The sequence below is a fragment of the Bacteroides intestinalis DSM 17393 genome (assembly GCF_000172175.1).
Taxonomy (GTDB): Bacteria; Bacteroidota; Bacteroidia; order Bacteroidales; family Bacteroidaceae; genus Bacteroides; species Bacteroides intestinalis.
The window spans coordinates 57672-115342 of sequence record NZ_ABJL02000002.1 but is presented as its reverse complement, the minus strand read 5'-3'; the positions used below and the strand labels follow the sequence as shown (position 1 = coordinate 115342).

The following is a 57671-nucleotide window of genomic DNA, read 5'->3' as shown; positions in this document are numbered from 1 at the left end:
CGGGTAAGAGTGTGGCTACTACACTGCCACTGGAAACGTTATATAGTTTATAAGTTCCGTTGATTTCATCGCGGATGATAGGATCATTGTATTGAAAATATAATGTTCCTAATGGATCTGATTCTACTGTGGTCTGAATCGTTGCCTTATTTGATACAGTTTTGGTATGAGAAAAACCATACCCCAGTTTAGTTGATAAGCTGACTTTTCCTATGCTGCCGCTTCCTTCAATTGAGAAGTCTGCTTTATTGATAAACTCGCTCACAACACTTTTCTCTTGAGTGATTGTTTGGCCTTTATCCCACTCTTCTACAAACATGAAGATAGATAGAGATTTATTATATAGATCCCATGGTAATGTGAAAACCAGATCGTCTGCATTTTTATCGGATTTTTCCGGATAAATCCATTTTGATCTTAGATTCTTAGCATCCACCGTATAGAAATTTTTGGATTGTCTGAATGCTGTAGAGTTCTTGTGCTTTAAATGTATTTTTTCTAACGAGAATGCATCTCTTGGGTTAATAGTAAATGTAAGCTTAGCTTCCATTGCTTCTTTGCTGTCCTCACCTGATATATATGACTTAAAGTGGAACTCGAAGTTTCCATCTGTCCATATCTTCTGTATAATTTCTTCGTTAGTTAGATACCCTTTGTTTTTCTGTGTGTCTTGCAGTGTTGGGTCTTGTGTGGGATCATTAATGGCACTGTATGCATTGGCAGCAATTCTGAATCTATACAATTTCTCTCTGATATATCTATTTAAAGTTCCGGGCTTATTTTCTTTAGTTATTCCATAATAGATATAATCTCTTTGATAGGCGTTGGGAACATTTTTGAATTCGTTCCATGCATCTTTTACAGACGACATTATTTCGCTGCCATTGACATATGCCTCTAAATCTTCTGTAGGTTGCAGATTTATGTCTTCCTCATAGTGTCGTGTCTGAAGTTTTCTTTTACTACCGTCAAAGGCATCACTTAAAAATTCGTAAGTGGCCTCTCCCGATCTGGTCTTGACACTGGAAACTTTCATGCGTTCGTTGTTTTTCACTACGAGACAAGGGAAATCAGGAATGTCTCCCGTTGTCATTTTTCCGATATTTTCACCGTTTTCGTATAACGTATTGTCTTTATCGTCCCGGCATATTACGGATACTTCTTTATCATCCACATTCCATTTTTCTGCATTAAAATCCCAGAATAGAGATAAATCAGGAACCAATATATTCAGTAAAGGAAGAGATTGTTCAATTTGAACGAGTTCATTTTCGTCTTTACAGTAAGACAATAAAATATCTCTGAGACTTTGATTGTCATATACTATTTTGTTTTTTACCAACGGATAGAATATGTCATAATCATTGTCAAATTGTGCCACAGCTTCGGCTTTAAGAAACTTGCGTACGTCAAGGCTGTTGGATACAGCTTTAGACAATGCTTTGGCAAACTTTTTTTGTGCGGTCACTTGGTCTAAAGGAGCCTGATTAATTGTTTTTGATTGAGCCCTATCAGGTTGCGCTGGGAAATCATTGACTTGGTCTGTGCAAGCGCAAAATGCAGCAATGCAGAATAGACTTACGAAATACTTTTTCATAATCATAAATGTTTTAAATTAGTACTATGGTTAACTTAATAATCTTCTGATGTAATTTCTACTTCTATATCTAAATAGGGAGATGTAATTTCTACCAGATAGGGATAAGAATCAGAATTTGGAACGTAAACTGTTTTTCCTTCATAGATGGAGGAATTCAATTCAGAGACGACTATGTTTCCATCTTTATCAGTCACAGTGATATCTGCTTCCTCTAAGGGAAATTGAAAAGTAATAGCTAAGTTGTTGTCTGTTTCGTCAGCAGTTAGGCTAAAAAATAAGGGGCTGCGGGTGGTAGTTTTATAATTTGTACTAATAATTTTAGCATTTACTTTGTGTCGATGCTTTTTGTGGGGGATTGCATTTATGGGCATAATGAATAATACCGATAATAGAATAAATAATACTTTTGTTTTCATTTCTATATTTAATTAATGGTTTATGATTGCAAAGTTAGGGCAAAAAATTATCATGAATGCATTTTTGCAGTCATACTATAGAAATGTAATGTGTTGATAAGTAGGTGAATATCAAATTTAGTAGTCACACCTTACTTTCTTCTCTACTCATTCTCTCTTTCATTTTGTATTTTTTTTGATTGAGAGGGTGCGTATCGGTATAGCCAAAACAAATTGCAATGGCTAATGGGTTAAGTGAAGTTTTCTGTAGGCAAAGGAGCAATTGATCATCTTCCGTTAACTTGGGATATTCTTTGTGGAGGAAAGATATGTAACTTTGATATACTCCGAATACTGTCTTTTTCAGTTGTTCCTGCTCCGTAGTGGTTAAAGCTTTCATTTGTTTTTTATTCGAACTGGTTTGTTTGGATAGCGTAATCACTTTTTGGTAAATGCTGCTTTGGGCAAACAACCAATGGAGTAACTGTTGTTTCTCTTCTTTTAAGCGAGCTATGGCTTGTTCTCTTTCTTCTATTTGCTGTTCTTTGTTTTCATGTTCTTGCTTTAAAATGTTCTGTTCTTGCTTTAATAAGGTAATCATTAGCTGATTGTTTTCAATGGTAGTTTCTAAAGATGATAACTTATTCTGTGTTTGCTCTAATGATTGTTTGTATTGGAGTTGAATACGTTTCTTCCGGTTTATATAGTTTTGATAAGCAAGTATAATGAGAAAGCAAATTGAAACGAATCCTGCAATAGTGCGGTGTATGGTGCGCTTTCCTTTTAATTGTTCCTCTCTTACCCTCATTTTGGTATTGTATTCATAAATCAGTTGTTGTATTTCTGTTGACTGTTCCATGTAAAATAATGAGTCTATGATAGCGGAATGTTCTTCTAAATAGGTATTTGCTGTTTTGTAATCTCCGTTTTCTTTTTCAAGATTATATAAACTTTTTAGACATGAAGCTTTGCTTTCAATGGGTACATCCTCTAAGGCTTTGGTTAAATAGTAAAGAGCAGAGTCTTTATTTTTACCTGTTTTTAAAAGTAAATCTCCGAGATTGAAGTAGCAGTTTCCATGATTTTCCTTTTGAGGTAGTTCTTTGAGAGCCATTTTTTCATAATATAAGGCGGAATCAAGCTCGTTAAAATTATCAAATTTCAGGCTTAAATTGTGTTTAGACATTGCAATCTGTAGAGAATCTCCCGAAGCTATAGCATAATTTAATGCTTCGCGCTGGAACATTAAGGTAGAATCCTTTTCATCTATTAAGCAATAATATGTACTGATATTGTTCAATGCTATTGATTTTTCCAGATCTGTAGTGCAACATTCATACATCGTTTCGTATATTTCCATAGATTTGTCATAGTATCCGGCATCAAAATAGATATTTCCCAATGAACTGAGAAGTAAATTCTTTGTCTTAAGCTCTTTCGGGAAATCTTGTATGATGGTTAATCCCTTTTGGAAACAAGTTGTTGCTTCTTCTGCTTCTTCCATTTCAACAGCCAGTCTGCCTTTATAGAGCAATGCTATCGCTTTTTCTTTCTCGTCATCGTCATAATAATCTAATGCTACATTCAGCAGTGAGTCGCAAGGTAGCAAAGAGAGCTTGCACTTGTCCGTGGCACGTGCAAGTAATAACGCATAGCGTGCGCATTCTTTGTCGGAAAGTCCTTCTATTTCTTCCGGTGATAAGTCCAATGACTGGAGTGCACTGTCGGGATATTCTTCTATGAGTGTATCGGCATGTGAGAATAATGTTTCTGTTTCGCTTTTGTGTGAACAAGAAAATAGTAGTAAAACAGTAAATAATGCTGTTGTAATCTTTAAGTTTACCATTTGGTCGGTTATTTTGTTGGCAGCAAAGGTATAAATAATTATTTATAAAGCTGATGATAAGAGGGCTGTTTTTATAGTTCATTCAGAAAAGCTATGGTTCGATTCATACTAATTTACCATCGCAGTCTATGAAAGGCCAGCAAACTTTCCTGTGCTTTGTTTGTTCCTTCGGCAAGAATGAGTTACTTTTGTCTTATCGCTGCCGAAATAATATGAAAACGGGAACAATTATAGAAGAGAATGTAAAAAGAATACCTTATGGCGTATCCAACTTTGTAGAAGTGGTGGAACAGAATCAATATTATGTGGATAAAACCATGTATCTGCCTTTACTGGAGCAGCAGCCCAACAGTTTATTCTTCATCCGTCCCCGCCGTTTTGGAAAGAGCATTTTCTTAAGTATGTTGCGGGCTTATTATGACATCGCCCAAAAAGAAAAGTTCCGGAAGCGCTTCGAAGGTTTGTGGATAGGCGGTCAGCCTACGCCGTTGCAGGGGAAATACCAGATACTCTATCTCGACTTCTCGCGCGTGGGAGGTATAGGTGCATTAGACTGGAATTTTGATGATTATTGCAGCGGAGCCTTGAATAATTTTGCTCTTATTTATGAACCTTACTATTATCCGGGGTTCGAAAAAGATATGAAAGAGCAATTCGGTTCTGCCAATAAACTGAACTTCCTGGATTGGCAGGCACACAATACCGGTGCTGCCCTTTACCTTATCATTGATGAATATGATAATTTTACCAACGTAGTCCTTAATGAACAAGGCAATGAGGTGTATCATGCCTTGACCCATGTCAGCGGCTTCTATCGAGAAGTATTCAAGAAGTTTAAAGGTATGTTCGAGCGCATCTTCATGACCGGCGTCAGCCCCGTCATCTTGGACGACCTGACCAGCGGATTCAACATCGGATGGAACATCAGTACCGACTTCCAATTCAACATGATGCTGGGATTCAGCGAAAAGGATGTGCGCGAAATGCTGCAATACTATAAGGATGTCGGGCAGCACAATGGCGACGTTGAAGCCATGATAGCGGAGATGAAGCCATGGTATGATAATTATTGTTTCGCCGAAGCAAGCTTAGACCGCGATCCGAAGATGTTCAACTGTGACATGGTGTTTTATTATCTGAGACATTACATTACTTTAGGAAAATCTCCCAAAGAAATGATAGATCCCAACACCCGTACGGATTACAACAAGATGAAGAAACTTATTCAACTGGATCGATTGGATGGTAATCGTAAAGGAGTGCTGCGCAAAATCACTGAGGAAGGTCAGATAGTCACCGCCCTGACCACTACTTTTCCTGCTACAGAGATTGCCAACCCGGAGATATTTCCCAGTCTGCTCTTCTATTACGGAATGCTCACCATCACCGCCACACGCGGACAGCGTATGGTACTTAGCATCCCTAACAACAATGTGCGTAAGCAGTATTATGAATTCATGCTGGAAGAGTATCAGGAGAGACGGTATATTGATCTCAACAGTATACTGGACTTATTCTACGATATGGCTTACGATGGTCATTGGCGTGAATCACTGGAATTCATTGCTCACGCCTACAAGGAGAACTCTTCCGTTCGCAGTGCCATCGAAGGCGAGCGAAATATCCAAGGCTTTTTCACGGCTTATCTGAGTGTGAACGCCTACTACCTGCTTGCTCCCGAACTGGAACTGAACCATGGTTTCTGTGATCTTTTCCTAATGCCCGACCTGTTGCGTTATGAAGTGGCACACAGTTACATCATAGAACTAAAATACCTCTCCTCCAAAGATTCGGAATCGAAAACCGAAACGCAATGGCAGGAAGCAGTGGGGCAGGTAAGGATGTATGCTGCTGCCCCCAAGGTGAAGCAGTTGATACAGAATACGCAGTTACATTGCATTGTGGTACAGTTTCGAGGCTGCGAACTGGAACGAATGGAGGAGGTTTCTTTTTAAACTCTTTCACATTGTACTTCCACTCCTGCCGCATCCAAATCGGCTTCCATGGGCGGATTGCGTTTAGCGAGTTTCAGTTCAATAGCTTTAACAGTGGGGAAAGTGCGGAACAGGCGCTTTACAATACGTCCGCAAACATGTTCCAGCAATTTAGAAGGTATCTCCATCTCAGCTTTCACATTTTCGTATACATCGGCATAGCTGACGGTATGTGTCACATCGTCAGTCTCGGCGGCACGTGCAATATCGACTTTCAATTTCAGGTTAATGACAAATTCATTACCTACTTCCCGCTCTTGCTGACCTACACCGTGGTAGGCAAAGAAACGGACGTTATCAAGGAATATATAACTGTTCATATCAATGGAATATTAGGTTAATGACAAAAATAAGAATAACTGCCCAGTAAACAAAGAAAACAGGTATATTTGTATCCTGCCTACGCTGAATCCGAAAACGATTGAGGCTATGGCGGGGAAATGTGAGTATTACCGTTCCAACAAGAAAGTGAACTATGCCAGAGGTTTTGTGTGTACTACGGAAGCTCTGGCAGTCAGTGTATCCTGTCATCCTGCGAACAGGTAATCACATCTTACGAACAAACAGCCGTGCCCTCGGCAGGTGAATGTATTTCACCTTACGAGGGCACGGCTGTTTCCTTTCATTGTTATCTTGTTTACCTCAAATGGTAACTCCATTTACATGCCGAGGTAAAAGCATTTACAATAGGAGGTAAAGAGCGTTACAATAAGCGGTAAAGGTCGTTACATCCAGCGGTAAATGCTTTTACATCATGGCGAAAATGAAATGTAAATGCAATGCGCTGATAATTAAAGCACTAATGTGTTACCTGAATATTATCCTTTTCGTCCGGTCTGTTCTATCAGTCCTTTGATCTTCTCGTTCAGGCTATCCGCTTTCATCAGTTGTTCCAGCGTCAGGTGCATACGGTAGCGCCAGTAATGTCTGGGGTTGGCAGGCACGTTGATGCGCTCTTCCTGTACATTGGGGTTGCGCCATTTTCCGTCCATAGCCATCCAGTCCTGCAAGGAGAGGATGCACAGGATAGAGTTGCTGTAAAGATGGTTGCGTACCACTTGTTCGCAAAGTTCCGGAGTGGCAACGGCAGGTGCGGCACCGTAATGCCCCAGCATGGCGTTGTAGTACCGTTGCGTTTGTTGGAAATCTTCTTCCCACCAGCCGCGTAGCGTAGACATATCATGTGTAGAGATGGTGCAAACCGAGCGGTACGGATACCAGTCCGGATGTCCGAATTCCTGTGAAGGATCTTTCGGCATGCGTTGTATCTCCAGACTTAGGATGCGCAGATCGTTCATTACCCAAGCTACACAGTCGGGAATCATGCCGAGGTCTTCACCGCATACCAGCATACGGGTGGATTGCGTCAGTTGCGGCAACTTCTTCATGGCTTGTTCGCGCCAGAACTCGTTGTGGCGGTGATAGTAATACTGATCGTACAAACGATTGAACGCCGCCTTTTCCCAATCATTCAGGGCACGGTAGATGTAATCGTGTTGTACACCGATGCGTGGATGGAATTTGTGCGGGTCTTCACGGTCGGGCACAAACAATACGTCACTGATTAATGCGTATAGTCCGTCGCGTATCCAGATGCTGTCTTCGTCCGTCTTTCCGGCAAAGTATGCCTCTACTTTGCGTTGGGTGTCGAACTCAGGGCGCATACGGTATATTTCCCACGTTTCCGTAGGCTCTATGAAGGTCTGCTTTACGTAATCAGTATGCGGGCCGAACATTTGTCCGAGGAAGTATTCATGGATATAGGGTTTCGTAAAGAAATCTTCGCGGAATGCTATTCCGTAACCTTCTATTTCTTCGCGCGTCATTGGCAGGGCGGGGACAAACTGACCCAGCAGTCCGTGTACGGCATGCATCGGGATTTCCCAGATGCGGAAGAAGCCGAGGATGTGGTCGATACGGTAGGCATCGAAGTATTCTGACATTTTGCGGAAACGTTTCATCCACCAAGAATAACCGTCCTGCTCCATTACGTCCCAGTTGTAGGTGGGAAGGCCCCAATTCTGACCGTTTACGGAGAAATCATCGGGTGGTGCACCCGCTTGGCCGTTCAGGTTGAAATAATAAGGCTCTGTCCATGCTTCTACACTGTTGCGGCTGATACCGATGGGAATATCACCTTTCAACACTACACCGTTGGCGCGTGCATGTTCCGTCGCTGCCAACAGTTGCAGGTGCAAGTGGAACTGGATGAAGAAGTAGATGGCAATGTGTGGATAGTCGGCGGACTTAGGTTGACACAGCTTCTCAATTTCTTCGGCCTTATATTCGGAGAATTTCGGCCATTCGCGGAAGTTGGGCGTCTTGTAGGCATCGCGTAGATAGCTGAACACGGCGTATGGTTGTAACCATTCTTTGTTGCTTTCAAAGAATTGGCGGAAAGCTTTGGATGCCAATACTTTCTCGCCTTCCTGTTTGTATATCAGGCGGAAGTATTCCCATTTTGTCTGGTTTACTGCTTCATAATCTACAGTGGACAGGGCGTTCAGCTCTTTTTGACGCTTTTTGAATTCGGCCATTTTCTCTTTGTCTTTCAGCGTTCCCATCTGTTTCAGATCCGCATACATGGGATGGAAAGCATAAATGGAAATACTGCTGTATGGATAAGAATCCGTCCATGTATGCGTCATGGTAGTATCGTTGATAGGCAATATTTGTACGGCTTTCTGATGGGTAAGTACTGCCCAGTCTATCATCTGCCTGAGATCGCCGAAGTCGCCTACGCCGAAGCTCTTTTCGGAGCGCAGCGAGAAGATGGGCACGGCTACTCCGGCACCTTTCCAGTCGGGCAGGGCGAAGTAAACGTAACGGTCACCAATTACCAGTGTTTCGTTAGCGCCTATCTGCGGATCGGCCATGTAGCGGTTGGGGTTGTTCTCCCATGCCACGGCACGATGCTCTTTCTTATTATAAAGGATGAATTTGTACTCCAGCGGGAAACTGATTTTCGAGGCGTCTACTTCGACTTGCCATTCAGGGAAGTTGGAGTCGCTCATCAGAACGGCTTTATCCGCGTCCCAATCTCCCAGAACTTTCTGGTTGCCGCAAATGCCCAGGCAGTGGTCATTGTCGATGCACGGAGCATACGCTTTGATCACTAATCCTTTCTTGTGGCTTTTGGGGGCGGCACTACGTTCGGGATGTGCAAGCAGGGACTCCGTGAAAGCAGATGTGTAGAAGTATTGCTGTTCGGGCAGATTCTTCCAGCAGTCTTGCAGGCGGTAGACCTTCTTCTTGTCAGCCGATACATAGAGCGTGCGGGGAAGGCTGTTCCACTCCGTACGTGTATCTTTGCCGTCGCGATAAATGTGATAACTGTATTGTACGATGCCGTTTTCAGGCGCTTGAATGTCCGCATCTAAAGTCCAGTGAATGCCATCCACTGTTTGTAAGGGTACGGCTTTACCGGGTTGATTGTTACCCAGTTCAGGAATAGATCCTAAGACTCTGACCTCTTCACCCCAACTTGTGCGGTACTCGATATGAAAAGATAGTATCATATAATATTAGATTTAGTAATAGCTGCATTGACTATGCAAGTATAGACATTATTCCGCATAATCAAGCAGCTACCGCTATCTAAGTTTTTTAAATTCCTATGCAAACGTTTGTGCTTGCATTTCACAGGTCTGTTTTTATCCGCAACGTGAAGCTCCGCAAGTGGTACAAATGAGGCAACCTTCCTGATATACAAGTGTTTCGTTGCCGCAGTTCGGACATTTCTTTCCTTTGGCTTCTGTGCCGTCCGTTATGTATTTCTTCAATGCGCGCTCCACACCGTTCTTCCAGGTATTGATGCTTTCGCTGTCCAGTTGCAAAGAGCCGACCAGCTTGATAACCTGTTCGATAGGCATGCGATAACGCAATACTCCGGAGATCAGTTTGGCGTAGTTCCAGTATTCCTTGTTGAACTTTTCGGACAGACCTTCGATGGTGACTTTATATCCGCGTTTGTTCTGGAACTGGAAGTCGTAACGCTTGCTACCGTCCTTGTCCACCTTCTTAATAATGTGTCCGGAAGTAACGTTCTTCGGCAGAATGATACCTTCGTCATCGTCCTGAAGACCGGTGAAGATTTCGTAAGGATGTCCGTCCAGCAAACCGACGAATGCCACCCACTTTTCTTTATTATTCTGGAAACGTACGATGTCGGCATCCAGAACTGACGGGCGGGTTTCTACTACCGTAGGCGGTTTGCAAGGAGGCATTTCTTCTTTCTTATCGCTCTTGGCAGAAATGAGTACGCCCGAACGTGAGCCGTCACGATAAACCGTACAACCTTTACAACCGGATTTCCATGCCTCTACATACAGGCGGTTTACCAGGTCTTCATCCACATCGTTCGGCAGATTGATGGTCACACTGATGGAGTGGTCTACCCATTTCTGGATACGTCCCTGCATCTTGACTTTCATCAGCCAGTCTACATCGTTTGAGGTTGCTTTATAATAAGGTGATTGCTCAACCAATACATCAATCTCTTCTTGTGTGTAACGTTTAGAAGGATTGTGTCCTTGTGCTTCCATCCATGTAACAAATTTGGGATGGAAGACGATATATTCTTCAAAAGCATCTCCTGTTTCATCCACGAAGTCTACGTGTACATTGGTATCGTTCGGATTTACTTTACGGCGACGCTTGTATACGGGCAAGAATACAGGCTCGATACCTGAGGTAGTTTGAGTCATCAGACTGGTGGTTCCCGTCGGTGCAATGGTAAGGCAGGCAATATTGCGGCGACCGTATTTCTTCATATCCTCATACAACTGGGGATCTGCTTCGCGCAAACGATTGATGAACGGATTATTCTTTTCACGTTCGGTATCGTAAATTTCGAATGCACCACGTTCTTTTGCCATTTCTACTGATGAACGGTAAGCACTCAGGGCGACCGTCTTATGTACTTTTTCTGAGAATTCGGTAGCTTCTTCCGTACCGTAACGCAATCCCAGTGCAGCAAGCATATCACCTTCGGCAGTGATACCTACACCGGTGCGGCGTCCTTGTCCGCTCTTCTTATAAATCTTGTCCCACAATACACGTTCCGTATGTCTCACATCTTCGCTTTCGGGGTCAGCGTCAATCTTTTCTATGATGCGTTCTATCTTCTCCAATTCCAGATCGATGATATCATCCATAATGCGTTGAGCCAACGCTACATGTTTCTGGAACAATTCAAAGTTAAAGTATGCATCCGGTTTGAAAGGATTTACCACATAGGAATAAAGATTGATAGCCAGCAAACGGCAGGAATCATACGGGCACAAAGGGATTTCACCGCATGGATTGGTGGAAACGGTGCGGTATCCCAAGTCTGCATAGCAATCGGGTACGGATTCTTTTAATATGGTATCCCAGAACAATACACCCGGTTCTGCCGATTTCCATGCATTGTGAACGATCTTCTTCCACAAATTGGTTGCATTGATTTCCTTTTGCACTGTTGGTTCAGCGGCATTGACTGGATATTGTTGAATATATGGAGTACCTGTGATAGCAGCGGTCATAAATGCATCGTCCAGTTTCACAGATACATTGGCACCTGTAACTTTACCTTCCGTCATTTTAGCATCGATGAATGCTTCTGAATCGGGATGTTTGATAGATACACTCAGCATCAGTGCGCCACGCCGTCCGTCCTGAGCGACTTCACGCGTAGAATTGGAGTAACGCTCCATGAATGGCACCAAGCCGGTAGAGGTTAAAGCCGAATTTTTCACCGGAGAACCTTTCGGACGGATGTGCGACAAATCGTGTCCTACACCACCACGGCGTTTCATGAGCTGTACTTGTTCTTCGTCTATTTTGAAGATGGCACCATAAGAATCCGCCTCTCCATCTACTCCGATCACGAAGCAGTTAGATAAAGAAGCTACTTGATAATTGTTACCGATTCCGGTCATCGGACTTCCTTGTGGAACGATGTACCTGAAGTGGTCGAGCAGGTCGAACAGTTCCTCTGCACTTAATGGATTAGAGTATTTCGCCTCGATACGGGCTACTTCATTGGCTATTCTCCAATGCATGTCTTTCGGAGATTTTTCGTAAATATTTCCGAAAGAATCTTTTACTGCGTACTTGTTTACCCAAACACGTGCAGCTAACTCGTCGCCTTGAAAATATCGTAAAGATTCTTCATAGGCTTCCTCGTAAGAATAAGTTTGTTTTTCCACGATGCTTTTTTCCTTAGATTTATTTTTTTAATAAGTAAGAGTGTAGAAGTGATACCTATCATTAACAAATGTGATTGCAAAGCTAAGAATGTTTTTTATTATAGCAAAATAAAAATAGAATAAATTATGAACAGGCTGTGAGATTTTTATTTTAGAATGATAGTCTGCTGATTTATAAAATATTAGCATTGTGTGGTGAACAAAAAGTTTTCCAAAAAGAAAATTGTTTTTCAAACTTGACTGGATGGGCTAATTCCTTTTAGAAAACATGGATAAACTTTAAATTTGTTCTTTGGTAACAATCTGCCATTCTTTTCTTATATTTGCAAAAAAATAGAAGAATGGAAATCCTAAAACAGAGAAGAACAATCCGCAAATATCAGCAGAAAGATATTTCTTCTGATTTGTTAAATGATTTGCTTGATTCTGCGTTCCGAGCCTCTACAGTCGGGAATATGCAGGTGTATAGTGTAATTGTAACGCGTGATGCAGAAAGGAAAGCTAAGCTGGCACCGGCTCATTTTAATCAGCCGATGGTGAAAACTGCGCCTGTAGTTTTAACATTTTGTATAGACCTGCGTCGTTTTACTAAATGGTGCGAACAACGAAAAGCAACTCCCGGGTATAATAATTTAGAGTGGTTCGTAACCGGTTCTGTAGATGCCTTGTTGGCAGCTCAGACTTTTTGTGTAGCTGCGGAAGAAAAAGGATTAGGTATATGCTATCTGGGTACGACGACTTACAATCCGCAAATGATAATTGAGGCCCTGGAGCTGCCTGAATTGGTGTTTCCTATTACAACAGTGACAGTGGGTTGGCCTGCTGAGGAACCTGCGCAGGTAGATCGGTTGTCGTTGGAAGCTATTGTACATGAGGAGACGTATCATGATTATACCCCTGGAGATATAGATCGCCTGTATGCTTATAAGGAATCTTTGCCTGAAAATAAGCAGTTTATTCTTGAAAACAACAAAGAAACTTTGGCGCAAGTCTTTACTGATGTACGTTATAAGAAAGAAGATAACGAAGTAATGTCGGAGAATCTTTGGAAAGTAATAAAAAAGCAGGGATTTTAACCCTGCTTTTTTAATGATGCTTGGATATCATCTATTTCTGCGCGGAAAGCCTTGTCTACTTCCCGTAATTCTTTAATGGTTTTGCAGGCGTGCAATACAGTCGCGTGATCTTTGTTGCCTATCAGTGTTCCTATCTTAGCCGTTGAGAAATCTGTGTAAGATTTGGCGAGGAACATAGCTATCTGGCGTGCCTGCACTACTTCACGTTTCCGTGACTTGGTATGGATTGTAGCGGTATCCAGTGAGAAATGCTTGCATACCACATTGATGATGTCATCAACAGTAACCGCTTTACTTTCACTTTTCACTACCTTCCGCACAATGCGTTGTGCCAGTTCCAGATCAATTTCCTTGTTATATATAGTAGAATGTGCCATGATGGAAATAACGATGCCTTCCAAGTCACGCACACTGTCGCCTACATTTTCTGCGATATAATCGATTACTTCCGGAGGGAATTGTAATCCGTCACGGTGTATCTTATTACGAAGGATGTTCTTGCGCAATTCTACAGTCGGTCTTTCCAGTTCAGCTACCATGCCCCATTTGAAACGGGTGATGAGTCGTTCTTCCATACCTTGCAGCAATACGGGAGCACGGTCCGAAGTCAAGATAAGCTGTTTGCCGTTTTGGTGTAAGTGATTAAAGATGTGGAAGAATGTATTCTGCGTTTTGGTAACACCGGCAAATTCTTGAATATCATCAATAATCAATATATCAATTGATTGGTAGAAGTTGATGAAGTCATTTGTTGTATTATTACGTACAGAGTCAGTATATTGTACCTGGAACAAATGTGCCGATACATATAATACTCTTTTGTCCGGATAGAGTTCTTTAATTTTTGTGCCGATAGCATTTGCGAGATGTGTCTTGCCTACACCTGACGCTCCATAGAAAAACAGCGGATTGAAAATTGTTTTTGCCGGATTCTGAGCGACAGCTTCTGCTACGCTGCGTGAAAGTTTGTTGCTATAGCCTTCAATAAATGTTTCGAAGTTGTATTCAGGATTCAGATGTGGATCTAAATCTGCAATAGGCGCTTGCGGTATCTCTTTGCCGATTATCTTTTTCTGTGGAATAATGGTGCGGGGGGTAGATTCGAGATTAACGGTAGTACGTGAACTCTTATCCACCATTACATTATACAATAACTTGGTACCATCACCAATGACTTTATATAGAGTTTTACGTAACAAGTCAACAAACTTGTCCTCCAAAAACTCATAGAAGAACTGGCTGGGTACCTGTACGACCAGCGTCTTGTCCTCATATTTTAAAGGTATGATGGGGAGAAACCATGTTTTGTATGTCTGCTCCGGAACATTGTCTCTGATGATTTCAAGACAGCGGTTCCATAGCCCGACATGATTTAATTCACTCATAACGGCTTTGAATACATTTATTAATTAAGCAAAACTTCTACGCTTGCAAAATTCGCAATCTTATTTGAGAAAAACAAATGTGTTTTTTCTTGTTTTTCTGTTAAAAGTAATAAGCTCTTTACTTTCAATCACTTATCTATTTACATGTAAATAGCCCCTTTTGAGGGCTATTGCATTTTTATAAGTATCTGTATTATAATATAATATGCACTTAAATAACAGGATTTTAAACTTTCTGATGGATTGTGCAGAAGGGAATACTTTAGTTCCTACATGGACTTACCGCGGCTTTTTCTTTCAAACCTGTTTGCTCCTGTTATTTAGACTTATTCTATTTAATAAGTTTTTCCCTACTTATCTTTTTTGCCGAACAAGGAGAAATGAACGTACCTTTTGGGGTGCGATTTCAGGTCTTCAAGAAGGCTGGCTGCATTGGCTGTTGTGGCATTCAGATTGTTGTAGAGCGACGGATCATTTAATAATAAACCAATCGTATTGTCTTTCCTGCCTAACTGGTCTGTAATCATTTTTACATTAGCTAATGTAGAGTCTATGCTGGCAAACGCAGCGGCATAATCTATTTCTTTCAAGTTATTACTGACTGTGATGAAGTTATCCCCGATAGTATTCAGCTTTTGCGTGAGTTGGGGAATATCTTTACTCATGATAGCCTGTAATTGTTGGCTGGTCACTTCCATGTTCGCCATCGTGTTTTGTACGCTATGAAGCGTACCCGGGATTGCCGGATCTCCAAGTATCGTATTTAGTGAGGCAAGAATTGAGTCCAGCTTGGGAAGCATTTTCTCTACTTGTGGCATAACTGCGGCTACTTGGTCCATGACGCCATTGTTGACACTACCTTGTAAAGTATCGCCTGTCTGGTACTTTTCGCGCGGGTTATTTGCCAGCAATAGATTCATTTTGACACCTCCCATAAGTTCAGAGGTCAGTTCAGCAGTACTACCTTTCGGAATGCGCAATTCCGGATCTACATCGATTTCTGCTATGACTTTTCCGGATTGTGTGTAGTCGTAATAAAGATCGCGTACAATACCTACACGGAAGCCATCGGCAAAGACCGGACTTGATTTGGTTAATCCATTTATGTTATGGAACTTGACGTAGAAATAGTTGGTAGGCTTAAACAGGTGGATACCTTTCAGGTAATTAATACCGTATACTAATATGCAGAGGGCAACAATACCCGCTATTCCTATTCTAACCTCTTTCGTAAGATACTTCATCATGATGTTATAGTCTTATTATTTATTTCTTTTTCTTTTTGAACTCCTCGATAGCCGTTTGAACGTTTATCTTCTTACCATTCTTAAAAGCGATGATAAAAGCGTCCTTAAACTTTGGCGTTATTTCACGTTTGGTACGTACTACCTTGTTATAGTCTGTTGATGAACCGTATGTATATTTATAAAGTCCACCTTCCTGGAAATGTTCCACACCTTTCAAACCTTTCAGTCTTTTATCATTGGCTGCGATAGGACGTGAAGAGGTGAGTATTTGTATTTTAAACACTGGACTGCCGGAATCGGTTTGCGATTCGGTAACTTTTCCTGCATTTTGTTTTGTTCTGGTAGTATTGGGAGAGGCTGCCGCTGGTTTTTGGGGGATTTCGGGAGATTCCTCAGTCTTTTCGTTGGTAGTATCTGATTCCTCTACATTGCCGGCATCTGTTTCTTCCGGTAATATGGTACGGCTACTTCCTGTCATACGTATTTCATGTTCACGTTTATAGGACAGGAAAGCGCGGAAGATTCCGTTTGCCAATGTAGTACTTCCGGTTTCCGAGTTTAGATAACGTTCCTCTTCCGGGTTGGATATAAAACCGAGTTCTACCAGGATACTGGGCATGGCACTGGCTTTGAGTACCAGGAAACCGGCCTGGTGCACACCACGGTCTGCACGTTTACAGGTATGGCGGAACTCCTTTTGTACCAGTGAAGCCAGATGCACACTTTGAGACATGTATTTGTCTTGCATGAATTCAAAGATGATGTACGATTCTGCAGAATTCGGATTAAATCCTGCATAGCGTGTTTTGTAATCACTTTCGTATAAAATCACGGAGTTCTCCCGCTTGGCTACTTCCAAATTAGCGTCCGACTTAGCTAAACCGAGTGTCCATGTAGAGGCGCCTTTGGCTGTTTTACTACCTGCCACAGAATTGGTATGAATGGAAATGAACAGGTCGGCTTTAGCGTTATTGGCAATATCCGCACGTCGGCCAAGAGGGATAAATACATCCCGTTCGCGAGTATATACCACTTTTACGTCCGGACAGTTCCTCTTTATTTGTTTTCCCAATTTGAGGGCAACATTTAGATTGATGGTCTTTTCTTTGGAGAATTTGCCTAAAGCGCCAGGATCATGCCCGCCGTGTCCGGCGTCAATAACGACAACGAAATCTTTCGCTTCGATGCTGGTGGTACAAAAAGGAGAGATGAACAGCCCGAAGCAAATACTTATATATAATATGTATCGTTTATAGAGTTCCATACTAAAAGCCGTTGCAAATGTAGTGGAAATTTATAGAAAACTGATGCTTTGTGTGAAGTTTTGTCACTTTTCTCCCGGATTTGTGATAGATTTCTTTAAAAGGGACTAACTTTGCACCCGCAAATTAAATAGAAAAAGGTATGTTAGTTCGTTTTCTTAAGAACTGGACGTTGCCAATGGCAATGCTTTCAGGTACTTTGGGGTACTTCATCCTTGCGAATGTCCCTTTCTTGGCGCCTACCAAACCATATATCAGTGATTTGATTGCGTACATAACCCCTCTGCTGATATTTGCCCAGCTATTACTGACCTTTTGTAAGGTGGAGAATCTGAATGAATTGAAACCAAAAGCATGGCATGGCTGGTTGCTGTTAATTCAGACGTTGTCTTGCCTGGCACTTGCTGCTTTGCTGGTATGTTGTCCGATGCCGGAAGTTTACAGGGAAGTGTTTGAAGGAGCTATGGTTTGTCTTATTTGTCCAACGGCTACAGCGGCGGCTGTTATTACCGGAAAATTGGGAGGCAGTGCGTCTACATTGACTACCTATACTTTATTATCTAATTTGTTGGCAGCAGTGGCAGTCCCATTAGTCTTTCCATTGGTGGAACCTCATGCTGATATGACTTTCTTTGCAGCCTTTTTGAAGATTCTTAGTAAAGTCTTTCCTTTATTGCTTTTCCCTTTTCTTCTGGCATGGTTCCTACGGCTATTTATGCCGCGTGTACATCATTTCTTGTTAGGTTTCCATGATCTTGCTTTTTATCTATGGGGTGTGGCGCTTGCCATCGTATCCGGACAGACAGTCCGTTCATTGGTAAATAGTGATGCGCCGGTTTCTGTTGAAATTCTGATAGCTCTTGCAGGATTGATTACTTGTTGTCTGCAATTCTTTTTGGGTAAAAGGATTGGTGGGCATTATAATGATCGGATCAGTGGAGGACAGGCTTTGGGGCAGAAGAATACCGTTCTTGCCATTTGGATGGCTTATACTTATTTAAATCCTTTATCTTCTGTAGGGCCGGGATCTTATGTTCTCTGGCAAAATTTGATTAATAGTTGGCAACTATGGAAGAAAAGAAAGAAACAATCTGTGCCTTAAAAACGTTTAGCATTCTCAAGGGGGGATTGCCTTGGATATCCCCCTACCGTTTCAGATAATATACCTTTAATCGGTAGGGGGTTGTCCTTATCAAGCAATCTTGAGGTTGTAGTGCAATTTTAACCTCGCTCTCTATGTTGATGCGTTGTGCTGTTGCGATATCTTAAGTGCTTTTTATTAGATATCGCAGGGCAGAAAATCTTTGTGTTTGCTCCTTTTTAAAGAAAAGTAGGAATATATAAGATCGATGTTACTGATCAAATGACGTTCCCTTTTCTTTACTTGTATTAAGATAGTATAAATCTTAATATTCAATAACTTGATTAATGCTACAAAGTTCTTTCTTAATTCGACCAAAACCAAAAAAGATGAGTGAAAAAGGAGTACGGATATTTGCGAAAATGTTCAATTGTTGATATGTTGACAAACTTTAACTCTAGAGAGCTTGTTGAAAGAATGGATAGAATGTGCATTTGCCCGGATTAAATGTATTTTTGTAGAAATTTACTAGAAAAAATTGTAATGGAAGAAAGTAGACTTCTTTTTGAAATATCGGAAGATATTGTAGCTAAGGAAAATGTTTCGGCAGATGATTTGCAGGATTATTTGGAGAATCCTTATCATGTAAAGGGAACTATCTTTGTGGTATGTATGAAAGGAAGTATAGAAGTTACATTAAATTATGGAAGATATATTGTTCGTGAGAATGATTACATCACTTTGCTGGATAACTCTTTTCTACAGATTCATAACGTTTCACCAGATCTTCGCTTTTCATATGCTGGCTTTTCTCCGAAGATCATGCATGAGGTGGAGTTTTTTAAAAAAGCATTTGATTATTTGTTTATTATCTTTGAGGAGCCTGTTAAGCATATATCTGAGAATTTGGAACTTTATATGCTACGTTCCATATCGTTATGGAAAATGATACGCGAAGTTCCGGAAATCTATAATAATAAAGAAGTGTTGAGAAGTATGTTGGGCACTTGCATTCATACGAGTATTGCAATGTATTATCAGGATAATTTGGAAGAAAGATGGGCTAAATCCCCAAAAAATGTTAGAATGAGCCGGCAATTTCTTAAATTGGTTGCGATACATTATAGGACAGAACGAGGAATATCATTCTATGCAAAAGAATTAGGGACTTCGAAGGAGAATTTGTGCCGTAATATTAAGAGTTGTACCAATATGACTGCTTTGGATGTGATAGACTACCTTATTATTATAGATGCAAAAACGCAACTGAAATCTACCAGTACTAGCATAAAAGAGATAGGTATATCATTAGGTTTTGATAATCTGGCTACTTTTTGCCGTTTCTTCCGCAGGCATACAGGAGTTTCTCCATTGAAGTACAGAGATAAATGACCCTTTTCTCTTTTAACGTAATAATAATTCCTCCTCGTTGTAGCGTGGACGATCTTTTACTTCAATGTAGATCTTTCCGATGTACTCACCCACAATTCCCAGGGATACGAGTATAGTACCACCTACTAACCAAAGAGAAATCATCAGGGATGACCAGCCGGGTACTGTATTGTGAAGAAAGTATGCACGTAGGGTCCAGATAGTGACGCAGAGAGCTATCAGAAGGAAAATGCAGCCCAACCAGAATATCATGCGTACAGGCTTGACTGAAAAAGACGTGATTCCGTCAATAGCAAAATTCAACATCTTCTTAAAAGGATATTTCGACTCTCCGGCGAAACGTTTGTCGCGATTATAATAAACGCAGGCGGTTTGATAACCAATGAGAGGCACTAATCCACGCAGATAAAGGTTACGTTCGCGGAAGCGACAGAGTTGCTGGATGGCACGGCTACTCATTAACCGATAATCTGCATGATTATAAACTGATTTTGCCCCCATCGTTTTCATCAGTCGATAGAAGGCGAGGGCGGTGGTGCGTTTGAAAAAAGTGTCAGTCTTGCGTTCACGTCGAACACCATAAACAATATCATTGCCTTCCATATAGCGTTCTATCATCTCAGGGATGACATTGACGTCATCCTGCAAGTCGGCATCAATGGAAATAGCTGCGTCGCAACGTTCCTTTACAGTATTCAGTCCGGCCATAAGTGCGTTTTGATGGCCCACATTTCCAGCCAGATTCAGCCCGCAGGCATACGACGTATTTTTATAAAATTCCTTGATGATTTTCCAGGTATGGTCTGTACTACCATCGTTTACATATAGTATATAACTTTTGGAAGATATGCGTTCTTCAGTTATCAGCCGATCGAGCAATTGGCTGAGCCGTTTATGTGTTTCGTGTAAAACAGATTCTTCCTTATAACAAGGTACTACGATAGCAAGTACTGGAGCTTCTTTCATAATCAATAGTTCTTTTTGCAATATTCGTAAGAAATCGGGAGAAAAACAAATTATCTTCCTTTGTATTTGAAAACGAATCTAACCAGCAAGAAGTTTACCGGAATGCCGATGGCGAATACCGGTATGGGTGCAAATGGTTTGGATATTCCAAACCAGAGAAATAGATTCAGCAAACTCATATGTAGAAGGTAATTGATCAGATGTGCTCCACCAAACCCAAAAGCCTTTTTCCAGGACGGCTTTTTTCTGAAAGTGAAAAAGGCTGTAAGGTAAAAATTGGCGATGAAACTGAGTACGTAACCTATGCTGTAGGCTATGTTGACATTGATGACCTGCTGGAGTATAATATATATTCCATAGTGTAGGGTGGTAGCAAAGATGCCTACCATAATGAAACGGACAAATGCAGGTAGTTGTTTCAGTCTCTTCATGTTCATAGAATTGAGATGGCAAAGTTAGGGATTGTTGCAGAATAATTTGTACTTTTGCGCACAGAAATCATTAAAAACAGAAATATATGTCAGATGATAGGAAGAAAGCATTCTGGTTTATAGCACTGCTCAGTGTGCTTGTGATACTCCCTTTTCTAGGAGAAACTATTTTTTATTCCAAAGGAGAACCACGCGAGGCTATCGTTGCATTTTCTATGCTGGAGAGTGGAAATTGGATACTTCCGGTAAATTATGGAACTGATATAGCTTATAAACCTCCTTTCTTTTATTGGTCAATTGCCACTGTGTCGTCGCTTCTGGGTGGAGTGACGGAATATTCGTCCCGCCTGCCGTCTGCTCTTGCATTTCTGGCTATGCAGTTGGTGTTTTTTTCTTTTATAGCAAAGCGCAAAGGTGTGAAGACGGCTTTTCTTGCTTCCATTCTTCTCCTCTCTTCTTTCGAAGTGCATCGGGCAGCGGTAGCTTGCCGTGTCGATATGGTGCAGGTATCATTTATTGTCATTTCATTATGTCTGTTGTTCCGCTGGGATGAGAAAGAATGTCGCGGAATTCCATGGCTGGCTATTTTATTGATGGGCTGCGCCACGTTGACCAAGGGGCCGGTAGGTTCCATTTTCCCTTGTGTCAGTATCGGTCTCTACCAATTATTACGCAGACGTCCTTTCTGGAAAACATTTTTCCGGTTATTTGTGATAGGAATACTTTCCCTGATTCCATATGCTGCTTGGATTAGTGCGGCTTATGTACAGGGAGGCCAATCTTTTATAGATTTAATGCTGGAAGAAAATACAGGCCGTTTCATGGGTAAGATGTCTTATGATTCGCATGAAAATCCGCTATGGTATAATTTCCTGACCATTATTTGGGGATGGATACCTTGGACTTTAGTACTGTTGATTTCTCTCTTTGGTTTGAAATGGAAAAATATAAGCTTATTGCCTGAAGGTTCATCTTTCGGTGAACGTATAAAGAAAGCCTGGAATAAATTCCGTTCACAATCGCCTCTGCAATTATTCACATGGGTAGTTATACTCTTTATTTTTGTGTTCTATTGTATTCCTAAGAGTAAAAGAAGTGTTTATCTGCTTCCTATCTATCCCTTTATGGCGGTGTTGATAGCCGAGTATCTGCTGGCTTTGGTACAGCGGGGAGCGAAAGTCTTTAAAATTTCGGCTTATATCTTTGCTTCGCTGGCTTTGTTGCTCACGATAACGTTTGCTGTGGTGCGTCTCGGACTGATTCCTGATAGTGTTTGGGGAACGGGAAAGCATGCCATGGAAAACGTAGGATTCATGAATGCATTGGAGAATGTGGATTTGTCATTCTCTAAATGGTTGCTTGTGGCTTTGCCGCCAATTGCAGGTGTCTGTATGTTGATTGCATTGGCAAAAAAGGCGGATTCTCGTTCATTATTATATGGTATAGCCGGTTGTATCTTGTGCCTGTTTGTTTCCTTAGACGGTGTTTATCAACCTACGGTACTGTCTACGAAATCAGACAAGCGTCTGGCAGAAGAAGTAAATACTTATGTGCAGGACGGGGTCATGTATTCGTACACTACACGGCTGATTCGTTTTTATTGCACTAATTACTATCTGAATGATCGGATGAGGAATTTTACTCCCGGTCTTTCCGGAACGGGATATGTGATGCTTTCCGAACGAACCAAAGAGGACTTTCTGAAAGAGTATTCAGATAAATATCAGTTGGAGGAAATCTATCTTACTCCTTATCGCAGCTGTGATTTACGCGATAAGGTATTGATTTATAAATTCAGTGAAAAATGAATCCGATAGAATTGATTGATGCATATTATCCGGAAGATAATGAGCGGAAGCATATCTTATTGGTGCATAGCCGTCTGGTAGCCGAGAAGGCTCTCCGCATTGCAGACGGCCATCCGGAACTTAACTTGGATAAAGACTTTTTATATGAAGCGGGTATGCTTCATGATATTGGTATTTTTCTGACTAATGCTCCGGGTATCTTTTGTTTTGGTGATCAGCCTTATATCTGTCACGGTTATCTGGGAGCTGATTTGATGCGCCGGGAAGGGTATCCCCGTCATGCGTTGGTATGTGAAAGACATACAGGCGCAGGACTTTCTCTAGACGATATTATTGCACAAAACTTGCCTGTACCTCATCGGGATATGCTTCCGGTGAGTATGGAAGAGCAAGTAATTTGCTTTGCCGATAAGTTTTATTCCAAAACTCATTTGGAACGGGAAAAAACGGTAGAGAAGGCTCGAAAAAGTATCTCTAATTTCGGTAATGTAGGCTTGGAACGTTTTGACCATTGGTGCGAACAGTTCTTGTAGCATTCTAAATTTCTTTAAAAAGGGAGATTATCCGTATAATTTACGTACTTTTGCCCCTTCAAGCGGAAACTATTAGTTGATTACGCCATTGAAAGCAAATACATTCATATCATTCATACTACTACTAGTCTTACTCCTGATCCCTGACGAGGCCTTTTCGCAACGTCGGCGTGGAAGGACTGTTCCTACAGGAATCGAACGGACTGACACCTTTAATATAGGAGGTGTGCAAGAGGGAGATACCCTGTTGAGAGGAGATACGCTGCAAAACGATACGATTCAGTTGCAGCCTGCCAAGAAGAAGCAACCGCTGGATGCTCCGGTTATTTATGAAGCTAATGACTCCATTGTGTTTACACAAGGTGGTGTGGCCAACTTGTATGGCGACGGCAAAGTGAATTACCAAAATATAGAACTGGCCGCTGAAGTGATAACCATGAATATGGACAGTAGTACGGTCTTTGCTCATGGTGTGGAAGATTCGTTAAAGGTGATAAAGGGAAGACCCGTCTTCAAAGATGGAGATACACCTTATGAAACAAATACGATACGGTATAATTTTAAAAGTAAGAAAGGGCTTATTAGTAATGTAGTCAGCCAGCAGGGTGAGGGATATGTTACCGGTAATAATGCCAAGAAGGGTATGAATGATGAGTTGTACATGAAAAGCGGTCGTTATACCACTTGCGATAATCATGATCATCCACACTTCTATATGCAGATGACTTATGCCAAGGTGCGTCCCAAGAAAAATGTTGTGACGGGACCTGCATATCTGGTAATTGAAGATGTTCCGTTGCCTCTTGCTGTTCCCTTTTTCTTCTTTCCTTTCTCCAGCAGCTATTCGTCCGGTTTCATAATGCCGAGCTATATGGATGACTCTGCTCGTGGTTTTGGTCTGACGGATGGTGGTTACTACTTTGCCATTAGCGATAAGATGGACTTAAAGTTAAGGGGGGATATTTTCACGAAAGGTTCATGGGCGCTGAATGCAGAAACTAATTACAATGTCCGTTATAAATTCTCAGGTCTGTTTCAGGCCAGTTATCAGGTGACCAAGACGGGTGACAAGGGTTTGGAAGATTATATGGTGGCAAAAGACTTTAAAGTTGTATGGTCACACCGCCAGGACCCGAAGGCTAATCCTAACTCTTCATTCTCGGCCAGTGTGAACTTCTCTTCCAGTAGTTACGAGCGCACCAATATCGGTAATATGTATAACTCGCAGGCTATGACACAAAATACTAAAACATCCAGTGTCAGCTATTCGCGTAACTTCCCCGATCAGAAACTTTCTATTGCAGCTACCGGTAACATTGCACAGAATATGAAAGATTCATCTATTGCTGTGACTTTGCCGGACCTAAACATTACCCTGAGCACCATTTTCCCTTTTAAACGGAAGAATGCAGTAGGAAATGAGAAGTGGTATGAGAAGATCTCTGTTCGTTATAGCGGACGTCTTTCTAACAGTATTACTACAAAAGATAATCTTCTGTTCAAGTCTAATCTGATCAAGGACTGGAAGAATGGCATGAAACATGAGATACCTGTCAGTGCAACATTTACGTTATTCAAATACTTTAATGTAACCCCGTCTGTTAGCTATACGGAGCGTTGGTACACCCGTAAGGTGATGAAGGATTGGGATCCGAATTCAGGTACCAGTGGGCAGGTTGTGAATACTGATACTGTCTACGGCTTCCACCGAGTATATAATTATAGTGCGAGCCTGGGTGTCAATACAAAGATTTATGGCATGTATAAGCCTTTGTTTATGAAGAAGAAAGAGATACAGATTCGCCATGTCATCACTCCTTCTATCAGCATCAGTGCATCGCCGGACTTTGGCTCTTCCCGTTATGGCTACTATGATACTTATCTTAAGCCCAATGCTGACGGAACACAGGATACCGTTGTTTACTCTCCGTATGCTGATCAAATGTTTGGTGTGCCGGGACAAGGTAGGTCGGGAAATATTTCATTTCAGATTTCCAATAACCTGGAAATGAAATACAGGGATAAAAACGACTCTATACGTAAGGTGAGTTTGATTGATGAGTTGGGTGCCAGCATTTCATATAATACGGCTGCTCAAGTACGTCCATGGAGTAATCTTACCCTAAATCTACGTTTGAAATTGAGCAAGAGCTATACCTTCAGTATGAGTTCAGTTTTTGCTACTTATGCTTACGATTTTGATAAGAATGGTAATGTAATAACAAGTAATCGTACGGAATGGTCTTATGGGCGTTTCGGGCGTTTCCAGGGATACGGAACTTCTTTCAGTTACACGCTTAATAATGACACGTGGAAGAAATGGAAAGCATTCTTTACCGGAGAAAAAGCGGATGATGATGGCAAGGGAAATGGGCAGACTGATACGGATAGTGAAGGTGATGAAGCTGATGATTCTGAGTCAGGTGCTCCTACAAAGCGAAAGAAAGAAAAAGCTGCTGTAGATAGCGACGGCTATCAGGAGTTTAAGATGCCTTGGTCCATAAATCTGAGTACAGGTTTTAATATTACGGAAGATAACACAAAGCCTATCAATAGAGAGAGTATGCGTTATCCATATAAATTTAGCCTGAATGCCCTCAATATCAATGGTAATATAAAAATCTCAAATAAATGGGCTGTCAGCTTCAACTCCGGTTATGACTTTAATGTTAAGAAGATTGTGCAAACCTCTTTCAATATAACGCGTGACCTGCACTGTTTCAGTATGTCTGCAAGCCTTTCTCCTTTTGGCACATGGAAGTATTATAGTTTTGTGATTCGCGCAAATGCGAGCATTCTACAAGACTTGAAATATGACAAAAAGAGTCAGACTCAGACGAATATCAAGTGGTACTAAGAGAATTTAAGATCCTTTCTTACCATGCAATTTCCTGTTCACCATGTTCCTTTAAGTAAGCGTTTGCTCTGCTGAAATGCTTGTTTCCAAAGAAACCATTGTAAGCTGATAGAGGGGAGGGGTGTGCGGATGTCAGTACCAGGTGCTTGCTACGATCAATAAATGCACCTTTACGTTGCGCATATGATCCCCAGAGAATAAAAACAAGGTGTTCCCGTTGTTCGGCAAGAACACGTATAGCTGCATCGGTGAATGTTTCCCAACCGCGGTTTTGGTGAGAACCTGCCTGATGGGCACGAACGGTCAGTGTAGCATTCAGAAGCAGAACTCCCTGCTCGGCCCAGCGGGTCAGATTACCTGTGTTGGGCGCATCGGTGCCGATATCATCTTTAATTTCTTTGAATATATTAATCAGCGAAGGGGGAAAACGAACCCCGTCATTGACGGAAAAACATAACCCGTGAGCCTGTCCGGGACCATGGTAAGGATCCTGACCGATAATGACTACTTTCACTTTGTCGAATGGGCAAAGATTGAAAGCATTGAATATCAACTTTCCCGGAGGATATATCGGATACTGGCTATATTCTTCCCGTACAAAATTAGTTAGTGTGCGGAAATAGTCTTTTTCGAATTCCGGTTCCAAACGTGCTTTCCAACTTTCTTCTATTTGAACATTCATAATTTTGTATGTTAAAAGTTTCGGACGCTAAGATACTATTTTTATCCGGTTCCGATGGCAGGACATTGGCTTTATTTCTTAGAGTGGGTGATAAACAAAGAGGCAGAAATCAAAAAATCTCTGCCTCTTCCTGTTATTGAGAAAATGTTAAATCAGATATATATTATGCTCTTTACATTCCTGACGCATATCTTCTGGCCAGATACTGGCTTGAATTTCACCGATATGTGCTTTGCGGAGATAGAACATACAAAGGCGTGATTGCCCTATACCGCCACCTATAGACAGAGGTAATGTATCACTCATCAAACGCTTGTGGAAGTAAAGTTCCAGGCGTTTCTCTTCTCCTTCCTGTTTTAACTGGCGTTGTAAAGCTTCCTTGTCTACACGGATACCCATGGATGAGAGCTCAATACTGCGTTGGAGTACATCATCCCATAGCAAAAGGTCACCATTCAGTCCGGGGAGGCCATTCAGACCTTCTGAAGTATAGTCATCGTAGTCCGGGGCACGTCCGTCGTGCTTCTCTCCGTCACTTAACTTACAACCGATACCGATAATGAATACTGCACCATACTTTTTGGTAATAGCATGTTCGCGACATTTGGGTTCCAGGTCCGGATAGAGTTGGCGCAATTCTTCAGCGTGAATGAAGTGCAGCTTTTGAGGCAGGCAAGGCTTGATTTCCGGATACATCTCATACACCATATATTCTGTGCGGATCATGGCGGCATAAATGCGGGTTACTATTTCTTTTAGGAAATCCACATTCCGGTTTTCAGCAGTAATAACACGTTCCCAGTCCCATTGGTCTACATAGAGTGAATGTAAGTTTCCCAGTTCTTCATCTGAGCGTATGGCATTCATATCCGTATAGATGCCATATCCGGGTTCAATATTATAATCTGCCAATGTCAGTCGTTTCCATTTGGCAAGTGAATGTACAACTTCAGCTTGTGCGTCTCCCAGATCTTTGATAGGGAATGATACGGCACGTTCCACTCCGTTCAAGTCATCATTGATACCCATTCCTTTTAATACAAAAAGCGGGGCGGTGACGCGACGCAAACGTAATTCCGATGAAAGGTTCAACTGAAAGAACTCTTTAATCTGTTTGATTCCTAATTCTGTTTGTTTTAAGTCCAATAAGGGTTTGTACCCTTCTGGTTTTATTAGATAACTCATAAGTGTATACTATGTTTTTGTTCGGCAAATATAGGTATAATATTTATATTTGCATCGGTTTTGAACGAATTTGTTGTCAAATTGTTCCTTATTAACTACCTGTTGCTCTCAAAATAACATTCTTATTTTGAAGTCTTTGCAGTAAAAAAAGATAAATCATTAGGAATATGCCCGGATTTTTTATACTTTTGTCCCCGCATTTGAGGCCTGGTAGCTTAGTGAATAGAGCGTCAGATTCCGGTTCTGAAGGTCGTGGGTTTGAGTCCCACCCGGGTCACTATATAAGAAAAAAGAGGGGATACTATTTAAAGTATCCCCTCTTTCTTATATAGTATGTTAATCTTCTATTTTTATCATTTCCAATGGTAGTATTGAGTATGTTACTCTCAGTGTCTTTATTTCCGAATCAGTGGCATAAATGAATATGCACCTATTGACAGTCGGAATCTGTATTTTTCTTATCTTTTCTTTCCACTTATATTGTACATAAGTGGTAGGGAGGTGGCTTATGATGCCTTTGTTATCCAAGTCTTCCCTTATTTTTTTTTCTTTCCAAGGTGATGTTAGTACGATGTACCAGTTCCGTGTTTCGTTGAGATATTTTTTTATGTCTTGAAGTTTCATGGTTAGTAAGCTTGCTTAACTACGAAATCGAAGGTTGTGAAGAATTGGGGTTTGTTGGCGATAGCTATGGGAAGAATAATACTGACTGCTATCTTATTACCTTTTCGGATATCTTTTGGGTTATATATCTTTTTGTTTTTTGTACCTTCCATCAAGATGCTTGCTGTACAGGTTTCACTAATTTCACTATTACCGTTTATTATTTCTTTTGAAGGGGAAGATTCTGATTCCGGGTAAAGCAATAGCCCTGAGGCGCGTCCGTTGATGATGAATTGCGCATTTTCCCAATTGACTTGCGCAGCATCAGATGAATTATTCCGGATAATTATTTTCCAAAAACTTTCATTAGGAATGAACTCATAGGTGAGATTTCCGTTTATACATTCCAGTTTTCCTTGTTGGTTTTCATGCCATTTGAAGCTTATGCAACAGTTTTTGTCTACATATTGGGCTTGCATAGTGGCTGGTAAAGTCCAAAAAAGCAAAAGTAGGAAGCTTTGCTGCTTTTTATATTTGCGATAGTCGTTGTATATCCATAATAAAATTATCAAAATACAGATAGGAATGGCTATAAGTATAAGGATTAATAACGTCATAGCTGTTAATTGTTTATATGATTTTGTGACAAAAGTATCAAAATATATCTGATTAAACAAATAAATTATGAATAAAATGAAGTGTATGAACAGATAAAATTTTATTTTTCATTCTTTAGGTCTAAATTATAAATCGTACCTTCATTAAAATGGAAAAGCCCAATATATACATAGGTGAAATTATAAAAAATGTCATGGCTGAAAAGCAAGTGACAAAGGCGGAACTTGCAAGAAGACTGCAAGTTAAGCCTCAAAGTGTTGATTATATGTTGACACGAAAAAGCATTGATACAGATACTCTCTATAACGTATCAAAGGCTTTGGATTATGATTTTGCTCTGTTATATTCTATTAGTAAGGAACAGATAAATTGTGATAAAAAAGACGAAGCTTACAAAGTGCCGACTGCTAAGGTTCTGATAGAGTTGGAATTAAAGCCGGAGGAAATCATAAAATTAAACTTGAAGAAAAAAATAGCGGAGCTACTGAAATGATTTTCTTCTTTTCCAAAAATATCAAAGTGTCCGGTTTATTTGTCCGAATGCTTCATGTAATTTCTCCCAATTATCACAAAATGCCTGCATGGACGGGAATAGTACATTTGCTCCCGCATCTAATAATACTTGTCCATTGATAGGACCTGTGTTGACGGCTATAGTGAATATACCTGCGGCTACACCAGCTTGTACGCCCATAGGTGCATTTTCCACCACGATAGCTTCATTGGGTTTTACTCCCCCTTTCTGCAGAGCCATCAGATAGGGTTCCGGATGGGGCTTACCATATTTTACATCAAAGGCGGTTACCATCAATTCTCGGTGAAACATACCGGGGAAGTTGTGTGACAGCCGGTCTAACAATGAATGTTGCCCGGAGCCGGTAACTACCATAGGGACCAGTCCGTCTGCTTTTATTTTTTGCAGTACTTCCCATGCGCCGGGCATACGTTCCGGTTCAGGATTACTATTGAACTCAGCACTCTTTTCTGCATATATACTCTTTATCATTTCAGGGGTGGCATCTTTACCGTATTGCCGCTGATAAACGATATTTATGGTAGCAGCTCCGGTTCTCCCCTCATGCAGATAAGCTTCTTCACGGCTCAGATGGAGGTCATGGCGTTCCATAACCTTGTGCCAGGCATCGGCATGGTAAGGCATAGAGTTGAACAATACACCGTCCATATCAAAAAGGACAGATTTCAATTGAATTTGTGAGTGCCCGCTGGATTGAAGATAACGGGCGATAGCTTCTTGAAACATAATACCTATTGTTTTATAGCTGCAAAGATACAATAAAAAAACGAGGTGTGAATGAGTTTAATCATTCACACCTCGTCTATCTGTGTTTAACTTACTCCTCTTTAGAGTCTTGCCTGGATAGCTTTTGACTCTTCTTCGTATCCCGGCTTATTCAGCAGAGCAAACATATTCTTCTTGTATGCTTCTACACCTGGTTGGTTAAATGGATTAACGCCCAGCAGATAACCGCTGATACCACAACCGATTTCAAAGAAATAAAGCAACTGACCGATGTTATATTCGTCCAGTTTTTCGATAATGATACGCATATTAGGCACACCACCGTCTACGTGAGCCAATTGAGTACCCAGTTCGGCCATCTTGTTTACTTCGTCCACACGCTTACCTGCCAGGAAGTTCAGGCCGTCCAGGTTTGCTTCATCAGAAGGCACTTCCAGTTTGTGGTCTACTTTCTCTACAGAGATTACAGTTTCAAAGATAGTGCGTTCGCCTTCCTGAATCCATTGTCCCATGGAGTGCAGGTCAGTAGAGAAGTCTACAGCAGCCGGGAAAATACCTTTATTTTCCTTACCTTCCGATTCTCCGTAAAGTTGTTTCCACCATTCGCTTACATAGTGCAGTTTCGGGCAGAAGTTCACAAGAATTTCAATCTTCTTGCCATTCTTGTACAACTCGTTACGAGTAGCGGCATATTGTGCAGCCAAGTTCTCTGCAAACGGAACATTTACTCCGCAAGCCTTTTCCATATCCGCAGCACCGGCAACTAATTTTTCGATGTCGAAGCCAGCTATTGCAATCGGCAATAAACCTACCGGAGTCAGTACGGAGAAACGTCCTCCTACGTTATCGGGGATAATGAATGATTTGTAACCTTCTTTATCGGCTGTAATGCGGGCAGCGCCTTTCTTTGCATCCGTGATGGCAACGATTACTTTCTTAGCCATATCCTTACCGCGTTGGTTTTCGCATTGCTTTTTCAGCAGGCGGAAAGCAAGAGCAGTTTCGGTAGTAGTTCCTGATTTGGAGATATTGATGACACCGAATTTCTTGTCTTTCAGGAATTCGGTCAGTTCATACAAATAATCTTCGCTGATATTGTGTCCTGCATAGATCATGACAGGCGCAGTTTTCTTTTCCTGTAACCAGGTGAAACTGTTTGATAAAGCCTCGATAACTGCACGTGCGCCGAGGTAGCTTCCGCCGATACCGGCAACGATTACTACATCGCAATTGTCGCGCATAACCTGTGCAGTAGCTTTCAGGTCGGCCAGATGCTCTTGACTGATAGATGAAGGGAGGTGCAACCAGCCCAGGAAGTCATTTCCTTTTCCGGTACCGTTTTCCAATGCTTCCTGCGCAGCCTTTACCTGAGCTTCGTAAGCAGCAACAGATGCTTTGGAGATAAATCCAAAAGTCTTTTCGATGTTCAAACTAATCATAATATTCTAGGTTTTAAAAGCCTCTCCTCTCATCCCTTTCCCATGGAAAAGGGGGAACTGAGTTGCTTTTGATTTAAAAGATGTTTATTGTATGTTGTTTATTATACTTCTATCTGAGCGAGTCAGTCAGCAACTTGATTTCTATCATGGGTGAAATGCGTTCGTACAAGATGTTATAGACAGCATCCAGTATCGGCATGTTGACATGGTGATGTTTGTTGATTTCCTTGATACACTTTGTTCCGTAGTATCCTTCAGCAATCATCTCCATTTCTATCTGCGCACTTTTCACAGAGTATCCCTTACCGATCATTGTACCAAACGTACGGTTACGGCTGAAATTAGAATACCCTGTCACCAGCAAGTCACCTAAATAAACAGAATCATTCACGTTTCTGTTCAACGGATGTACAGTTTGCAGGAAACGATTCATTTCCTGTACGGCATTGGATATCAATACTGCCTGGAAGTTATCACCATATTTCAGACCACTGCAAATACCTGCGGCAATGGCGTACACGTTTTTCAGTACAGAGCTGTATTCTATACCGGCTACGTCATTGCTGACAGATGTTTTAATGAATGAACTGGCCAGACGGCGGGCGATGGTGCATGCTTTGTCTGTGTCCGGGCAGGCAATGGTGAGATAAGAGAGACGTTCCAGGGCTACTTCTTCCGCATGGCAGGGACCTGCCAATACAGCAATATTTTCAGGTGGAACGCCATATTCTTTTGTGAAGTACTCCGATACGATCAGATTGTCATCGGGTACGATTCCTTTAATAGCAGTGATGATGAATTTATCCCGTATCCGCGTTTTCAGTTTCTTTAAGTGGGCTTTGAGATAAGGGGAAGGAGTGACAAATATCAGCGTATCAGACTCTTTCACCACATCGTTGATGTTCGAGGAGAAATTGATACGTTTCATGTCAAATTTGACGCCCGTCAGGTAGGCAGGGTTATGGCCCAGTCGTTTAAAATCAGCTATACGATCATCTCGTCGCATATACCAGTTAATCGACTCAGCCTGAGCAAGTACCATTTTTGCAATGGCTGTAGCCCAGCTTCCTCCGCCCATTATGGCTATCTTTCCGGGTAGTTTCATATCGAAATTAATAATTAATAATTAAAAATTAAAAGAGGGAAAGGAAAGTAAACTCCTTTCCCTCGTTCGATCTTTAATCTTCTTATTTAATTTTTAATTCTTTAATTCTTAATTTTTTCGATCCAGCCTTCTACGTCGTTTACAGACGGGTTGGTCAGTTCCAATTTGTATTTTTTGTTGATACCGCAAATGTCTTGATGTAACTTTTGCGGATTTACACCTTTCATGTCTTCTATTGTGTTGTAGCCGGCTTTCTGGATAACGGGTACCCAGTCTTCGGCAATACCCAGTTCCATATATTTGGCCGGAGCATCTTTCGGGATAACCTTCTCGGGACGCATTTGCGGGAAGAATAGCACTTCCTGAATATATGACTTACCTGTCATCAGCATAGTAAGACGGTCGATACCAATACCGATACCAGATGTAGGAGGCATACCGAACTGCAGAGCACGCAAGAAGTCTTGGTCGATGAACATTGCTTCATCGTCACCCTTTTCGCTCAGGCGTAACTGATCTTTGAAACGCTCTTCCTGATCGATGGGATCATTCAACTCACTGTACGCATTGGCAAGTTCTTTACCATTCACCATCAATTCAAAACGTTCAGTCAGACCCGGTTTGCTGCGGTGCATCTTGGTCAACGGACTCATTTCAACAGGATAGTCAGTGATGAATGTCGGTTGGATAAAGGTTCCTTCACAGAATTCACCGAATATTTCATCTATCAGCTTACCCTTGCCCATGGTGTCATCAATCTCCATCTTCAGCTCTTTACAGATCTGGCGGATTTCTTCCTCACTCTTGCCATTGAGGTCGTAACCGGTTTTTTCCTTGATAGCATCCAGGATAGGCAAGCGGCGATATGGTGCCTTGAAACTGATAGTCTTACCGTCGATGGTAGTCTCTTCGCTGCCATTTACAGCAATGCAGATACGTTCCAGCAATTTTTCGGTAAAGCTCATCATCCAATTGTAATCCTTATATTGTACGTAAAGCTCCATACAGGTGAACTCCGGATTATGGTTCTTGTCCATACCTTCGTTACGGAAGTTCTTGCCGATTTCATAAACACCCTCAAAACCACCTACAATCAGACGCTTCAGGTAAAGCTCGGTAGCGATACGCAGATACAGGTCGATATTCAGTGAGTTGTGGTGGGTAATGAACGGGCGGGCGCTTGCTCCACCTGCTATAGATTGCAGAATGGGAGTTTCCACTTCGGTATAGCCGGCTTCATCCAGTACGGCACGCATGGTCTTAATGACAGTGGCACGTTTTAAGAATGTATCTTTTACGCCGTCATTTACAATAAGGTCGACGTAACGTTGGCGATAACGCAGTTCAGGATCTTCAAAAGAGTCATAAGCTACACCGTCTTTGTATTTTACGATAGGCAGTGGCTTGATGGATTTTGCCAATACGGTCAACTTCTGGGCGTGGATACTGATTTCGCCCATCTGAGTACGGAAAACAAAACCTTCGATTCCAATGAAGTCGCCTAAGTCGAGCAGGCGTTTAAATACAGTATTGTAGAGTTCCTTGTCTTCTCCCGGACAGATATCGTCGCGAGTGATATACACCTGAATGCGACCTTTGGAGTCCTGCAATTCAACGAACGAAGCTTTACCCATCACCCGGCGCGTCATCATACGTCCGGCTACGGATACCTTGCGAGGTTCTGCGTCATCTTTAAATTCCGCTTTTATATCTGTAGAGAAAGCATTGGTTACATACTCTGCAGCGGGATAGGGGTCAATGCCCATCGCGCGAAGTTCATTCATACTATTACGTCGAATGATTTCCTGTTCACTTAGTTCTAATACATTCATTTCGTTGTACATTAACACAATTTGGGAGCAAAAATACGAAACATTTTTCATATAATGGCATGAAGAAGGGGAGAATTAGGAAAAGTTTAAAGTCAACGTGTACATTCTCAGTGGAGTGAATGAATTTCTCTTTGAAGTAGCGATAATCTCTTTGTTCTCCTTTTTTTGTTTGCTTATGGGAAAATCAGTACCTTTGCACCCTAAAATAGAGGAATAGGTATTATGACAGGACAAAAGGCACCCACAGCGTTGGGAACAGAACAGATTGGAAAGCTACTGATGCAATATGCCGTACCGGCAATTATCGCTATGACGGCATCTTCTTTATATAATATGGTGGATAGCATTTTTATCGGTCACGGAGTAGGCACAATGGCTATTTCGGGATTGGCGCTAACTTTTCCCCTGATGAATCTTGCTGCTGCGTTTGGCTCGTTGGTAGGAGTTGGAGCTTCCACATTGGTTTCGGTTAAACTGGGACAAAAAGATTACGATACAGCCCAACGTATTTTGGGTAATGTACTGGTGCTAAATATCGTGCTGGGATTGGCATTTACGGTTGTTACGATGATATTCCTCGATCCCATCCTTTACTTCTTTGGGGGTAGTGACGAAACAGTGAAGTACGCCCGCGAATACATGCAGATTATTTTGCTGGGCAATGTCGTCACCCATCTTTATCTTGGCTTAAATGCTGTTCTACGCTCTTCCGGACATCCGCAAAAGGCAATGTACGCCACTATCGCTACAGTAGTCATCAATACGATACTTGACCCTTTGTTTATTTACGGTTTCGACTGGGGGATTCGTGGAGCTGCTATTGCCACCATCATAGCACAGGTTATTTCACTGTTGTGGCAATTCAAGATATTCAGTAACAAAGACGAACTGCTACATTTCCATCGCGGTATATTCCGCCTGCGCCGTAAGATTGTGATGGATTCGCTTGCTATCGGTATGTCTCCTTTCCTGATGAATCTGGCAGCATGTTTTATTGTAATTGTCATTAATCAGGGGTTGAAGCGCTATGGCGGAGACTTGTCTATCGGTGCATTCGGTATTGTCAACCGCCTGGTATTTATATTCGTAATGATCGTGATGGGATTGAATCAGGGCATGCAGCCTATTGCCGGATATAACTTTGGTGCGCAGCAATATGCACGTGTTTCCCGGGTGCTGAAACTGACTATAATCTTTGCTACGGTTGTCACCACATCCGGTTTCCTGATGGGGATGATTATACCCGATCTGGTGGTTTCCATATTTACTTCTGACGAAGAACTGATAGCTATTTCGGCACGTGGACTACGTATTGTAGTGATGTTCTTCCCGATAATCGGTTTCCAGATGGTGACGTCGAATTTCTTCCAGAGTATCGGGATGGCGAGCAAGGCTATCTTTTTGTCTCTTACCCGCCAGATGCTTTTCTTGCTTCCGGCACTGATAATTCTACCTCGTTTCTTCGGTGCGGCCGGTGTTTGGTATAGTATGCCGGTTTCCGATTTGCTTGCCAGTTTGGTGGCAATGGTGATGTTGGTTAGCCAGTTCCGTAAATTTAAAAGAGGCGAAGGATAGTGTGAAAAACATGCGGTTCGTGGTAAAGTTAGTTATAACCGGAAAATTAGTATAGATTATTTTTTTGTTTTTTTCCTATAAATCCTTACTTTTGCTATTAGTAAACCAATATTTAGATTGAAGCTATGAATAAGAAATTCGTTGTGAACATCGGTCGCCAATTGGGAAGTGGCGGAAAGGAGATAGGGGAGAAGTTGGCAGCCCGTTTGGGTATCGATTTCTATGACAAGGAGTTAATAACTCTGGCTTCCAAGGAGAGCGGTCTATGCCGTGAGTTCTTTGAGAAAGCCGATGAGCGTGCTTCGCAAGGGATTATCGGCGGACTCTTTGGCATGCGTTTCCCTTTTGTGGGAGATGGTGCTTTACCAACCCAGAATTGCCTCAGTAACGATGCACTTTTCAAGGTGCAGAGCGATGTAATCCGTCAGTTGGCAGCAGAGAAATCCTGCCTTTTTGTAGGCCGTTGTGCTGATTATATACTGCGTGATCATCCTCGTTGTGCCAATATCTTTATTTCCGCTTCGCATGAAGCACGCGTTGCCCGCTTGTGCGCTTCACATCATGTTTCAGAAGAAGAAGCCGAAAATATGATGAATAAGGCTGATAAAAAACGTTCGGAATATTATAACTATTATAGCTACAAGACCTGGGGAGCTGCGGCAACCTATCATCTGTGCATTGATTCTTCCGTGCTGGGGATTGAAAAGACTATCGATTTTATAGAAGATTTTGTGAAACTTAAAATAAAGTGAAACAGAACAATTTCTAACCCGGATCATACCTTCCCCGTATCAAGCCCGTACCAACTCCATACCAAGTCCAAGTGTATAGACACGGAGCAAGTACGGAGAAAATATGGTTTTGGTAATATGAAGGGGAAAAACAGAACAAAAAAAAGAGAGACTACAATTGCGTAATCTCTCTTTTATTTATATATCATCTGACATTACATCATTGTCAGCAATATCATCTGGCCTGCCAGAATACGCAGGAACATTGTTAACGGATAAACAGTAGAGTAACCTACTGCCGGAGCATCATTGCCGGATGCCTGGTTAGCATAAGCTAATGCAGGAGGGTCTGTGTTACTACCGGCAATTAATCCCATCAGGGTGAAGTAATTTACTTTGCAGTAGAAGCGGGCAATCATACCGATAATCAGCAAAGGAATAACAGTGATCAGGAAACCATAGCCTACATACAGCAAACCGGAGCCTTCTACCACTGTTTCTACAAAGTGGGCGCCGGCTTCGATTCCTACGCTGGCAAGGAAGAGTACGATACCGATTTCACGCAGCATCAGGTTGGCACTCATGGTTGTATAAGTCACCAGTTTCAGCTTATGGCCGAAGCGACCGATAAGAATAGCCACTACCAGCGGACCACCTGCCAGACCGAGTTTGACTGGAGTGGGTATGCCCGGAAAAGCGATAGGAAGACTACCCAACAGGATACCCAGGAAGATACCCACGAAGATAGTCACAATATTAGGCGTATCCAGACGTTTCAGTTGATTACCCAGTACTCCTGCAACACGCTCTACGGCATCTTGCTGGCCAACGACCATTACACGGTCACCTACCTGTAGTATCAGGTTCGGATCAGCAAACAAGTCCATACCGGAACGGTTGATACGGGTTACGTTTACTCCGTACATACTACGGAAATGGAGGCTACCTAATTTTTTACCATTGATTTCGGATTTTGTCACCAATATACGGCGTGAAACCATCGGCATGTCTTGTTTTTCCCAGTCCACTTGAATTTCTTTACCGATGAAAGCGGTTACTGCTTCAGCGTCTTCTTCGGAACATACAATAAATACCTGGTCGCCGATATGGAATTCAGTGTCTTGGTTAGGGATACTGACGTGTCCCTCGTGACGGATGCGTGAGCATACAAAGGGACGTCCCATAAACTCCTTGATCTGGATGAGCTTTTTTCCATCGATAGATTCGTTGCGGACTTCCAGATGTAACATGTGGGGCATATGTTTCATATCAGAAGTCTGAACGGCCAGTTCATCCTCTTCTTTTTTCAGGTTCACCCGGCAGATGTAGCGGACGGCAATGATGGAACCGATGATGCCGACAACACCAAGAGGGTAAGCGCAAGCATATCCCAGTGCGATAGGATCGCCCGTGTAGTTCAACTGATTCAAAGCTTCCTGTGCGGCACCCAATCCCGGAGTATTGGTAACAGCACCGTAGAGAATACCTACCATCATGGGAAGATCGATTCCACCGTCAATGAAATAGATACCCAGAGCTACTGCTATATTCAGTACCACAATGCCTACTGCAAGCATGTTTAGGGTCATTCCACCTTTCTTAAAAGAAGAGAAAAACGACGGTCCTACTTGTAGACCGATACAGAATACAAATAAAATTAACCCGAATTCGCGGATGAAGTGCAAAATGTGTGTTTCACCCGTAAAACCGAAATGTCCCATCAGAATACCAGTGAAGAGCACAAATGTGACACCCAATGATATCCCGAAAAATTTAATCTTACCCAAAAGCACGCCGACAGATATTACGAATGCATACAAGCATACAATATGGGCGACGGAGGCAGGGTCCCATAACAAACTCTCTAACCAATCCATAGTTACTTTTGTTTATCTTTTTTATTAGCTTATTGAATTTTCGCGCAAAGGTAGGCATTAAAAGGGAGGTGGCAAAGGGTTTGCTGGAGTTTTTCTTTTGGAATATAGGTAAAGGTGCCAGAGGCTAATTGGGTAGTATGCAGGGATATTAATTTATACTCTAAAATGTAAGGTGTACTTTGCAATCATGTATATACATACGGAAATCATGCTTGCAGAATGTCATTTCTCCATGCGAATTTTACTTAAAAGACCTTGTATTATTAAGTTATTGAGTATATTTGCGAATCCTATTCTAGACAAATAGGTAAATGAAGAGATTACTTATTATCTTTATTAATTATAAAATAAACTATGGCAGACAGTAAAGAAAAACTCTTCTCGGACTTTGCTCCCACCACCACCGAACAGTGGATGGAGAAAGTAACAGCTGACCTGAAAGGCGCTGATTTTGAGAAGAAACTCGTTTGGAAAACAAACGAAGGATTCAAGGTAAAACCTTTCTACCGCATGGAAGACCTCAAAGAATTGAAAACGACGAATGCACTTCCCGGTGAATTCCCTTATCTCAGAGGTACCAAGAAAGACAACAACGAGTGGCTTGTTCGCCAGGAAATTAAAGTGGAATGCCCTAAGGAAGCCAATGCGAAAGCACTGGACATCCTGAATAAAGGTATCGATTCACTGGCTTTCCGTGTAAAGGCAAAAGAACTCAATGCCGAATACATCGAGACTTTGCTTGAGGGAATCTGCGCTGAGTGTGTAGAACTGAACTTCTATACTTGTCAGGGACACGTGGTAGCACTTGCAGAGCTTTTGGTGGCTTACTTCCAGAAGAAAGGTTACGACTTGGCGAAGTTGCAGGGTTCCATTGGTTATGATTTCTTCGACAAGATGCTGGCAAAAGGCAAAGAAAAGGGTGATATGGTGCAAACAGCCAAAGCTCTGATTGAAGCAACTACTGCTCTGCCGAAATACCGTGTACTGAATGTGACAGCTTTGACGCTGAACAATGCCGGAGCATACATTTCCCAGGAACTGGGCTATGCTCTTGCTTGGGGTAATGAATATATGAATCAACTGACAGAAGCAGGAGTTCCTGCTGCTCTTGTTGCCAAGAAGATTAAATTCAACTTTGGTATCAGCTCTAATTACTTCCTTGAGATTGCTAAGTTCCGTGCTGCCCGTATGTTGTGGGCAAACATCGTAGCTTCTTATGATGCCGATGCTCAATGTGCTGCCAAAATGCACATACATGCTGAGACTTCTACGTTCAACCTTACTTTATTTGATGCTCATGTAAACCTGTTGCGTACGCAGACAGAGGCTATGAGTGCTGCACTGGCAGGTGTGGATTCAATGACAGTAACTCCGTTCGATAAGACTTACGATGCTCCGAATGAATTTTCGGAACGTATGGCACGCAACCAGCAATTGTTGCTGAAAGAGGAGTCCCACTTCGATAAAGTGATTGACCCTGCTGCCGGTTCTTACTATATTGAAAATCTGACTGTGTCCATTGCTAAACAAGCTTGGGAACTTTTCCTGGCTGTTGAAGAGGAAGGTGGCTTTTATGCTGCTGTAAAAGCAGGTACGGTGCAGGCAGCTGTGAACGAAAGTAACAAGGCTCGTCATAAAGCTGTTGCTCAACGTCGCGAAGTGTTGCTGGGTACGAATCAGTTCCCGAACTTTAATGAGAAGGCAGGCGAGAAGAAACCATTGGAAGCTACTTGCTGCTGTGGTGGTCATGATACTTGTGAAAAAGATGTGGCTACACTCAACTTTGACCGTGCTGCCAGTGAATTCGAAGCATTACGCCTCGAAACAGAAGCTTCAGGCAAGCGTCCGAAAGCCTTTATGCTGACTATCGGTAATCTGGCTATGCGTCAGGCACGTGCTCAGTACTCTTGTAACTTCCTGGCTTGTGCCGGATATGAGGTTGTTGATAACCTGGGCTTCCCGACTGTAGAAGCTGGTGTGGAAGCTGCGATGGCTGCTAAGGCTGATATCGTGGTACTTTGTTCCAGTGATGATGAATATGCAGAATACGCTGTTCCGGCTTTCAAGGCTCTGAATGGTCGTGCTATGTTTATCGTAGCCGGTGCTCCTGCTAATATGGACGAGCTGAAAGCTGCCGGTATCGAGAACTTCATCCATGTTCGTGTCAACGTACTGGAAACATTAAAGGAATACAACGCTAAACTTTTGAAGTAAGATGAGAAAAGATTTTAAAAACTTAGATATATATGCCGCATTCAAGCCCGCTAACGGTGCTGAGTGGCAAAAGGCTAACGGCATCCATGCTGATTGGAAAACGCCGGAACACATTGAAGTGAAGCCTGTTTATACAAAAGAAGACCTGGAAGGTATGGAACATTTGGGCTATGCTGCCGGTCTGCCTCCTTATCTGCGCGGTCCGTACTCAGTGATGTACACACTACGCCCTTGGACAATCCGTCAGTATGCCGGATTCTCTACAGCTGAAGAATCAAATGCATTCTACCGTCGTAATCTGGCTTCCGGACAGAAAGGTTTGTCTGTAGCCTTCGACTTGGCTACACATCGCGGCTACGACCCTGACCATGAACGTGTGGTAGGTGATGTGGGCAAGGCCGGTGTATCTATCTGCTCACTGGAGAATATGAAGGTTCTTTTCGATGGTATTCCTTTGAACAAGATGTCTGTGTCCATGACTATGAATGGTGCTGTTCTTCCAATTCTGGCATTCTATATCAATGCCGGTCTGGAACAAGGTGCTAAATTGGAAGAAATGGCAGGTACTATCCAGAATGACATCCTGAAAGAATTCATGGTGCGTAATACTTATATTTATCCGCCTGCATTCTCCATGAAGATCATATCCGATATTTTCGAATATACTTCTCAGAAGATGCCGAAGTTCAACTCTATCTCTATCTCCGGTTACCACATGCAGGAAGCGGGAGCTACGGCAGACATTGAGTTGGCTTATACGTTGGCCGACGGTCTTGAATACCTTCGTGCCGGTGTTGCCGCAGGCATAGATATCGATGCTTTTGCTCCGCGTTTGTCTTTCTTCTGGGCTATCGGTACCAATCACTTTATGGAAATTGCCAAGATGCGTGCGGCTCGTATGCTTTGGGCAAAGATCGTGAAACAGTTCAATCCGAAGAATCCGAAATCACTGGCTTTGCGTACGCACTCCCAGACTTCCGGTTGGTCGTTGACTGAACAAGATCCGTTCAATAATGTAGGCCGTACTTGTATCGAGGCTATGGCTGCAGCTTTGGGACATACCCAGTCTCTGCATACCAATGCTCTTGATGAGGCTATCGCATTGCCGACAGACTTCTCTGCCCGTATTGCCCGTAATACTCAGATTTATATCCAGGAAGAAACTTATATCTGTAAGAACGTTGACCCATGGGGAGGTTCTTATTATGTAGAGTCTCTGACAAACGAACTGGCTCACAAGGCTTGGGAGCTTATTCAGGAAGTAGAAAAACTGGGTGGTATGGCAAAGGCTATCGAAACCGGTATTCCTAAGATGCGTATCGAAGAAGCTGCTGCGCGTACACAGGCTCGTATCGACTCCGGTTCTCAGACTATCGTTGGTGTGAATAAATATCGTCTGGAGAAAGAAGCTCCGATTGATATCCTCGAAATCGACAATACGGCTGTTCGTCTGGAACAGATTGAAAACCTGAAACGCTTGAAAGAAGGAAGAAACGAGGCTGAAGTACAGAAAGCATTGGAAGCTATTACCAAATGCGTGGAAACCAAGGAAGGCAATTTACTGGAACTGGCAGTAGAAGCTGCCCGTGTTCGCGCTACATTGGGAGAAATCTCATATGCTTGCGAAAAGATTGTAGGACGTTATAAAGCAGTAATCAGAACTATATCAGGCGTGTATTCATCAGAAAGTAAGAATGACAGCGACTTCAAGCGTGCTTGCGAATTGGCCGAGAAGTTTGCGAAGAAAGAGGGACGTCAGCCCCGTATTATGGTTGCCAAAATGGGTCAGGACGGTCACGACCGTGGCGCTAAAGTAGTTGCGACCGGATATGCCGACTGTGGTTTCGACGTGGATATGGGACCGTTGTTCCAGACTCCTGCCGAAGCCGCCCGCGAAGCTGTTGAAAACGACGTTCATGTAGTGGGCGTATCTTCATTGGCTGCCGGACACAAGACGTTGGTTCCGCAGATCATTGACGAACTGAAGAAGCTGGGCCGTGAGGATATCATCGTAATTGCAGGTGGAGTGATTCCTGCACAGGACTATGATTTCTTGTATAAAGCCGGTGTGGCTGCTATCTTTGGTCCCGGAACTCCGGTTGCCAAAGCTGCTTGTCAGATTCTGGAAATCTTGATGGACGAAGAATAAATCTTTATTCATATAATTTTAGAGGGGCAGGGTATTGTATTAATATCCTGCCTCTCGCATTTTAAGTATATAGAGATAAAATTAGTTGGTTTTTAATGTCATATTAATCTTTTCTTTAATCACTCCGGTGGATATTTGCGACATCATTTCTTTGATATCCGTAATCTAATTAATTGATGTAGCATGAAAAAATTATTACTTCTTTTTATCTCAGCTTTATTAGCTGTAAGTGTGCAGGCACAATCGAGTGATAAGCCTGGTAACTGGAAACTGATTGTGTCGGATGAATATCCGGCGGATGACGTCGGTGTGGCAACGTATGACGTTGTAGCTGACTTTGGAGCAGATCCTACCGGAGTGAAAGACTCGTGGAGTATTTTCCAAACAGCACTTAATAAACTCGGTGAGAACAGGCGTGGCGGTGTGCTTTTTGTTCCTGCCGGCCGTTATCGTATTACCGGAAAACTTTATATTCCTACAGGTGTGACGCTGCGTGGCGAATGGAAACGGCCGACCAAAGGAGTAGCCATACAGGGAACCATTCTGATGGTAGACAATGCCGGGGGAGATGAACTTGAGTCGAAATCTTTCATTACCATGGAGCCTTCCACTGCCTTGACCTATCTTTCCATTTGGTACCCACACCAGAATCCGGATCATATAAAGCCCTATCCGCCGACAGTGCTTTATGGCCGTGATGGTGTGTGGGGTAATGAATATTGTAATGTCCGTCATGTAACATTGGTGAATTCTTACAGCGGCATTATCCTTTCCAGAAAGAACGGTGGCGGTTGCCCTAATATCTATGATGTATATGGAACCCCACTGAGTCGTGGTATTGAGATTGATAACATAGCTGACGTCGGTCGTTTTGAGCAGATATACTTTTCTCCTGATTATTGGGCAGGTTCAGGGCTTGAAGGGGCACCGAAAGCAGGTTCCGCTTTCACAGATTGGATCTATCAAAATGGGGTAGGTATAACAATGCGTCGTAATGACTGGTCTTACACCTGTTTCGTCGATGTCGAAGGATATAATTGTGGTTTTAAGACCGGAAATAGCATGTCCGGTGACGGCAATCCGAACGGTCATAATTACAGCTTTCATCTGAAAGACTGCCAGACTGGTATTCATGTTGATGGCAGTTCTTCCTCCGGTATTATGTTTACTCGCGTAGAGATGGAGAATTGTGAAAATGGTATCGTTGTATCTTCTGCCGACGGACCTGTTCAGCTTTACGGATGTGAAATATCCGCTCGTGAGAATGCTGTACTTATGGAATCCGGTTCTTCTTCTCGCTTGATGATGGAGCAATGTACTGTAAAAGGGGGAGCGGTGAATAGTATGTCAGGTGATTTTGTCGCTTCAGATTGTGACTTCAATAATACTACTCCGCAAGTTTTCATAGGTTCGGATGCACGTTGCATTCTTAAGGGTAACCGCTTCGCAAAGAAAGCAGATGTTCAAAACAATTCGCTGTTTGAATGTCATATAGATCACACAGCTCTGACAGAGAGGAGCAAGCTGCCGGAATTTCCTGACTTGCGTGTGCCTGAAACAAAACCTGCCCGTGTGGTGCTTTATAATGTCCTCGATTTCGGTATTGAACCTTTCGTTGTGCCTTTCAATTCTTCTACGAATACGCAGAGTATCCAAAATGCGATCCGCAATGGCCTTAACAGTGCGAAGGATGCTACTGCAGCTATACAAAGTGCCCTGGATAAAGCCAAAGCTGATGGGGGTGGTATTGTCTATCTTCCCGGCGGGCGGTATAAGATGCTCGGGACTCTTACTGTGCCTACCGGAGTAGAACTACGTGGTGCAGCCGATTTCGGGAGTATTCCCCGTGGGCACGGAACCATTTTTGAGGTATATGCCGGTAAAGGACAGCCTTCTGGAGAATCATTCTTGAAACTTGAAGCCGGTAGTGGTGTTCGTGGAATATCCATTAATTATCCTGAACAACTCTCTTCCATGTTGCCTGCGATGGCACAGTATCCGTACACCATTCAGGGGAAGGGGAAAGATATCTATATTGTCAACGTCGGCATACGTGCAGCTTGGAACGGACTGGATTTGTTCAGTAACAAGTGCGATAACCACTATGTGGACTATCTGGCAGGACATGCTTTCAAGAATGTGATTCGTATAGGCGGAGGTTCGCAAGGCGGTATGGTTAATAACATGCAGTTCAATACCATTGTCTATGCTTGTGGTGCTGAAACAAAATTTGGATCTTGGTCTAATAATGCCGATGCTGATAATGGCAAGGCATACGATCAGAATATGAAGGAACTTCGTTTTATTACGGTGGAAGACTGTACGGATGAGATTCTTTACAATGATTTCCATTACGGAGGATACGAGGGTATTGTGTTCGATAAGTCCGGTGCAGGCAGGGCTGCTTCTGGAAAGGCACTTGGGCTTGGTATAGACGGTTCGATGAATTCTGCCATGTTCAATGCGCTGGGCAGTGCAGGTTTTCCGCTGGTGAATACGCAGTTAGTTGCCCTTGAAGCAAAGAGTACTGCTTTTCCTGATACCCGTTACATTACTTTGGGTGAAACATTTACAGGAAATGCTGAGTTTTATGGCATAGACCTTTGGGGAGGACCCAAACATTCGACTGTTATTAATAATGGGAACTTGGTATTGAATCTGGCCAATTTTTCGACTACCGGTAACGTTTATCATTTCTATTTGCCTAAATCAACCGGAAAGGCCAGGATGCACAATGCAGTAGTAAATATGAAGTCTGACGCCAGTATTGCTAATTCAAGTCATGAGAAGCAGGCATTTGTCGGTGCCAGTGTCCTCGACGTAGAATCGTGGAGGATTAAGTTGATGGGTGAATGGGATTGCAATCTCACGCTTACCCCCGTTTTTGAGGCTACCGATGCCTTGTTGAGCCGTACTAAGTGGAGTATTACCGCCAATGTGAACAATGGAAACGCCCGTAATGCCATTGACAATAATGTATCCACGCGATGGGATACAGGACAGTCACAAAAAGCTGGTCAGATGGTTACTGTGAATATGAATGCAGCCAATAAGCTGAACAGAATAATTTTGGATTCTTCAAAAAGTCCCGGTGACGGTCCTGCCGGTTACGAACTGTATGTGAAGAATGGCGCTAACGCTGACTGGAAACTTGTAGCCGAAGGGAAAAACGGTACTTCCGTCCTGATTATCGGTTTCCCGGAAGAGACAGCAACACATTTCAAAATTATCCAGACCGGGACGAAGGGCGGATATTGGTCTATCCACGAGCTCTATGCGGCATTGGTGGACGATACTCCTACAAGTATATCACCTGAGGTCATAGAATCAGCCGGAGAGATTTATTATTATGACGGTCGGTTGGCTTGGAGTGGATTGAAGAGCGATGTAGACAATCAAGTTGAAATCATTGATTTGTCGGGACGACGCATATTATCACAGCAAGTGAATACTAATTCCTTGCAATTATCCGGCATGCAAGGCGGGTTCTATATTGTGGTGGTCAGTGATGGCACGAATGTGTTGCGGAAGAAACTGTTCTTTAAAGATTGAGGATTTGGAGCTGGTTCTTTAAAGATGTTTTCTGTTAATGGTTTGTATATCAACATCTTGTATTTACATTCTATTTACGCTGTAGTGTAAAAGCGTTTACCGCAGGATGTAACGACCTTTACCGCCTATTGTAACGCTCTTTACCTCGGTATGTAACGACCTTTACCTCGGCGTGTAAATGGAGTTACCATTTGGGGTAAACCAAGTTACCGTGAAAAGAAACAGCCGTACCCTCGTTAGGTGAAAGTGATTCACCTGCTGGGGTACGGCTGTTCGTTTGTAAGATGTGGTTGCCCATCCGTTGTATGCCGGACGACAGTAGCCTTGCTACCAGTTGTATTCTTCTACATAGCTATCGAAATACTCTTCCTGTTGTAAGCCCAACTTCCTGGCCAGTGCCATCACTTTTTGTTGTTCGGCAGGCGAGAGTAAAGTTTCTCCTTTCCGTTTCTGATAATATCGTCTGATTCCCCAGTTGCCAATCAGCCCGTAGCGGAATGTTCCTGACGCACTGACAGCCAATGCTTCCGTGGTGCGGACAAAACCTTTGGCATAGCGCACTTTTTGGTTGGAACGGTAATATTCGCATTTCCCTGCCATGGCTTCAATTGTTTTCGGGTTCAGTGTAGGCGGAAAAGTAACGCTTGCCGGTGTATGAGTGTATGCAATCCGGCGTAGGCAAGTGTCGGCATGAGGGCAATCTGCTGCTGCGCACAGACCAAAGTTATGGGGAACTTTTGAATAATCGAATGATTCTTTTTCCATTCTGTTTTCTTTTAATTAGTAATCATCATGCAAAGGTACGATATTAATTTCTTTCCTTCTTCTCTTTTTTGTACCTTTGCTCCGCTAAAAGAATAATGAATGATAGTTTGTATTGCCGAAAAGCCCTCTGTGGCGCGTGACATAGCTGATGTATTAGGAGCGAAAGATAGAAGAGACGGCTATATCGAAGGAAACGGATACCAGGTGACCTGGACATTCGGTCACCTCTGTACACTCAAGGAACCGCACGAATATACCCCGAACTGGAAATCATGGAGCTTGGGAAGCTTGCCCATGATACCACCGCGTTTCGGAATAAAACTGATCAGTAACCCTACTTATGAAAAGCAATTCCATACGATAGAGACTCTTATGCAGAAAGCCGACATGATCATAAACTGTGGTGATGCCGGGCAGGAAGGAGAGTTAATTCAGCGTTGGGTGATGCAGAAAGCCGGTGCACGTTGTCCGGTAAAGCGTTTGTGGATTTCATCCTTGACGGAAGAAGCCATTCGGGAGGGTTTTGCCAAATTGAAAGATCAGAAAGAGTTCCAACCGCTTTATGAGGCAGGATTAAGTCGCGCAATAGGCGACTGGTTATTGGGAATGAATGCCACACGTCTTTATACTATGAAGTATGGGCAGAATAAGCAGGTACTTTCTATTGGTCGTGTGCAGACACCTACATTGGCACTGATTGTAAACCGACAGTTGGAAATAGAGAACTTTGTGCCCAAGCAATATTGGGAATTGAAGACAGTGTATCGGGATACGACATTCTCTGCTATCATCAGGAAGAGCGAAGAAGAATTGGTTCTGGAAGCTGAAAAGAACAAGGAGGCAATTGCTGCCGGGAAGAAACCCAAAAAGGAAGAAGAGAATAGAGGTATTGATCCTATTGCCAACCAGGAACAGGGTATGGCACTGCTGGAACAGATCAGGAATTCTCCTTTTATGATTACGGATGTAACCAAGAAGGAAGGAAAAGAAGCTCCCCCCCGTTTGTTTGACTTGACTTCCTTACAGGTGGAATGTAATAAGAAGTTTGCTTATTCTGCCGATGAGACATTGAAAATCATCCAGTCATTATATGAAAAGAAAGTGGCTACCTATCCTCGTGTAGATACCACCTTTCTGAGTGATGACATTTATCCGAAATGTCCGGGTATCTTGAAGGGTTTGCGTGATTATGCAACATTTACAACACCTTTGGATGGGACCACTTTATTGAAGTCAAAGAAGGTATTCGATAATTCAAAGGTAACAGATCACCATGCCATTATTCCTACCGGGCAATATTCGCAGAACCTGACAGACATGGAGCGCCGTGTATTCGACTTGATAGCCCGTCGATTCATAGCTGTATTCTATCCCGATTGTAGGTTCGCTACTACTACCGTACTGGGCGTAGTGGAAGAAATAGAATTCAAGACTACCGGAAAACAGATTTTGGAACCTGGTTGGAGAGTTATATTCGGAACTCCGGGTGCACAGTCACAGGAAGAAAAAGATCCGGGAGATGAAGAAAATGTATTGCCGGCTTTTGTGAAAGGTGAAAGTGGTCCTCATGTACCCGATTTATATGAGAAATGGACACAACCTCCCCGTCCTTATACTGAAGCTACTTTACTGCGTGCTATGGAAACAGCGGGTAAGTTGGTGGATAACGATGAATTGAGGGATGCATTGAAAGAGAATGGAATCGGTCGTCCGTCTACGCGTGCCGCTATTATTGAGACTTTATTTAAACGTAATTATATCCGCAAAGAGAAGAAGAACCTGATAGCTACACCTACAGGAGTCGAGCTTATCCAGATTATCCATGAAGAGTTATTGAAATCTGCCGAACTAACGGGTATTTGGGAAAAGAAACTTCGTGAGATTGAGAAAAAGACCTATGATGCTGCACAATTTCTTGAGGAATTGAAACAGATGGTTTCTGAGGTTGTGATGAGTGTGCTTTCAGATAATAGCAATCGTCATATTACTATTGTGCAGGCGGTGGAGGAAGTATCCGGTGGTAGTAAGAAGCGGGGTGGAAAGGCGGTAAAAGAGAAAGATGCTGCCAAGCCTAAACGCCAAAGTAAACCGCGCAAGAAGGTTGTGGAAACAAATGCTGCTGGCACTTCTCAAATACAATCTATTGAGGGACAAACTTGCCCATTGTGTGGCAAAGGAACCATAATCAAGGGGAAAACGGCTTATGGTTGCTCGGAGTGGAAGAACGGATGTACTTTCCGTAAACCATTTGAATAAATGATGGTCATACAATAATCAGTCGACTTTTCAGTTTATATGAATGATAACTTGTGAGGCATGAAATTATATAAACTGTTTTTATTTTTTCTTTGTGCTATCTTATTTCTCACTTCCTGTGGAGTGGGGCGGAGTCTGCGTCAGGCAGAACAAAGTTATGCCCGTGGAGAATACTTTGATGCTGCACGCCATTACAAAACGGCCTATACCCGTACTCCTCCCAAAGATCGTTCGCAACGAGGTGTGCTTGCCTATAAACAAGGTGACTGCTACCGCCGTATCAATTACACGTTGAAGGCTAAAGCTGCCTATATGAATGCCGTCCGTTATCGCCATCCGGATACTCTTTCTCATTTTTATCTGGCGGAGATGCTTCGTAAGAATGGCGAATATGCTGCTGCCATACCTTATTATGAGAATTATCTTGCTTATGCACAGAACCAGTCTGATATAAAAGGGCGTAAAGATTCCTTGGCGCATATAGGAATTGCTTCTTGTCTGCTGGCACAGGAGTGGAAAAAAAATCCTACCCGTCATATTGTAAAGCGTATCCCTATTCTTGTTTCCCGCCGTAGTGATTATTCTCCCATGTATGTGGGTAATGATCCTGATATCCTATATTTAACTTCTACCCGTAACGAGGCCAAAGGTGCCGATCTGAATGGTATTACCGGCATGAAAAGTGCTGATATATTCCACTCCAAGCGAAATGAAAAGAAGCAATGGCAAAAGCCTGAACCGCTTGCTTCGGAAGTAAACAGTGAATTCGAAGAAGGGGCTTGTTCTTTTTCGGCAGATGGTAAAACGATGTATTTCACTCGTTGCCGGACATTGCCCAATGCACCGGCTTATGCAGAGATATATGTTTCTCAACGTGCCGGGGCAGAGTGGGGGAGTCCTCAGAAGTGCGCAATCTTGAATGATACCCTTTCTTCTGTTGCCCACCCTGCATTATCTCCTGCAGGTGATTATCTATATTTCGTATCTGATATGCCAGGTGGACAGGGCGGACTGGATTTATGGCGTATCAACGTGACTCGTGATGGTTTCGGTTATGTCGATAACCTGGGGCCTGAAATTAATACTTCCGGTGATGAAATGTTTCCCTCTTTTGCACCGGATGGTACCCTGTATTTCTCTTCCACCGGACATCCCGGCATGGGTGGTCTGGATATCTTTCGTGCTGTGCCGGATAGCCTGACGGGGCGTTGGCATATTGAGAATATGAAATCTCCGGTAAATTCACAAAGTGATGATTTTGGTATGACGTTCGAGCCGGGTGCGCCCAATCGGGGTTTTTTCTCTTCTAACCGGGGAGATGCCCGTGGCTGGGATCACATTTACAGTTTTGAGCTTCCGGAGGTACATCATATCTTGAAAGGATTGGTTTATGATAAAGAGGGGGATGTACTTTCTGATGCGCTGGTTACTTTGGTGGGAGAGGATGGTACTTATATGAAGATCAATGTGAAGAAGGATGGAACTTTTACTCAGGAACTTACACCAGGATGCCGTTATGCCTTGCTTGCTTCTTGTCGTGGTTATCTGAATGACAAAGAGGAGTTGATGACGGAAGATGTTAATGAGGATCGCCATTATGAACTTGAGTTTCCTTTATCTTCCATTACCCGTCCTGTACTGATAGAGAATATCTTTTATGAGTTTGACCGGGCTGACCTGACTCCGGAATCTACAGTAGCCTTGGATGAGTTGATACAATTGCTAAATGATAATCCGAATGTTACTATCGAACTCTCCGCACATTGTGATTATAAAGGGAATGATGATTATAATCTCCGTCTTTCGCAGCGTCGTGCAGAATCTGTAGTACGCTATTTAATTAAAGGAGGCATTGATTCGGAACGTCTCACGCCGAAAGGGTATGGAGAGCAACAGCCTAAAACAGTCACTAATTTCACTCTGAAATCTGCACCTTTCCTGAAGGTGGGAGATGTATTGACAGAAGAGTTTATAAAAAATCTCCCACTGGAACAGCAGGAGATTTGTAATGCTATTAATCGTCGCACGGAATTTAAAGTCTTGCGAACGACATATCAATGAGTTACAAGCTACGAGTTACAAGTGCTATGCAGAACGATAGCGCAGCACTTGTAGCTCGTAGCTTGTAACTAATACCTTAAATGGAATTCAACGACTGCTTCGATTCCTTTTCGGAAAATATCCAATGGAAAGTTCTCATTCGGTGAATGGATAGCATTTGATTCCAGTCCGAATCCCATAAGTACAGTCTTGATTCCAAGTACTTGCTCGAATGTGGAGATGATAGGAATACTTCCTCCCCGGCGTACTGCAAGTGGTTTCTTTCCGAATGCTTTTTCAAAACCTTTCTCGGCAGCCTGATAGGCTGGAAGGCTAATTGGGCATACATAGCCCTGTCCTCCATGCATGGGTGTCACTTTTACCTGTACGGTATCCGGAGCGATGCTTAGGATATAATCTGCAAACATTTGGGAAATCTTGTGATGATCCTGATGGGGAACCAGGCGACAAGAAACTTTGGCTGTAGCTTTTGAGGGAAGCACAGTCTTGGAACCTTCGCCGGTATATCCGCCCCAAATGCCACAAACGTCGAAAGAGGGACGGCAACTGTTACGCTCCAGAGTGCTGTATCCTTTTTCTCCGGATAGCTCTTTTACGCCAATGGCTGCCTTATATTTTTCTTCATCGAAAGGAATATGGGTGATCATGTCACGTTCCGCCTGTGGAACTTCTTCTACATCATCGTAGAAACCGGGCACTGTGATACGTCCATCGGCATCTACTACTTTGGCAATCATTCCACATAATACATTAATGGGATTGGCAACGGCACCTCCGAAATGTCCAGAGTGTAAGTCACGGTTAGGGCCGGTTACTTCAATTTCCCAGTATGCCAGTCCGCGAAGACCAGTAGTCAGTGAGGGCAGGTCGGCACCCAACATACTGGTATCCGATACCAGAATAATATCTGCTTTTAATAATTCTTTATGCTCCTCACAGAAAGCTTCCAGACTGGGTGAACCGATTTCTTCTTCACCCTCAAAGATGAATTTGACATTGTTCTTAAGCATGCCATGTTTCACCAGATATTCGAATGCCTTTACTTGTATAAATGATTGTCCTTTGTCGTCATCGGCACCACGGGCCCAAATGTGCCCATCGCGGATTTCCGGTTCAAAGGGGTTGCTTTTCCATAGCTCCAACGGTTCTGCCGGCATTACATCATAATGTGCATATACCAAAACTGTCTTTGCTGCCGGGTCTACTATCTTTTGCCCGAAAACAATCGGATTGCCTTTCGATGGCATTACCAGTGCTTCGTCTGCACCTGCTTCAAGCAATAGTTGTGCCCAGCGCTCTGCACAAGCCAACATGTCGTCATGATGTTCAGGTTTTGCACTGATACTTGGGATACGGATGAGGCTGAACAAGTCTTCCAGCATCTTCGATTCATTCTCTGAGATGTATTTCTGTATTTCGTTCATAAATATATATATATGATAAGGTGATAGGGTGATAAAATGATAAGATGATAGGGTGATGTCACTTTATCATCCTATCACTTTACCACTTTATCATTCTTATAACTGTGTAGTACGGTCAATCAGATAAAAATCCAGTATTGTCAAGGCAGCCATAGCTTCTACTATAGGCACTGCGCGTGGCAAAACGCATGGATCATGACGACCGCGGGCTTTCAATGTTGTATCTACGCCATCTATATTGACTGTATGTTGCTCCATCAATACAGTAGCTACCGGTTTAAAGGCAACCCGGAAGAAGATGTCCTGTCCGTTACTTATACCGCCTTGGATACCACCGGAATGATTGGTTTTCGTTTCAATGCGTCCGCAGTTATTGAAGAATACATCATTCTGCTCTGAGCCTTTTTGTTTCAGACCTTTAAATCCGTCACCGTATTCAAATGCTTTAGCTGCATTGATGCTGAGCATACCGGAAGCAAGAGCTGCATGTAACTTACCGAATACGGGTTGGCCTAATCCGATGGGGCATCCTTTGATGACACAGGTCACTACGCCGCCAATGGTATCACCTTCTCCTTTGGTCTTGAAAATAAGTTCCTCCATTTCTTTTGCCTTTACCGGATCCGGACAGCGTACTGGATTCGTTTCTATTAAATCAAGATCATAAGCAGTATAATTCTCTTCCAGACGGATTGGTCCTACCTGCGAGGTATATGCTGTGATTTTTACACCCAGTTGACGGAGTGCCTGTTTGGCAAGGGCACCTGCCACTACGCGCGAAATGGTTTCGCGTGCTGATGAGCGACCGCCGCCACGATAATCACGGATGCCATATTTCACCTTATAAGTATAGTCAGCATGCGAAGGACGGTATACCTCCTTCATATTATCATAATCACTGGAATGCTGATTCTCATTCCACACAATGAATCCAATGGGACATCCTGTTGATTTGCCTTCAAAGATACCTGAAAGGAATTCTACTTTATCGCCTTCTTTCCGGGCCGTAGTAATAAGAGACTGTCCGGGACGACGACGGTCCAGTTCCGCTTGCACGAAATCCATGTCAATGCGGATGCCCGCGGGAAATCCATCTATGACGCCTCCGATGCCTTTACCATGTGACTCCCCAAAGCTGGTAAGGCGGAGAATGTTGCCGAATGAGTTGAACATAATCTTTTGCTTTAATGGTTTATGTATAAGGTTTATTCATGCCAAATCCTTTGAATAAAAGCTTTTGGTTGCATAAAGATAACAAATAGTTATGAATTTTTCTCATGAAGAGGGAGAAATATTATATTTTTTATGGAATGAGATGTTTTTATAGCTTCTTGAGAAAACACTTGCGGCTGCGTTGACCTTCACTTGCATAAGTGAGAGCTCACACTCCTACAAGTGTGAGCCTACGCAGCCACAAGTGTTTAATAGCGTTGTGAATTCACTTTATTGGCAAGTCGTTTTTTATAAAAGGTGATAATTAAAGTTTGGATGCTTAAAAAAGGAACAGCTCATCTTTAGAATAGACCTTGTGTAATATCTTTAAAAACTGTTATTTTGCACTTCGAAATCTTATTCAATTAAAAAGACATGACTACCCAGCGATGGGGAGCTATTATTTACTAAACAAGAAAAATATGAAGAAGAATTTATTTTATTTATTTGCATTGATCTGTTCAATGAGTTTGTTTACTGCTTGTAGCGATGATGACGATGAAGTAAGCCCGTGGACTGGAACTTATAAAATGGCAGATTATACAGCTACGGATTATACCTGGACAGAAAAAGAGGTAATGAAGAATTGGCCTGTAACAAGTGCATTGTACACAGATTGGCAATTTACTGGTGAGGATAATTACCCTAATTTAATTTCAGCTTTATTACGGTATCTTGGAGGTTCTATTTTGCCTCAAGCTTTGAATTCAATTACTTTAGATAAGAGTGGTAGTATTATAGCTGATTATGTTGCTAGTCCGGCAATAGCACTAGACCCCAATTCTATAATGTCTATCTTTTTTACAGGTGCTTTTCCTACTACAAGTGAGGTAAAAGCTAATTTTGCTACAAGTGGCTTTACTACTTCTCCTAAAGAGTTGGCATATTGGAGTGAGAGAAATGGAAAATTCACTGTAAAATTGAATATTCCTGCTATCTTGACTGCAGCTACTGGAGCTGATGCTAGCGGTATGGCTGATATTATTGATGAAGTGTTGAGTGGAGATCCAGCTACTGTTAAAGCATTACTAGGTGGACTTTTGAATGCTGATCTTAGTGGAATACAAGATGCTACTATTAGTCAGATATTGGGTTGGGCTAAAGATGGAATACCTATGAATATTAAGACTGCTGATAATGGTCATACTTATATTTATTTGGATAAGAGTGCCTTTGATAATCTTTTCACTCTTCGTGATACGGGGGAAACGGATAGCTGGGGAGATCCTGTATCAGTGAATGATTTAATATTGCTTTGGAATGCATTGGTAGAAGGTGGAATTGTGCCGGAGGAAGCACAAGCTGCTGGAATGTTTATTCAGATGATAGGTGGATATTGGGCAGTAACAACAAGTTTTAATTTAGGTTTGGACTTAATGAGATAATATCTTAGTGATAAATTATGGAGGAGCTGAATCTTTTGATTCAGCTCCTTTTTTGTTTTATAAGTAGTTCTTTTGAAATGAAAAAACAATTAGATACCTTTAATTGTTTTTTATAATTAAGAGCCTTCTGTTCTTATGTTATTCATATAGCACTTAAAATTTATATTAAAAATGGAACATTAAAACGTAGAACAGACCTTTTTTATATACTTTAAAAGCTGTTTCTTTGCACACTTAATTTTTATTAAAGTAAAATAGGACATTGTAACCTTCGATGAGAAGGCTTGTATTAACTAAACAAGATGATTTTATGAAGAAGAATTTATTTTATTTGTTTGCATTGATTTGTTCAATGAGTTTGTTCACTGCTTGTAGTGATGATGATGACCCTGTTTATCCGATTGAGGAAGAATTGGCAGGTACCTATAAAGGTACTTTAGATATTGAATTAGATGGGACTTCTATTGCAAATGGGATGCCAAAGAACATTACAATTGCAAAGGCTGGGAATAATATCGTTAGTTTGGAATTGAAGGATTTCAGTTTCATGGGAATGAACCTAACTATCAAATTGGAAAAATGCGTTCTGAAGCAAAATGGTACTTCTTATACATTTACAGGTAGTCAAGAACTGAATTTAAGTGACATTGGCAAGTGTAATGTAGACGTAGCTGGTACCATTAATAATGGAAAAGTAGAAGCAGATCTGAATATTGATGTATTACAATTAGGCCAGAAAGTTAAGGTTGTATATAAAGGTACTAAATTAACAGGGTCTGAAAGTTCAGAGGCAAAAATTACAGGGTTTACTATTGATAGTGAACTTGTGACAGAGCAACCTGTAATAGATGAAGCTACTGGCACTATTGCTTTTAAAGTAAGTGATACAGCTACTGATGATGATTTGAAAACTCTAAAACCTGTGTTTACAATATCTGAAAAGGCTACAGTTACTCCGGTTAGTGGTGTTGTACAAGATTTCTCAAATGGAAAAACCGTAACTTATACTGTTATTTCAGAAAATGGAACTATAAGTGAATATGTAGTTTCTGTGGCTGGACGTCAATCAGAGTTAAAGTTCTCGTTTGAGGAGTGGGAAACAATTGCAGGTTCTTTCTTAACCAATGAATACGTTACTCCACAACCTACAGATTTGTTGGCAACAAGTGCACCAGGAGCTGCTTTCCTTAAACTGTTTCAGATTACAGATTTGCCTGTATTCAAAACTGATGATAAGAAAGAAGGCGAATTTGCCATTGAATTGGTAACAATGGATACTAGCGCCAAAGTTAGTGCTTTAGTTCCTGCTATTACATCAGGTTCAGTGTTTACTGGAAAGTTTGTATTGAATACGGGCGATCGTATTGCTAGCTCTAAGTTTGGTATTGCTTATGATAAGCGACCCGTTTATTTCAGAGGATGGTATAAATATGCTCCGGGTGCGAAATATATTGATGGCTCTAAGGCTACCAAGCCGGAAGAAGTAATTGAAAAAACTGATATAGTTGATGAATGTGCTATTCAGGCAGTATTATATGAAGCTGTAGATGCTGATGGTCAAGAAGTAATTTTGACTGGTCATGATATTAATAGTTCTGATTATCGTGTGGCAACTGCTAAATTAGAAGATGGTACAGCGAAAGCAGAATATACCTACTTTGATATTCCTTTCACCTTTTTA

At 42.2% G+C, this 57671-nt stretch carries 41 protein-coding genes and 1 tRNA gene (2 of these 42 cut by a window edge); 19 read left to right on the top strand and 23 right to left on the bottom strand.

The features are described 5' to 3' along the window. The 3 genes from BACINT_RS01370 to BACINT_RS01360 all read right to left on the bottom strand — a co-directional run. Nucleotides 1-1597, bottom strand: the 5' portion of a protein-coding gene (locus BACINT_RS01370) for a hypothetical protein (protein ID WP_021968048.1). The gene continues 17 nt to the left of window position 1, outside the view; the window shows 1597 of its 1614 coding nt (coding positions 1-1597); the start codon lies at nt 1595-1597; the stop codon falls past the left edge of the window. Between the two features lie 35 nt (nt 1598-1632). After that, the gene (locus BACINT_RS01365; protein ID WP_007660009.1) at nt 1633-2016 is read right to left on the bottom strand and encodes a hypothetical protein; all 384 of its coding nucleotides are present in this window, start codon (nt 2014-2016) and stop codon (nt 1633-1635) included. A gap of 124 nt (nt 2017-2140) precedes the next feature. Next, nucleotides 2141-3841 (bottom strand): cell division protein ZapB, encoded by a 1701-nt coding sequence (locus BACINT_RS01360; protein ID WP_007660007.1) that lies wholly within the window; start codon nt 3839-3841, stop codon nt 2141-2143. 212 nt (nt 3842-4053) lie between these two features. Between BACINT_RS01360 and BACINT_RS01355 the strand changes: the two genes are divergently transcribed. After that, nucleotides 4054-5796 (top strand): ATP-binding protein, encoded by a 1743-nt coding sequence (locus BACINT_RS01355; RefSeq protein ID WP_007660005.1) that lies wholly within the window; start codon nt 4054-4056, stop codon nt 5794-5796. On the opposite strand, the gene folB is transcribed toward BACINT_RS01355, so the two are convergent. Then, nucleotides 5793-6155, bottom strand: a complete 363-nt coding sequence (gene folB / locus BACINT_RS01350) for a dihydroneopterin aldolase (RefSeq protein WP_007660003.1) — start codon at nt 6153-6155, stop codon at nt 5793-5795. The genes BACINT_RS01355 and folB overlap by 4 nt on opposite strands. A 67-nt stretch (nt 6156-6222) precedes the next feature. Here folB and BACINT_RS24435 point away from each other — a divergent pair, with 67 nt between their 5' ends. Continuing rightward, nucleotides 6223-6381 carry a DUF6078 family protein gene (locus BACINT_RS24435; protein WP_374730565.1) on the top strand — a complete coding sequence of 53 codons (159 nt, stop codon included), beginning with the start codon at nt 6223-6225 and terminating at the stop codon, nt 6379-6381. A 272-nt stretch (nt 6382-6653) separates the two neighbouring features. Here BACINT_RS24435 and BACINT_RS01345 read toward each other — a convergent pair whose 3' ends face one another. Together BACINT_RS01345 and BACINT_RS01340 are read right to left on the bottom strand one after the other, a co-directional pair. After that, a complete protein-coding gene (locus tag BACINT_RS01345) occupies nt 6654-9353 on the bottom strand; it encodes a 4-alpha-glucanotransferase (RefSeq protein ID WP_007660001.1) in 2700 nt (899 codons plus the stop codon). A gap of 135 nt (nt 9354-9488) precedes the next feature. Next, entirely contained in the window at nt 9489-12026 is a 2538-nt protein-coding gene (locus BACINT_RS01340; protein ID WP_007659999.1) for an adenosylcobalamin-dependent ribonucleoside-diphosphate reductase, read from the bottom strand. A 341-nt stretch (nt 12027-12367) separates the two neighbouring features. On the opposite strand from BACINT_RS01340, the gene BACINT_RS01335 reads away from it, so the two are divergent. Next, nucleotides 12368-13102, top strand: coding sequence for an NADPH-dependent oxidoreductase (locus BACINT_RS01335; protein ID WP_007659997.1), 735 nt, complete (start codon nt 12368-12370; stop codon nt 13100-13102). On the opposite strand, the gene dnaA is transcribed toward BACINT_RS01335, so the two are convergent. The 3 genes from dnaA to BACINT_RS01320 all read right to left on the bottom strand — a co-directional run bounded on the left by dnaA (nt 13099) and on the right by BACINT_RS01320 (nt 16998). Then, nucleotides 13099-14487: a chromosomal replication initiator protein DnaA gene (gene dnaA / locus BACINT_RS01330; protein WP_007659995.1), complete on the bottom strand. Its 1389-nt coding sequence runs from the start codon at nt 14485-14487 to the stop codon at nt 13099-13101. The genes BACINT_RS01335 and dnaA overlap by 4 nt on opposite strands. 350 nt (nt 14488-14837) lie before the next feature. Then, nucleotides 14838-15731, bottom strand: a complete 894-nt coding sequence (locus BACINT_RS01325) for an MlaD family protein (RefSeq protein ID WP_044154614.1) — start codon at nt 15729-15731, stop codon at nt 14838-14840. 22 nt (nt 15732-15753) lie between these two features. Further along, a complete protein-coding gene (locus BACINT_RS01320; RefSeq protein WP_007659992.1) occupies nt 15754-16998 on the bottom strand; it encodes an N-acetylmuramoyl-L-alanine amidase family protein in 1245 nt (414 codons plus the stop codon). Nucleotides 16999-17138: 140 nt separating this feature from the next. Here BACINT_RS01320 and BACINT_RS01315 point away from each other — a divergent pair, with 140 nt between their 5' ends. Together BACINT_RS01315 and BACINT_RS01310 are read left to right on the top strand one after the other, a co-directional pair. After that, nucleotides 17139-18098 (top strand): hypothetical protein, encoded by a 960-nt coding sequence (locus tag BACINT_RS01315; RefSeq protein ID WP_007659991.1) that lies wholly within the window; start codon nt 17139-17141, stop codon nt 18096-18098. A 522-nt stretch (nt 18099-18620) separates the two neighbouring features. Then, on the top strand, nt 18621-19469 hold the full coding sequence (locus BACINT_RS01310; RefSeq protein ID WP_021967658.1) for a helix-turn-helix domain-containing protein: 849 nt from the start codon (nt 18621-18623) through the stop codon (nt 19467-19469). Between the two features lie 12 nt (nt 19470-19481). Here BACINT_RS01310 and BACINT_RS01305 read toward each other — a convergent pair whose 3' ends face one another. Both BACINT_RS01305 and BACINT_RS01300 read right to left on the bottom strand, forming a co-directional pair. Further along, the gene (locus tag BACINT_RS01305; RefSeq protein WP_007659989.1) at nt 19482-20435 is read right to left on the bottom strand and encodes a glycosyltransferase family 2 protein; all 954 of its coding nucleotides are present in this window, start codon (nt 20433-20435) and stop codon (nt 19482-19484) included. A 50-nt stretch (nt 20436-20485) separates the two neighbouring features. Continuing rightward, nucleotides 20486-20866, bottom strand: a complete 381-nt coding sequence (locus tag BACINT_RS01300) for a GtrA family protein (protein WP_044154613.1) — start codon at nt 20864-20866, stop codon at nt 20486-20488. 86 nt (nt 20867-20952) lie between these two features. On the opposite strand from BACINT_RS01300, the gene BACINT_RS01295 reads away from it, so the two are divergent. From BACINT_RS01295 to BACINT_RS01285, 3 genes are all read left to right on the top strand, one after another. Continuing rightward, entirely contained in the window at nt 20953-22674 is a 1722-nt protein-coding gene (locus BACINT_RS01295) for an ArnT family glycosyltransferase (protein ID WP_007659987.1), read from the top strand. Next, nucleotides 22671-23207, top strand: a complete 537-nt coding sequence (locus BACINT_RS01290; RefSeq protein ID WP_007659986.1) for an HD domain-containing protein — start codon at nt 22671-22673, stop codon at nt 23205-23207. Before BACINT_RS01295 ends, BACINT_RS01290 begins: the two co-directional genes overlap by 4 nt. Nucleotides 23208-23286: 79 nt before the next feature. Then, on the top strand, nt 23287-26064 hold the full coding sequence (locus BACINT_RS01285; protein WP_044154612.1) for a putative LPS assembly protein LptD: 2778 nt from the start codon (nt 23287-23289) through the stop codon (nt 26062-26064). A 19-nt stretch (nt 26065-26083) separates the two neighbouring features. Here the strand turns inward: BACINT_RS01285 and ung are convergent, their stop codons facing one another. Together ung and asnA are read right to left on the bottom strand one after the other, a co-directional pair. Then, nucleotides 26084-26746, bottom strand: a complete 663-nt coding sequence (gene ung, locus BACINT_RS01280; RefSeq protein ID WP_007659983.1) for a uracil-DNA glycosylase — start codon at nt 26744-26746, stop codon at nt 26084-26086. 147 nt (nt 26747-26893) lie between these two features. Then, a complete protein-coding gene (gene asnA, locus BACINT_RS01275) occupies nt 26894-27931 on the bottom strand; it encodes an aspartate--ammonia ligase (RefSeq protein ID WP_007659981.1) in 1038 nt (345 codons plus the stop codon). A gap of 204 nt (nt 27932-28135) precedes the next feature. Here asnA and BACINT_RS01270 point away from each other — a divergent pair. Beyond that, nucleotides 28136-28208 (top strand) — tRNA-Arg (locus tag BACINT_RS01270). Nucleotides 28209-28267: 59 nt separating this feature from the next. On the opposite strand, the gene BACINT_RS01265 is transcribed toward BACINT_RS01270, so the two are convergent. Further along, nucleotides 28268-28555 (bottom strand): UpxY family transcription antiterminator, encoded by a 288-nt coding sequence (locus BACINT_RS01265; RefSeq protein ID WP_007659979.1) that lies wholly within the window; start codon nt 28553-28555, stop codon nt 28268-28270. A gap of 2 nt (nt 28556-28557) precedes the next feature. Further along, complete coding sequence (locus tag BACINT_RS01260; RefSeq protein WP_007659968.1) at nt 28558-29151, bottom strand: hypothetical protein; 594 nt, start codon at nt 29149-29151, stop codon at nt 28558-28560. Nucleotides 29152-29300: 149 nt separating this feature from the next. On the opposite strand from BACINT_RS01260, the gene BACINT_RS01255 reads away from it, so the two are divergent. Further along, nucleotides 29301-29645 (top strand): helix-turn-helix domain-containing protein, encoded by a 345-nt coding sequence (locus BACINT_RS01255; protein ID WP_007659966.1) that lies wholly within the window; start codon nt 29301-29303, stop codon nt 29643-29645. A 21-nt stretch (nt 29646-29666) separates the two neighbouring features. Here the strand turns inward: BACINT_RS01255 and BACINT_RS01250 are convergent, their stop codons facing one another. From BACINT_RS01250 to lysS, 4 genes are all read right to left on the bottom strand, one after another. Beyond that, entirely contained in the window at nt 29667-30413 is a 747-nt protein-coding gene (locus tag BACINT_RS01250; RefSeq protein WP_007659965.1) for an HAD family hydrolase, read from the bottom strand. A 101-nt stretch (nt 30414-30514) separates the two neighbouring features. Beyond that, a complete protein-coding gene (locus BACINT_RS01245) occupies nt 30515-31852 on the bottom strand; it encodes a glucose-6-phosphate isomerase (protein WP_007659964.1) in 1338 nt (445 codons plus the stop codon). 109 nt (nt 31853-31961) lie between these two features. Then, on the bottom strand, nt 31962-32957 hold the full coding sequence (locus BACINT_RS01240) for an NAD(P)H-dependent glycerol-3-phosphate dehydrogenase (protein WP_007659963.1): 996 nt from the start codon (nt 32955-32957) through the stop codon (nt 31962-31964). Nucleotides 32958-33058: 101 nt separating this feature from the next. After that, the gene (gene lysS, locus BACINT_RS01235) at nt 33059-34789 is read right to left on the bottom strand and encodes a lysine--tRNA ligase (protein WP_044154611.1); all 1731 of its coding nucleotides are present in this window, start codon (nt 34787-34789) and stop codon (nt 33059-33061) included. 222 nt (nt 34790-35011) lie between these two features. On the opposite strand from lysS, the gene BACINT_RS01230 reads away from it, so the two are divergent. Next, nucleotides 35012-36364 carry an MATE family efflux transporter gene (locus tag BACINT_RS01230; protein ID WP_007659960.1) on the top strand — a complete coding sequence of 451 codons (1353 nt, stop codon included), beginning with the start codon at nt 35012-35014 and terminating at the stop codon, nt 36362-36364. 125 nt (nt 36365-36489) lie between these two features. Then, on the top strand, nt 36490-37116 hold the full coding sequence (locus BACINT_RS01225; protein ID WP_007659959.1) for a cytidylate kinase-like family protein: 627 nt from the start codon (nt 36490-36492) through the stop codon (nt 37114-37116). Nucleotides 37117-37310: 194 nt separating this feature from the next. Here BACINT_RS01225 and BACINT_RS01220 read toward each other — a convergent pair whose 3' ends face one another. Continuing rightward, nucleotides 37311-38972, bottom strand: coding sequence for a putative transporter (locus BACINT_RS01220; RefSeq protein WP_007659958.1), 1662 nt, complete (start codon nt 38970-38972; stop codon nt 37311-37313). Nucleotides 38973-39326: 354 nt separating this feature from the next. Between BACINT_RS01220 and mutA the strand changes: the two genes are divergently transcribed. The 3 genes from mutA (at nt 39327) to BACINT_RS01205 (ending at nt 46887) form a co-directional block, all read left to right on the top strand. Further along, nucleotides 39327-41186 carry a methylmalonyl-CoA mutase small subunit gene (gene mutA / locus BACINT_RS01215; RefSeq protein WP_007659956.1) on the top strand — a complete coding sequence of 620 codons (1860 nt, stop codon included), beginning with the start codon at nt 39327-39329 and terminating at the stop codon, nt 41184-41186. Nucleotide 41187: 1 nt separating this feature from the next. Beyond that, nucleotides 41188-43335 carry a methylmalonyl-CoA mutase gene (scpA, locus tag BACINT_RS01210; RefSeq protein WP_007659955.1) on the top strand — a complete coding sequence of 716 codons (2148 nt, stop codon included), beginning with the start codon at nt 41188-41190 and terminating at the stop codon, nt 43333-43335. A 183-nt stretch (nt 43336-43518) separates the two neighbouring features. Further along, nucleotides 43519-46887 (top strand): glycosyl hydrolase family 28-related protein, encoded by a 3369-nt coding sequence (locus BACINT_RS01205; RefSeq protein WP_007659954.1) that lies wholly within the window; start codon nt 43519-43521, stop codon nt 46885-46887. A gap of 327 nt (nt 46888-47214) precedes the next feature. Here the strand turns inward: BACINT_RS01205 and BACINT_RS01200 are convergent, their stop codons facing one another. Further along, entirely contained in the window at nt 47215-47652 is a 438-nt protein-coding gene (locus BACINT_RS01200) for a DUF6078 family protein (protein WP_007659953.1), read from the bottom strand. 99 nt (nt 47653-47751) lie between these two features. Between BACINT_RS01200 and BACINT_RS01195 the strand changes: the two genes are divergently transcribed. Together BACINT_RS01195 and porE are read left to right on the top strand one after the other, a co-directional pair. Beyond that, nucleotides 47752-49908 carry a DNA topoisomerase 3 gene (locus tag BACINT_RS01195; RefSeq protein WP_007659952.1) on the top strand — a complete coding sequence of 719 codons (2157 nt, stop codon included), beginning with the start codon at nt 47752-47754 and terminating at the stop codon, nt 49906-49908. 60 nt (nt 49909-49968) lie between these two features. Continuing rightward, the gene (gene porE, locus BACINT_RS01190) at nt 49969-51969 is read left to right on the top strand and encodes a PorE family type IX secretion system protein (RefSeq protein ID WP_007659951.1); all 2001 of its coding nucleotides are present in this window, start codon (nt 49969-49971) and stop codon (nt 51967-51969) included. Between the two features lie 68 nt (nt 51970-52037). Here the strand turns inward: porE and BACINT_RS01185 are convergent, their stop codons facing one another. Next, the gene (locus BACINT_RS01185) at nt 52038-53393 is read right to left on the bottom strand and encodes a dipeptidase (RefSeq protein WP_007659950.1); all 1356 of its coding nucleotides are present in this window, start codon (nt 53391-53393) and stop codon (nt 52038-52040) included. A 96-nt stretch (nt 53394-53489) separates the two neighbouring features. Next, nucleotides 53490-54566, bottom strand: coding sequence for a chorismate synthase (aroC, locus tag BACINT_RS01180; protein ID WP_007659949.1), 1077 nt, complete (start codon nt 54564-54566; stop codon nt 53490-53492). Nucleotides 54567-55027: 461 nt separating this feature from the next. On the opposite strand from aroC, the gene BACINT_RS01175 reads away from it, so the two are divergent. Both BACINT_RS01175 and BACINT_RS01170 read left to right on the top strand, forming a co-directional pair. After that, nucleotides 55028-55990 carry a DUF4925 domain-containing protein gene (locus BACINT_RS01175; RefSeq protein ID WP_052302164.1) on the top strand — a complete coding sequence of 321 codons (963 nt, stop codon included), beginning with the start codon at nt 55028-55030 and terminating at the stop codon, nt 55988-55990. 310 nt (nt 55991-56300) lie between these two features. Beyond that, a protein-coding gene (locus BACINT_RS01170) for a PCMD domain-containing protein (protein ID WP_044154590.1) crosses the window boundary here: on the top strand, nt 56301-57671 show its 5' portion. 150 nt of this gene lie beyond the right edge of the window; only the first 1371 of its 1521 coding nucleotides appear in the window; its start codon is at nt 56301-56303; its stop codon lies off the right edge, out of view.

Excerpts from the sequence above, each read along its gene's own strand:
- porE (WP_007659951.1), top strand. The coding sequence starts at position 49,969 with ATGAAATTATATAAACTGTTTTTATTTTTTCTTTGTGCTATCTTATTT.
- BACINT_RS01240 (WP_007659963.1), bottom strand. The coding sequence starts at position 32,957 with ATGAAACTACCCGGAAAGATAGCCATAATGGGCGGAGGAAGCTGGGCT.
- BACINT_RS01335 (WP_007659997.1), top strand. The coding sequence starts at position 12,368 with ATGGAAATCCTAAAACAGAGAAGAACAATCCGCAAATATCAGCAGAAA.
- BACINT_RS01300 (WP_044154613.1), bottom strand. The coding sequence starts at position 20,866 with ATGAAGAGACTGAAACAACTACCTGCATTTGTCCGTTTCATTATGGTA.
- BACINT_RS01265 (WP_007659979.1), bottom strand. The coding sequence starts at position 28,555 with ATGAAACTTCAAGACATAAAAAAATATCTCAACGAAACACGGAACTGG.
- BACINT_RS01305 (WP_007659989.1), bottom strand. The coding sequence starts at position 20,435 with ATGAAAGAAGCTCCAGTACTTGCTATCGTAGTACCTTGTTATAAGGAA.
- BACINT_RS01315 (WP_007659991.1), top strand. The coding sequence starts at position 17,139 with ATGTTAGTTCGTTTTCTTAAGAACTGGACGTTGCCAATGGCAATGCTT.
- BACINT_RS01220 (WP_007659958.1), bottom strand. The coding sequence starts at position 38,972 with ATGGATTGGTTAGAGAGTTTGTTATGGGACCCTGCCTCCGTCGCCCAT.
- ung (WP_007659983.1), bottom strand. The coding sequence starts at position 26,746 with ATGAATGTTCAAATAGAAGAAAGTTGGAAAGCACGTTTGGAACCGGAA.
- BACINT_RS01255 (WP_007659966.1), top strand. The coding sequence starts at position 29,301 with ATGGAAAAGCCCAATATATACATAGGTGAAATTATAAAAAATGTCATG.
- lysS (WP_044154611.1), bottom strand. The coding sequence starts at position 34,789 with ATGAATGTATTAGAACTAAGTGAACAGGAAATCATTCGACGTAATAGT.
- BACINT_RS01195 (WP_007659952.1), top strand. The coding sequence starts at position 47,752 with ATGATAGTTTGTATTGCCGAAAAGCCCTCTGTGGCGCGTGACATAGCT.
- BACINT_RS01320 (WP_007659992.1), bottom strand. The coding sequence starts at position 16,998 with ATGGAACTCTATAAACGATACATATTATATATAAGTATTTGCTTCGGG.
- scpA (WP_007659955.1), top strand. The coding sequence starts at position 41,188 with ATGAGAAAAGATTTTAAAAACTTAGATATATATGCCGCATTCAAGCCC.
- BACINT_RS01200 (WP_007659953.1), bottom strand. The coding sequence starts at position 47,652 with ATGGAAAAAGAATCATTCGATTATTCAAAAGTTCCCCATAACTTTGGT.
- BACINT_RS01230 (WP_007659960.1), top strand. The coding sequence starts at position 35,012 with ATGACAGGACAAAAGGCACCCACAGCGTTGGGAACAGAACAGATTGGA.
- BACINT_RS01345 (WP_007660001.1), bottom strand. The coding sequence starts at position 9,353 with ATGATACTATCTTTTCATATCGAGTACCGCACAAGTTGGGGTGAAGAG.
- mutA (WP_007659956.1), top strand. The coding sequence starts at position 39,327 with ATGGCAGACAGTAAAGAAAAACTCTTCTCGGACTTTGCTCCCACCACC.
- BACINT_RS01250 (WP_007659965.1), bottom strand. The coding sequence starts at position 30,413 with ATGTTTCAAGAAGCTATCGCCCGTTATCTTCAATCCAGCGGGCACTCA.
- folB (WP_007660003.1), bottom strand. The coding sequence starts at position 6,155 with ATGAACAGTTATATATTCCTTGATAACGTCCGTTTCTTTGCCTACCAC.
- BACINT_RS01260 (WP_007659968.1), bottom strand. The coding sequence starts at position 29,151 with ATGACGTTATTAATCCTTATACTTATAGCCATTCCTATCTGTATTTTG.
- BACINT_RS01295 (WP_007659987.1), top strand. The coding sequence starts at position 20,953 with ATGTCAGATGATAGGAAGAAAGCATTCTGGTTTATAGCACTGCTCAGT.
- BACINT_RS01205 (WP_007659954.1), top strand. The coding sequence starts at position 43,519 with ATGAAAAAATTATTACTTCTTTTTATCTCAGCTTTATTAGCTGTAAGT.
- dnaA (WP_007659995.1), bottom strand. The coding sequence starts at position 14,487 with ATGAGTGAATTAAATCATGTCGGGCTATGGAACCGCTGTCTTGAAATC.
- BACINT_RS01325 (WP_044154614.1), bottom strand. The coding sequence starts at position 15,731 with ATGAAGTATCTTACGAAAGAGGTTAGAATAGGAATAGCGGGTATTGTT.
- BACINT_RS01310 (WP_021967658.1), top strand. The coding sequence starts at position 18,621 with ATGGAAGAAAGTAGACTTCTTTTTGAAATATCGGAAGATATTGTAGCT.
- BACINT_RS01290 (WP_007659986.1), top strand. The coding sequence starts at position 22,671 with ATGAATCCGATAGAATTGATTGATGCATATTATCCGGAAGATAATGAG.
- aroC (WP_007659949.1), bottom strand. The coding sequence starts at position 54,566 with ATGTTCAACTCATTCGGCAACATTCTCCGCCTTACCAGCTTTGGGGAG.
- BACINT_RS01175 (WP_052302164.1), top strand. The coding sequence starts at position 55,028 with ATGAAGAAGAATTTATTTTATTTATTTGCATTGATCTGTTCAATGAGT.
- asnA (WP_007659981.1), bottom strand. The coding sequence starts at position 27,931 with ATGAGTTATCTAATAAAACCAGAAGGGTACAAACCCTTATTGGACTTA.
- BACINT_RS01360 (WP_007660007.1), bottom strand. The coding sequence starts at position 3,841 with ATGGTAAACTTAAAGATTACAACAGCATTATTTACTGTTTTACTACTA.
- BACINT_RS01225 (WP_007659959.1), top strand. The coding sequence starts at position 36,490 with ATGAATAAGAAATTCGTTGTGAACATCGGTCGCCAATTGGGAAGTGGC.
- BACINT_RS01245 (WP_007659964.1), bottom strand. The coding sequence starts at position 31,852 with ATGATTAGTTTGAACATCGAAAAGACTTTTGGATTTATCTCCAAAGCA.
- BACINT_RS01365 (WP_007660009.1), bottom strand. The coding sequence starts at position 2,016 with ATGAAAACAAAAGTATTATTTATTCTATTATCGGTATTATTCATTATG.
- BACINT_RS01185 (WP_007659950.1), bottom strand. The coding sequence starts at position 53,393 with ATGAACGAAATACAGAAATACATCTCAGAGAATGAATCGAAGATGCTG.
- BACINT_RS01355 (WP_007660005.1), top strand. The coding sequence starts at position 4,054 with ATGAAAACGGGAACAATTATAGAAGAGAATGTAAAAAGAATACCTTAT.